The sequence below is a fragment of the Micromonospora yasonensis genome, assembly GCF_026013475.1.
Classification (GTDB): Bacteria; Actinomycetota; Actinomycetes; order Mycobacteriales; family Micromonosporaceae; genus Micromonospora; species Micromonospora yasonensis.
In genome coordinates this window covers 1-56,930 of the sequence record NZ_JAPDPH010000019.1, presented here as the reverse complement: position 1 = coordinate 56,930, position 56,930 = coordinate 1, and the positions used below count along the sequence as shown (strand labels likewise).

Genomic DNA, 56,930 nt, shown 5'->3' with positions numbered 1-56,930 from the left:
CCGAGAAGGACGCCGCCCTCCGCGCCTCCCTGTCCTGACCGCCCGCCCGGCGGCCCCGCCCCGTCCCGACCGGGCATGATCGACACGTCCTGCGGGCCCGGCACCCTCTGCCCGACCCCGACGGTGGATGCCAGCCCCTCCGTTTTCATCTCATGCCGCGCAGTGCCGTCTGCAGGCGCTCCTGGGCGCGGCGCCGGCGCTCGTTGCTCGCCCCGAGCACGAGCAGGACGAAGCCGACCGGGATCAGCACCAGCCACGGGCCGAGGCTGAACAGCGCGTGCACCGCCGTGATCGCGGTGACCGTGGCGCCGACGATCACCGGCGCCTGTTGGCGGGTCATCGAGCCGAAGATCAGCACCGCCACGGCGCCGAGCAGCAGCAGGACCTGGCGCAGCATGCTGGAGTCGGTGGCCACCACGATCGCCAGGGTGGGCAGGAAGGCGGCGACCAGGGCCGGCCCGTACGCGACCCAGCTCGACAGGTCGGCGCGGTGGCGCAGTTCCAGCACCCCCACCAGCAGGGCGAGTGCGGCGAACGGCAGTGTGTACGCCTCGGGCAGCGCCACGTCGGCGACCCGCATCAGGATCCACCAGGCGCTGATCTCGCAGGCGACCACCGACCAGAACAGGATCCGCCGCTCCACCGGCCGGCGTCCGGGCCGGCTGGCCGCCACCCCGAGCACGGCACCCCACGCGGCCAGCAACGCGGCGATGTGCCGGGGCGAGTCGTACGCCAGGGCCAGCGCGATGAGAGCGGCCGCGTATCCGCTCCACTCCACGGTGGCCGCCTCCCGGTAGGCCTCGGGGCGGCGCAGCCGGGGGAGGGTGGCGGCGAAGACCTGCAGCGCGGCCCCGACCGCCAGCACCCCGAACGCCGACCAGACGGCGGCCAGCCCGGCCACCAGCCCGAGGGTGAGCACGAAGAGCTCGGCCATCAGCGAGGCGAAGAGCCAACCCAGGATGCGGGCCCGCTGGGTGGTGCCGAACAGCGCGGCGACCACGCCGACGCCGACCGCCCCGCCGAGCGTGAAGAGGGTCAGCGGCCGGGTGGCGAGGCTGCCGGCCAGGCCTGCACCGCCGGCGGCCAGCCCGATGGCGAAGACCAGCACTCGGGCGACCCGGATCGAGCGGGCCGGTTCGGCCAGCGGCGGGGGTGGGGTCAGCGCCAGGCCGAGCATGGCGAGGGTGAAGACGGCGAGCCCGGCCAGGGCGCTCTCCGGCCAGCCGTGGCCGAGGGCCACCGGCGTGATCAGCAGGGTGACCGCGGCGCCCGGCAGCACCACCGGCACGGCCCGGGCCCGCCGGCCGCCGCTGAACCCGGTGGCGGCGAGCGCCGCGGTGGCGGTGAGCAGCAGGGCGGTCAGCACGTGCGTGGGATCGATCGCCTCGGCGGGCGGGGTGAGCAGCTCGGGTGGTGGCCCCTGCCAGATCCGGGGCAGCACGCGGAACGGCTCGACCAGGGCCACGAGCAGCGGCGGCGCGAGGGTCACCAGGGCGAGGGCGACCGGCAGCACCGCCGCCGCGAGGGCGCCGGCCGCCGGGCTGACCCGCCAACGCAGCTCCGGTTCGTCGGGCCGCCGGCGCAGCGCCCCGTTCAGCAGCAGCGACCAGCGGCGTACCGGCTGGGCGGAGCCGGCCGGCGGGACGGTGGCCGCCCGGATCAGCTCGGCGAGCACGCCGAGCAGCGCCGCGGCGGCGGCGTAGACCCCGGACGGCAGGTGGGTGATCACGGCGGCGATCGCGCTGGCCGTGCCGCCGCCCACCACGGCCACACTCGCGTACGGCAGGTACTGCGGGACCTGCCGGCGGACCGCGGCCACCGCGGCCAGCCCGATGCTGGACGCGGCCAGCGCGGCGGTGAGCACCACCTGTGGTGACCGGCCGAACTCGGCGGCCAGGGCGGCCACCGCCCCGGGGAGCGCGAGCAGCGCGGCGCCGGCGGCGGCCCCGCCCACCTGCACCAGGTGCGCCGGCATCCCCTCGGTACGCACGTCCTCGACCACGGACGGCGCGAGCGCCCGCGCGAGGGCCGCCACCACCACCCCGATCAGGGCGATGCTGCCCAGGGCCAGCGCGGTGGTCCACGGGCGGACCAGCCCGGCCCCGGCGGCGTGCAGGGCCACCGCCCCGGCCACGGTGGCCCGGGACAGCGCGGCGCGGGGGTCCACCGCCGCCACCGCCGCCGTGCCGAAGATAGTGGCGACCATGGCGCCGACCAGTACCGGCGACCACCAGGGCAGGTCGAAGGCGGCCGGCGCGCCGATGGTGGCGAGCACGGCGGCTGCCCCGGCGACGTCGTACTTCCAGGGCGGCGGGAGCAGGATGCCGGCGGCCACCGCCAGCAGGGCCAGCGCGACCGGGGCCTGCCAGGTCGCCCCGCCGACCGGGGCGGCCGGCCAACCGCTCAGGTCACCGGCCCAGATCGGGCCCGGGGTGGCGAGGACGCCGACCCCGCCGCGCAACGCGCTCCAGCCGGCGATCAGACCGATCAACGTGCCCCCGAGCGCGATGCCGAGGACCGGACCCCGTCGCCACTCCTCCGGCATCGCCCGGGCCGCCACGGCGACCACCAGCACCAGCGCGGCCGCCACCACGAGCTGACCGCCGGGGGTGAGCACCGCGGCGATCCGGACCAGGGTGGCGATCAACGCCGCCGTGGTGACGGCCAGGGCCAGGTCGGAGCCGTCCAGGGACACGTCGGAGCGGCGGCCGGCGTCGATCCTGGGGGCCAGCGCGAGTAGCGCCGCGGCGAGCAGCAGCAGCCCACCGACCCAGGCGTCGGCGGCGGTGGCGCCGGGCGCGCCGAACGCGGCGGCGGCGACCCCCACCGCACCCAGCACGGCGCCGACCGCGTGCGGCGCGCTGAGGTGTCGCTGCGCGACCTGGACCACGGCGGCGTAGCCGAGGGTGACGCAGACGCCGAGGAAGCTCGCGGCGAGGATCGGGACGGTGACCTCGCGGAGCGTCGCCGGGGTCAGGGCCGGGGCGGCCGGTTCGGTGGCCGCGACGAACGCGGCCACCGCCCCGGGCAGGGCGAAGGACGCCCCGCCGGCCGCCCAGCCGGACACCGTGTCGGCTGCGGCCACCGCGATCCGGACCCGGGGTGCCAGGGACACCAACGCGCCGGCCAGGAAGAGCAGGGTCAGCGCGGCGGCGGTGAGCGCGGGCCGGGCGAGCGAGGCGCCGGCCCCGACCAGGCCCACTCCGGCGGCGGTGCCGGCGTGCACCAGCGCCGCCCGCCGGTTGCCGGCGGCAAGCCCCAGCACGCCGATACCCACCGCGGTCAGCAGCATCGGCCAGCAGGCGGCGGCCCAGCCCAGCCCGAGGGAGGCCGGCACGGCGAGCGCGGTCAGTGCCGCCCCGACCACCGCGAACTCGCGCCGGATCTCCGGCGGCAGGGCGATCACCGCGGCGATCGTGAGCAGCAGGGCGCTCGTGGCGAGCTGCCAGCCGGTCGGCCCGACCGCCGCCGCCAGTTCGGCGTGCCACCGGCTCAGGTCCGCCGACCAGGCGGGCAGCGACGCCCGGACCGGGGCCAGTCCGGCACGCAGCGCGCCGCCGGCCACCACCAGGCCGCTGACCGTCAGCGCCACCGCCGAGGCGAACTGCGGACCGCGCCGGGCGGCTGCCGGTACGGCCCGGACGGCGAACCCAGTCAGCGCGATGACGGCGGCGATGAGCAGCAGCGACCGGCCGGGAAAGGCGACCGAGGCGACCCGGCCCAGGGCGCCGATCACCGCGAGGGTGACGATGCCGGCGCCCACGTCGGGCAGTGGCGGCCGGCGCAGCGCCAGCGTCCCGGCCAGCCCCACCAGCGCGGCGAGCAGCAGCACCGCACCCGCGCCGGCCGCGGCCGGCACGGTCTCGGCGCGCAGCAGCGCGGTGACCGCGTACGCCAGGGCGACGGCGACCGCGACGCCGTCCAGCAGCCAGGTCAGCTCGCGCAGCCACGGCACCGGACGGGCCGGTGGGATCGCCGGTTCGGCACCGGCCGGCTCCGCGCCGAGCACCTCGGCCGACTCCTCCGGGTCCGCCTCGGGCCGCTCGTCGGCGGCCCGCTGCCGGGGCGGGGTTGGGGCGTCCGGCGGGGTGGGCAGGTCCCGCCGGACCGGCCGCTCGACGACCACCGCGGAGCGGGCCAGGGCGAGGTCGGCGACGGCCACCACGGTCAGCACCAGCGCCCAGCCGGCCGGCCCGGTGATCCGCTCGTACGCCAGCAGCGGCAGCACCGGTTGGGCGGCCAGGACGGTGGCGAACCGCGGGGCGCGCAGCCCCGTGCCGTACGCGTAGCCGACGGAGACCACGGTGGTGACCAGGAAGATCGACCCGGCGAAGGTCGACCCGGAGGCGGTGCCGCCGATCCGGTCCACGGCCCACAGCGCGTACCCGGCCAGCGGCAGCAGCAGCAGCCCCACCGCGGCGATCGTCTCGGCGGTCGAGGTGAGCCCGCGGCGGGCCAGCACCGGCGGGGCGAGCAGCATCAGCACCGTCGCCACCAGCAGCACGCCGAGCCGGGCCAGCGCGTCCATCGAGCTGGTGGCGACCGCGGCGAAGACCACCGCGGCGACGCCGAGCAGCAGCGCGCCGAGCCCGAGGGGGATGTTCTGTACCTCGCGGGAGGACGCCTCCGGCGGGTGCTCCGGGTCGTCCACGTCCAGCCACTGTGGCCGGCTCCGGGACGGCGGCGGAAGGTCGTCCGGGCCGGGCGGGGTGCCCTGTCGGGGCACCCGGGGCGGCGCGCCGGTGGTGGCCGTCGGCGGGCGCCGGCCGGGCCGGCGGCGCAGCACCCGGCGGGGCCGGGCGGCCCGCTTGATCCGCTCCTCACCGGCGTGCGCGAGGATGTCCCGCTGGAAGAGGGCGGCCTGCATCTTGGCGGCGATCTGCCGCTGCTCGCGGGCGATCTCGGCGTCGCGCGCCTTCATCTCCGCGATCGAGCGCTCGATGTCCGCCAGGTGCTCGGCCCACTGTGGCTGGTCCGCCCCGCAGTGCGGGCAGGTCACGGCCGGCTTGATCTCCCGTCCGCACGAGGCGCACCTGAAGGTCTGCACGACATCCCTCCGTCCGGCCGGCCCGTGGTACGGACCCCCACTGTCGCAGCATGCCCTGAGCGGGCGCGGATTTCGACAGTTGCCACCGGGTTTCGGGACAACAAAAAAGCCGGCCGCGGCGACGCGCCACGGCCGGCTCCGTGCCAGAGGTCAGGGGCGGCCCATGCCCCGGTACTCCCAGCCCGCCTGGGTCCACAGTGTGGAGTCCAGGCAGTTGCGGCCGTCGACCACCTTGCGGCCGTTGACCAGCTCGCCCAGGGCGACCGGATCGGCGTTGCGGAACTCGGCCCACTCGGTGAGCACGCAGACCAGGTCGGCGTCGCGGACCGCGTCGGTCATGGTCGCCTCGTACGTCAGCTCGGGCACCGCCCGGCGGGCGTTGTCCATGCCCTGCGGGTCGAACACGTGCACCTCGGCGCCGGCCTTGTCGAGCAGCGCGGCGACGGCGAGGGCCGGGGCGTCCCGGACGTCGTCGGTGTTCGGCTTGAAGGTCGCGCCGAGCACGGCGACGCGGGTGCCGGAGAGGTCCGGCCCGGCCGGCCCGGACCGGCGGCCGAGCAGGTCGGCGGCGAGCTGCACCACCCGGGTGCGCCGGCGCAGGTTGATCAGGTCCACCTCGTGCAGGAAGCGCAGCGCCTCGCCGGCGCCGAGCTCCTGGGCGCGGGCCTGGAACGCGCGGATGTCCTTGGGCAGGCAGGCGCCGCCGAAGCCGAGGCCGGCCTGGAGGAAGCGGTTGCCGATCCGGGGGTCGTACCCGATCGAGCGGGCCAGCTGGGTGACGTCGCCGCCGGCGGCCTCGCAGACCTCGGCCATCGCGTTGATGAAGGAGATCTTGGTGGCCAGGAAGGCGTTCGCGGCGACCTTGACCAGCTCGGCGGTGGCGAAGTCGGTGACCACCAGGGGCACCTCGCGGTCCTCGGTGGCGGCCAGGTCGAAGACGCCCTTGTGGGCGGCGTAGAGCATGCCGTTGGCCCACTCGCTCTTGACCCCGACCACGATCCGGTTGGGCCGCAGCACGTCGTCGACGGCGAAGCCCTCCTGGAGGAACTCGGGGCTCCAGGCGACCTCGACGCCCAGGTCGGCCGGGGAGTGCTTGCCGACGAGCTGCTCCACCCACTCGGCGGTGCCCACCGGCACGGTGGACTTGCCGACGATCAGCGCCTTGCGGGTCAGGTGCTGGGCCAGGCTGGTCACCGACGCCTCGACGTACGACAGGTCGGCGCCCATGCCGTCGGCCCGCTGCGGGGTGCCCACGCAGATGAAGTGCACGTCGCCGAAGTCGGCCGTCTCCTGGATGTCGGTGCTGAACCGCAGCCGGCCGGCGGCCAGGTTGCGGCGCAGCAGTTCGTCCAGGCCGGGCTCGTGGATCGGGACCTCGCCGGCGTTCAGCTTGGCGATCTTGTCCGCGTCGACGTCGAAGCCGAGCACCTCGTAGCCGAGCTCGGCGTAGCAGATGGCGTACGTCGCACCGAGGTAGCCGGTGCCGAGGAAGGTGACGCGGGGGCGGGCCGCGCCGGAGGGCGGGGTCACCGCCGCGATCGCCGGAACCGGCTGGGTGTTCGGGTACGGAATCGTCACGCCTGTCTTCTCCGCTCGCACTGGCGGCGCTTCCTTGCGTCGCAATCTGCTCCGGCGCCTGGCCGGGCACCGAGGGAAGGGTGTTCCTCTGGTCTGAGGGTAGTTGTGCCGTGCCGATGATTGCCGGGCGCGATCCTACCCGCCGGTAATGTCTGGCGGGCCCTGGTGGCTATTCTTCAGTCTGCGGCAGTCGGCGGCCTCCAGGCGCCACAGACTGCGCATGATAGCGGTGAAGGGGAGGGCCGACATGGCCGCAGAGCAGTCGTTCGACGTCTACCGGTTGCCCGAGGAGCACGACGCGATCCGGGAGGCGGTCCGTGAGGTCTGTGCGGCCAAGGTGGCTCCGCACGCCGCCGAGGCGGATGAGACCGGCGAGTTCCCGAAGGCGTCGTACGACGCGCTGCGGGCCGCCGACTTCCACGCCCCGCACATCCCGGTCGAGTACGGCGGCGCGGGCGCGGACGCGCTGGCCACCGCGATCGTGATCGAGGAGGTGGCCCGGGCCTGCGCCTCCTCCTCGCTGATCCCGGCGGTGAACAAGCTCGGCACCATGCCCCTGCTGCTGGCCGGCTCCGCGGAGCTGAAGAGGAAGTACCTGACCCCGGTCGCCGCCGGGGACGCGATGTTCTCGTACTGCCTCTCCGAGCCGGAGGCGGGCAGCGACGCCGCCTCGATGACCACCAAGGCGGTCCGCGACGGCGACCACTGGGTGCTCAACGGCGTGAAGCGGTGGATCACCAACGCCGGTGTCTCGGAGTACTACACCGTCTTCGCTGTGACCGATCCCACAGCCCGGTCGAAGGGTATTTCGGCCTTCGTGGTGGAGAAGTCCGACGCCGGGGTCAGCTTCGGCGCGCCGGAGAAGAAGCTCGGTATCAAGGGCTCGCCCACCCGCGAGGTCTACTTCGACAACGTGCGCATCCCGGCGGACCGGATGATCGGCGCCGAGGGCACCGGCTTCGCCACCGCCATGCGTACCCTCGACCACACCCGGGTCACCATCGCCGCCCAGGCGGTCGGCATCGCCCAGGGCGCGCTCGACTACGCCAAGGGGTACGTCCAGGAGCGCAAGCAGTTCGGCAAGCCGGTCGCCGACTTCCAGGGCGTCCAGTTCATGCTCGCCGACATGGGCATGAAGCTGGAGGCAGCCCGCCAGCTCACCTACGCCGCCGCCGGCAAGTCCGAGCGGGGCGACGCGGACCTCACCTACTTCGGCGCCGCCGCCAAGTGCTTCGCCTCGGACGCCGCCATGGAGATCACCACCGACGCGGTGCAACTGCTCGGCGGGTACGGCTACACCCGCGACTACCCAGTCGAGCGGATGATGCGGGACGCCAAGATCACCCAGATCTACGAGGGCACCAACCAGGTGCAGCGCATCGTCATGGCCCGCCAGTTGCTCAAGGGCTGAACCCGGACGACCCCCGGGATCGGGCGGGCGGGCCGGGGTCACCGGCCCGCCCGCGGCGGTCAACGGATCTCGGTGGTGCCCTCCGGCCGGCCGGCCCCGCGCGGGGGCGCGGACCACGGCGACTCGCCGCCGGTGCGGCGGGGCAGGGGTTCGGTGGGCGTGGGGTCGGGATAGCTCAGGCTGAGCGCGGCGGTGTCCTTCGTCGCGTCGCTCGGGGGCCAGTCGCTGAACGTGGGGGAGGTCTCGACCGGCGTGCCGGCCGGGGTCTGCTCCGCCTCGGCCGGCTGCCCGGGCCACTGCTTCCAGCGCTGGGCGCTGAACACGGCCATTATCAGCAGCACGCCGATCAGGAACAGCGTGCCGTTCTCCAAGGGCTGGCGCAGCGGCAGCGGATCCCCGAGCATCTTCCAACCCTCGGGGACGCGATCACGAACGGTGAACGGCGCGACGAACATCCCGAGGTACGGGATGACCAGCAGCAGTCCGGCCGTCAGCGGGCCGAACGGCGAGAAGCGCAGCGTGGCGAGCAGGCCGAGCAGGATGCCGGCGACGCCCAGGTAGACGGCCGGCTCGATCAGGTTGGGGGTGCTGTACGTACCGAGTTCCACCCAGCGGTGGATGGTGCGCCCAGATCCGTCCTGACCGAGGGTGACGAGCACCCAGGTGACGGGCGCCACCACCAACCCGGCGAGGAAGCTCCAGAGATGTCGCATCCGCGCACCGTACCGTTTTCGCCATGACAGAGCACCCCTCCGCCCCAGCGGGCAAGCCGACCTCGTACTCGCGGGTCACGCTGAGCCGCATCATGACCGCTGTCGATGTCAATCTGTACGGAACCGTGCACGGTGGGGTACTGATGAAGTTCGTCGACGACGTCGCCGGGGCGGCCGCCGCCCGGCACAGCGGGGGCACCGCGGTCACCGCCTCGATCGACGAGATCGTCTTCTCCGAACCGGTCCGGGTGGGTGACCTGGTGCACGCCCACGCCCAGGTCAACTGGACCGGGCACACCTCGATGGAGGTGGGCGTGAAGGTGGTCGCCGAGCGCTGGGACTCGGCCGAGGACGAGCCGGTCCGGGTGGCCACCGCGTACCTGGTCTTCGTCGGGGTGGACGTGGGCGGCGCGCCCCGCCCGGTGCGGCCGGTGCTGCCGGAGACCCTGGAGGACGAGCGGCGCTACCGGGAGGCGGAGATCCGCCGCGCCCACCGGCTGGCCCGCCGCCGCGCCATCCAGGCGCACCGTGCCGGCTGAGGTGCGCGGCACCCACATGGGCCGGGGGTGCGGGATGTGGGCAGGCCACGCCCCGCCGGCGGCACCCGGTGCGGACAATGGCCTGGCGAGGTAGGGCAAGATGGCGCCACGGCCCATGCACAGTGTCGTGACGGGGCCTCAGGGAGGGTGGAGCAGTGGGTGACGTGCTGTGGACGCCGCCGGCCGACGTGCGCGAGCGGTCCCGGATCGGCGACTACCTGCGCTGGCTGGCCGAGCACCGGGGGCTGCAGTTCGCCGACTACGACGCGCTGTGGCAGTGGTCGGTGACCGACCTGGACGCCTTCTGGCGGTCGATCTGGGACTACTTCGAGGTGGTCGCGCACACCCCGCCGACCGCCACGCTCACCGACCGGGCCATGCCGGGCACCCGGTGGTTCCCCGGCGCGACGCTCAACTACGCCGAGAACGTGCTGCGGATGCCGGGCCGGGGCGACGACGACCCGGTGGTCATCGCGCACGGGCAGACCCGCGCGCCCGAGACGCTGACCGCCGCGCAACTGCGCGAGCAGGTCCGCCGGGTGGCGGCCGGGCTGCGCCGGCTCGGCGTCGGCCCGGGCGACCGGGTGGCCGCGTACGCGCCGAACATCCCGGAGACCTTCGTGCTGCTGCTGGCCACCAGCAGCCTGGGCGCGATCTTCTCCTCCTGCGCCCCCGAGTTCGGCACCCGCAGCGTCACCGACCGTTGGCAGCAGATCGAGCCGAAGGTGCTGGTCGCCGTGGACGGCTACCGGTACGGCGACAAGCCGGTCGACCGGCGGGGCGAGGTGGCCGCCATCCGGGCCGCCCTGCCGTCGGTGGCGCACACCGTCGGCATCGCGTACCTCGACCCGGCCGGCGCTGGCGGCGATGATTCGGCCTCCGCGCCGCTGGGCGGCGGTCCAGACGTGCCCGAGGGCGTGATCTCCTGGGCCGAGCTGGCGGCGGAGACCGACGAGCCGCTGACCTTCACCCCGGTGCCGTTCGACCACCCGCTCTACGTGCTCTACTCCTCCGGCACCACCGGCCTGCCGAAGCCGATCGTGCACGGCCACGGCGGCATCCTGCTGGAGCACCTGAAGATGTTGGCCCTGCACCATGACCTGGGCCCGTCCGACCGGTTCTTCTGGTTCACCACCACCGGCTGGATGATGTGGAACTTCCTGGTCTCCGGGCCGGCGGTGGGCGCCACGATCGTGCTCTTCGACGGCAACCCGGGCCACCCGGACCTGGGCGCGCTCTGGCGGCTGGCCGCCGAGACCGGCACCACGTACTTCGGCACCTCGGCGCCGTTCCTGCTGGCCTGCCGCAAGGCCAACCTGGTCCCGAAGGCGATCGCCGACCTCTCCGCGCTGCGCGGGGTCGGCTCGACCGGCGCGCCGCTGCCCGCCGAGGGCTTCACCTGGGTGTACGAGAACGTCGGGGACCGCCCCCAGCTCCAGTCGCTCTCCGGCGGCACGGACGTCTGCACCGGCTTCGTCGGTGGCGTGCCGCTGCTGCCGGTGCACGCCGGGGAGATCACCTGCCGGGCGCTCGGCGCCAAGGTGGAGGCCCGCTCGGCCGACGGCACCCCGGTCATCGGCCAGCTGGGCGAGCTGGTGATCACCGAACCGATGCCGAGCATGCCCGTGGGCTTCTGGAACGACCCGGAGGGCACCCGCTACCGGGAGGCGTACTTCGAGGTCTACCCGGGGGTCTGGCGGCACGGGGACTGGATCACCGTGAACGAGCGGGGCGGCTGCGTGATCACCGGCCGCTCCGACGCCACTCTGAACCGGGGCGGCGTCCGGCTCGGCACCGCCGAGTTCTACTCCGTGGTCGAGGGGCTGGACGAGGTGGTCGACTCGGTGGTCGTGCACCTGGAGGACGACCAGGGCGGCGCCGGCGAGCTGCTGCTCTTCGTGGTGCTCGCCGAGGGGCTGGAGCTGGACGACGAGCTGCGCGGGAAGATCTGCCGCGAGCTGCGTACCGCCCTGTCGCCCCGGCACGTGCCCGATGAGATCCACCAGGTCCGGGCCGTCCCGCGTACCCTCTCGGCGAAGAAGCTGGAGGTCCCGGTCAAGAAGATCCTCACCGGGACCCCGGTCGACAACGCCGCCGCCAAGGGGGCCCTCGCCAACCCCGAGTCCCTGACCGCCTTCGCCGCCTTCGCCCAGCGCCGCGCCGCGGAGTCCACCCCAGCCTGACCGCGCCCGCCGGCCCCTATCCGGCGAGGGTGCGGGTGACCTTTTCGGCCGCGGTGCGGGCGTCCAGGCGGGCGCGGTCGAGGTTGCCGCAGACGACGACACTGGCTCCGGCGGTGAGCGGGGCGAGCAGCCAGTCGACCGGGTCCGGGTAGGCCGTCGCGTCGACCAGGATCCGGTCGCCGGGAGTGAGACAGAGCTCCGCGGCGCGGGCCTCCGCGCGGGCCAGCAGCTCCGCGTCCGCCTCGCCACCCTGGGGGTACGGGGTGAAGTGGTCGCCGTGCCCGCGTACCGCGGAGACGAAGTCGGTGAACCCGGCGGGCACCTCCCGCATGGGCAGGGCGAACGGGTCGAGGGCGAGGACGTACCGCTCGCCGGCCGACCACCGCTGCGCGGCCTCGACCTGGGACGCGGCGGCGAAGAGCACCTCCACGTCGCCCGGCGTGTCGACCACGGTCAGCTTCGCCGACCAGCAGCCGAGCAGCACGGCGGCGGTCTGCCAGTGCGGGGGCAGCAGCACGGCGGCCGGATCGCCGGGCGCGAGGCCCACCTCGTCGACGATCAGGTTGGCCGTCTTGGCCACCCAGTTCGCGCAGGTCGCGCCGGACAGTTCGGTGCGCTCGCCGGTGGCGTCGTCGTACCAGGTCAGCAGGGGCCGGGTGGGGTCGGTCGCGATCGCGTCGGCGAACACCCGGGCAATGTTGTCGGCCATCGGCGCGAACGATACGCGGTCGGGGTCCGTACTCGATGACAACGACAAGTCGGCGTACCGTCGGGTCGCAGTCAGCGCCGGGCCGCCAGCCCGGCGTAGGCTTGCCGACAGTGTTGTTCCCCACAGACCCGCCAGCCTGAGGAGTCGCCCCGTGACCGCCGGTCGCCCGCCCCGCGTGCTCATCGACGCCACGAGTGTCCCCGCCGACCGTGGCGGCGTCGGTAGATACGTCGACGGCCTCCTCGGCGCGCTCGGTGGCGTCTCCGGGTCCGGCGTGGATCTTGCGGTGGTAAGCCTCCGCACGGACCTCGAGCGATACACCCGGATGCTGCCCGGGGCCGAGGTGATCCCCGCCCCGGCGGCGGTCGCGCACCGTCCGGCCCGGCTGGCCTGGGAGCAGACCGGCCTGCCGCTGCTGGCCCAGCAGGTCGGCGCCGAGGTGCTGCACTCGCCCTTCTACACCTGTCCGCTGCGGGCCGGCTGCCCGGTGACGGTCACCGTGCACGACGCGACCTTCTTCACCGAGCCGGAGCACTACGACAAGTCCCGCCGGACGTTCTTCCGCAGCGCGATCAAAACCTCCCTGCGGCGGGCCGACCGGGTGATCGTGCCGAGCAAGGCCACCCGCGACGAGCTGATCCGGCTGCTGGACGCCGACCCGACCCGGATCGACGTGGCGTACCACGGGGTCGACCAGGCCGCCTTCCACGCCCCCGGCGAGGAGGAGAAGGCCCGGGTCCGGGCCCGCCTCGGCCTGGGCGACAGCAGCTACATCGCGTTCCTCGGAGCCAAGGAGCCGCGCAAGAACGTACCCAACCTGATCCGGGGCTGGGCCCGCGCGGTGGCCGACCGGGCGAACCCGCCGGCGCTGGTGATCGCCGGCGGCCAGGGGCACGACGACGACATCGACCGGGCGGTGGCCGACGTGCCCTCGCACCTGCGACTGCTCCGCCCGGGCTACCTCCGCTACGCCGACCTGCCGGGCTTCCTCGGCGGGGCGCTGGTCGCCGCCTACCCGTCGTACGGCGAGGGGTTCGGCCTGCCGATCCTCGAGGCCATGGCGTGCGCGGCCCCGGTACTGACCACGCCGCGGCTCTCGCTGCCCGAGGTGGGCGGCGACGCGGTGGCGTACACCAGCGAGGACCCGGACCAGATCGCCACCGACCTGGCCGCCCTGCTGGACGACGAGCAGCGCCGGCTTGCCCTGGCCAAGGCCGGTTTCGACCGGGCCAAGGAGTTCACCTGGGAATCCAGCGCGGAGGTGCACATCGCCGCCTGGAGCCGGGCCCGTTCCTGAGTGCCGAGTGCTCGTCCGCCCGACCCGGCGTCCGTAGCATGACGGTTCGGGCATGATGTGCTGATGTTCTACGCCGTCATCCCGGCGGGAGGCAGTGGCACAAGGTTGTGGCCGCTGTCCCGTGCCGGCCATCCCAAGTTCCTCCACCCGCTGACCGGCACGCCGGCCTCGCTGTTGCAGGCGACGGTCGACCGGCTGGCGCCGCTGACCACACCCGAGTGCACGCTGGTGGTCACCGGGGCCGCGCACGTCGCGGCGGTGGCCCGGCAACTGGCTGGCCTCCCAGAGGAGAACATCCTGGTCGAGCCCTCGCCCCGGGACTCCTGCGCGGCGATCGCCCTGGCGGCGGCGGTGATCGCACAGCGCGACCCGGCGGCGGTGATGGGCTCGTTCGCCGCCGACCACCTGATCGGCGACCCGGCCTGCTGGGCCGAGGTGGTCCGCCAGGCGATCCGTGGCGCCGAGCAGGGGCTGTTGATGACGGTCGGCATCACCCCGACCCGACCGGAGACCGGATACGGCTACCTGGAGACCGGCGAGCCGGTGGGCGACGGCCTGCTGCGCCCGGTGGCCGAGTTCAAGGAGAAGCCGGCCGCCGAGGTGGCCGAGGTCTACGTCCGCTCCGGCCGGCACCTCTGGAACGCCAGCATGTTCGTCTGGCGGGTGGACGTGTTCCTGGCCGAACTGGCCCGGCAGCAGCCGGCCCTGCACGCCGGAATCACCGCGATCGCCGCGGCCTGGGGCACCCCGGAGCAGGACGACGTGCTGGGCAACGTCTGGCCGACCCTGCCGAAGATCTCCGTCGACTACGCGGTGATGGAGGGCGCGGCGACCGCGGGCCGGGTGGCGACCGTGCCCGGTGACTTCGGCTGGAACGACGTCGGCGACTTCCACACCCTCGGCGAGGTGCTCCCGGCCGACGCCGACGGCAACGTGGTGCTCGGCGCCGACGCCAAGCAGGGCGTGCTGCTGCACGACACCATGGGCACGGTGGTGGTGCCGCAGTCCGGCCGACTGGTGGCCACCGTCGGGGTGCAGGACCTGATCGTCGTGGATACCCCGGACGCGCTGCTGGTCTGCTCCCGCGACCGCGCGCAGGACGTGAAGAAGGTCGTCGACGAGCTCAAGGACCGCGGCGAGGAGGGCCTGGTCTGATCCGGCGCGGCGGCCCGGATGGCGGGCCGCCGCGCTGCCGGCGTGTCCGCGAGGGCAGCTCAGCCGGTGGCGCGGCGGGCCAGCGCGGCCAGGGCCGGCGCGACGAGCTGGACGGTTCCGTCGGCCAGCGGCTCGGGCAGCCGGTCCGGCGGGAACCAGCCCAGCGCCTCGGACTCGTCGCTGACCCGTTCGGTCGCCCCGGGCGGGGCGAGCACCGCGAACCGGACGTCGTAGTGCAGCGAGCCGCCCTGGCAGGCGACCGGGTGGATGTCCACGTCGATCGGCACCGGGTCGACCACCAGCCTGGCGATCCCGGACTCCTCGGACGCCTCGCGCAGCGCGGCGGCCGCCAGGGTCCGGTCGCCCGGTTCGCAGTGCCCGCCGAGCTGCACCCACTTGCGGAACTTGCTGTGCAGGCAGAGCAGCACCCGGGCGCCGGTGGCGTCGAGCACCAGCGCGCTCGCGGTGAGGTGGCCCGGCCGGTGACTCCGGCTCATCGCCACCGGCCCGGCGGCCAGCAGCTCCAGGGTCCGGTCGCGGTTCGCGGCGGCGGCCGGGCTGGTCGCCGTCCAGCGGCTCAGCACCGCCGTGGCGTCGGCGTGCAGGTCGGCGTACGTCCCCAGGTCGGTGTGCACCCCGACACTCTACGAGCGTGGCCTCCGTACCCTGGCCGGGTGACCTTGCGACTCGTGGAGTTCGTCGTGGGCGGCAACGAGGCCAGCGACCTGTTGCCGGTCCGTTCCCGGGCGCTGCTGCGCGCCCACGGCGCCCGCCGGGGCTTCTGGACCGTGCTGGACGAGGGCCCGGTGGAGCGCTGCCTGGCCCTGCTGCTGGACGACTGCTCCGGGTCGCGGCGTGGCGTCAGACACGCCGAGCCGGGGTGGTCGGAGCGGGAGGACGGCGAGTGGGTCGCGCACCACGTGGCCGCCGACGCCGGCCCGGAGAACGGCCGCACCGAGGACGGCGAGGCGCTCGCCCACCACGACGGCTGGGTGTACGTCTTCGGCTCGCACTTCGGCTCGAAGGCCGGCCCGCTGCGGCCCCGCCGCGCGTTCGTGGCCCGGTTCCGCGAGGAGGACGCCGCCATCGGCACGCTGCCGGTGCAGGTGGTGCGCAACCGGTTCCGGCTGCACCGGGCGATCAACGACGCCCTCGCGGTCGCGCCGCTGACCATGCTGCCGCCGGGGGACCGGGTCCGGCACCGGTTCATCGTGGCGACCCTGGCCCGGGGCACCGCGCGGGCCAAGAGCTGGGTCACCCGGCTCGCCGAGGACGACCTGCCGGTCAACGTCGAGGCGGCCGCGTTCACCCCCGGTGGGACCGTGCTGCTCGGGCTGCGCTTCCCGGTGACCGCCGAGGGCGAGCCGATCCTGGTCGAGCTGGCCGGGGTGGCCGACATGTTCGGCGAAGACCCGGGCTGGCCCCGGGCCGTCGGGGCGTACGCCCTGACCGGGGTGACCCCACCGGGCACGCTGACCGGCTTCCGGGCCGTCGCCCCCACCCCCGGAGGCGGGTACGCGGCGGTGATCGGCTCCATCGACGCGCCGGGCAAGGGTTCGGTGCTGCTCGACGAGCATCCGCACGGCGGCGAGGTGACCTCGCGGCACGTCGCCTTCCGGTGGGAGCCCACGCCGGACGCCCGGGTGGCCGGAAAACTGGTGGCCGAGCTGGCCCCGTTCCACCACGTGGAAGGGCTGGCCGAGCTGGACGGGAGTTGCTTCTACGTGACCGACGAGGACCACCGGGTGGCGCTCTGGGTCGGTTGAGTCGGCCGGTCCCGGGGGCGACCGGTGGCACCCCTGCGGAGAAAGCCGCAGACCCTCGTGGTGCCGCCCGGTCGCCGGTGCCCCCCGACCGCCCGGTAGCCCCGGACCGGTGGGTTCAAACCTCCGGCCCGACGGGCACCGGTAGTGTGCCGAACCCGTTCCCTCGCCGTCGAGGTTTTTCAGCCCACGCTTAAAAATGAAGATTAGTGCCGCCGGGTACAGTGCCAGTGGAGGCAGGTAATCCCTCTACCCGCCTCCGGGAGAGCGCTCCATGCTGAAGATCATCTTCTCGAGCGAGGACATCCTGCGGACCAGGGTGGCCTCCGCTGCGGACTCGGTCTGGGAACTGGTCCTCAGCCTGCACCTGCTACAGGGCCGCGGGCGGGAACCGCTGCTGCTCGAATGGCGGCGCACCGTGGCCCGCGCCCTGCGTACCGAGAGCGACGCCGAGCAGTTCCGGCTCCTCTTCGCCCTCAACCCGCCCCGCGGCTACTTCCCCGACTTCCTCACCCCGTACGCCTCCCGGGACGGCTTCGAGGCGGGGCTGGCGGCGGTCCGGGGCACCCCGATCGGCATGCTGCGCCGCGACCTCACCCTGCTGGCCGAGGAGAACCTGCTGCCCGCCCCGGCCGACGCGCTCGCCCGGGGCGAGCCCGAGGTGCTGCGCCACCTCACCGACTCGATGGCGCGCTACCGGGCGCTCGCGGTCGCCCCGTACTGGTCCCGGATCCAGGCCGCGGTGGAGGCCGACCGGGGGCGGCGGGCCCGGGCCATGCTCGACGGCGGCCCCGAGGGCCTGCTCGCCAGCCTGCGGCCCAGCATGCGCTGGGCCGACGGGATCCTCGAGGTGCTCGACTACCCGGACACCCGCGAGCTGCGCCTCGACGGCCGCGGACTGCTGCTGGTGCCGTCCTTCTTCTGCGCCCGGACCCCGGTCGCGCTCCTCGACCCGACGCTGCCCCCGGTGCTCGTCTATCCGGTCGACCGGCTGGGCGGCCTGGCCACCACCCGCAGGCCGGACGACGGCGACCGGGACGCCCTCGCCGCCCTGCTCGGCCGGACCCGGGCCGCCGTGCTGGCCGCCGCCGACAACGGCTGCACCACCGGCGAGATGGCCCGCCGGCTGAGCATCTCCGCCGCCGCGGCCAGCCAGCACACCAGCGTGCTGCGCAACGCCGGGTTGCTGGTCAGTCACCGCGACCGCAACACCGTGCTGCACACCCTGACCCCCCTCGGCCGGGCCGTCCTCGACGCCTGACCGCCCGGCGCGCCGCCGAGTCGGGCTGGGCACCGGGTCAGATGGCGAGAGCGGCGCCGGCGGTGCTGCCCGGTGGGGGCGGGAGCAAGGCCGACGAGACGCCCTCGGCGGCCAGCGCGGTCCGCAGCCGTTGCAGATCGGCGCCGAAGCGCACCAGGTCCGCCGGGTCGACCGGGGCCGGCGGCGCGCCCAGCACGAGACCGGTGGCCTGCTCGGGCCAGTCCGGCACGGCGGCGACCAGGTCGGCGCGTACCTCCTCGTCGGTGACGTGGGTGAAGACGGTGCCCGGCGCGACCACGTCGGCGACCGCGGCGATCGCCCGGTCGACGGCGGCCGGATTGGCCGGGGCCGGGCCCGGGCCGTCGGCCAGGGTGGCGGCCTCCCGGAGCCCGGCGGCCTTCGCCTCGGCGGTGCCCAACGAGAAGAGGTCCAGCGTGGCGTCCCGGACCAGGACCCGGGCACCCTCGCCGTCCGCCGTGCCCGCCACGCCCGGGTAGCCCCGGACCACGGCCACCGGCACCTGGTCGCACTTGCCCTTGATCAGCTCACCGGCGCCGGCCAACTCGTCCACCACGGCGAGCTGGGTGAGGTGGAGCTCGTTCCCGTACGGGTCGATCTCGCCGCGGTGGTCGCGGATCGCCGGCATCCCGGCGACCCCGAGGGCCACGTCGGTGAGGCCGTTGCGCCACGGCCGGCCCATGGTGTCGCTGATGATCACCGCGACGTCGAGGTGGTACTGCTCGCGCAACGCGGTCCGCAGCGCCCGGGCGGACGCGTCCGGGTCCTTCGGCAGCAGCACCAGGCGGGTCTTGTCCACGTTCGAGGCGTCGATCCCGGCGGAGGCCATCACGAAGCCGTGGTGGGTCTGCACGATCCGGGTCGCGCCGCGGGTGGCCACCACCCGGGCCGTCTCGCCGGCGAGCACCTCGTCCTTCGCGGCGAGCCGTTCGGGGCCGTCGGCCGGCACGTCGACCAGCCGGCCCTCCGCCTTCGACACGATCTTGCTGGTCACCACCAGCACGTCGCCGTCGCGCAGCCACGGCGCCGCGGTGGCGATCACCGCCGCCAGGTCGTCGCCCTCGGTCACATCGCCGATGCCCAGCACCGGCAGGATCTCCAGCCTCACATCAGCTCCAACGCGGCCCGGACCATCGTGGCCGTGGCCGCCTCGTCGGTCATCCGCAGCGGTGCCGAGCGTACGGTCACGTCCGGCACCAGCGTCCCCTCGTCCTCCGGCGCGACCAGCCAGCCGTCGAGCAGGCCGCCGGCCGGGCGACCACCGTAGAGGGCGCCCACCCCGGCCGCGCTGCACGCCACGCCGAGCACGGCGAGGCAGCGGTCGGCCATGCCGCGTACCGGCGCGCCGCCGATGATCGGGGACACCCCGACCACCGGGGCCGGGCCGTCGGTCACCGCCTCGCGCAGCCCGGGCACGGCCAGGATCGGGGCGATGCTCACCACCGGGTTGCTCGGCGCGATCAGCACCACGTCGGCCGCCCCGATCGCCTCCAGCACGCCGGGCGCCGGCTTCGCCGTCTCGGCGCCGATGAAGACGAACCGGTGGGTCGGCAGCTCAGCCCGGTACCGCACCCACCACTCCTGGAAGTGGATCGCCCGCTGGCCGCCCTCGAGGTCAACCACCACGTGGGTCTCCAGGCGGTCGTCGGTCGCCGGCAGCAGGCGTACGCCGGGCTGCCAGCGGGTGGCGAGCGCCTCGGTCACCTGGGACAGCGGGTAGCCGGCGTTGAGCATCGTGGTGCGGACCAGGTGGGTGGCGATGTCCTTGTCGCCCAGCCCGAACCAGGTCGGCTCGGTGCCGTACGCGGCCAGCTCCGACTTGACCGTCCAGCTCTCGCCCACCCGGCCCCAGCCCCGCTCCGGGTCGGCGCCGCCGCCCAGCGTGTACATCACGCTGTCCAGGTCGGGGCAGACCTTCAGCCCGTGCAGCAGCAGATCGTCGCCGACGTTGACCACGGCGGTCACCTCGGCCCCCACCTCCCGGGCGTACGCCCGGACGCCGAGCAGGAACCGGGCACCCCCGATTCCGCCGGTCAGAACCACGATGCGCATGGTGTCCATCCTTCCGCACGCGCGGCCGTCGATCGGCTGCCGGCCCGAGAGACTAGGCTCAGCACGGCAACTGTCCGTTTTCGTCCCCAGGGAGAGTTCGTGACCAGCCCCGCCGAGTCCGCGTCCGGCGACGCGACGCAGGCCAGCCAGGTGACCAGACCACTGCGCGAACTGGCCGCGCTCGTCCTGCTCGGCGCGAACGCCGTGCTGCTCTTCGTCGGCCTGCTCCGGCTGCTGGTACCGATGGACAGCTACAGCACCTTCACCGGCCGGGCGGGCAGCACCTTCTTCGTCTTCATCGGCTTCGAGTCGGCCGTGCTGCCGCTGCTGGCCGTCCTGCTCGCCACCCATGTCCACCCGGTGCTGCCCCGGGCGAAGATGGTCACCCAGGCGGCCCTCGGCGAGTACGGCTTCGCCGCCCTGTTCGGCGCGCTGACCTTCCTGATCGCGCTGGTCGGTCGGCTCACCGACGGCGAGGTGCTGGACGCCTTCCTCAGCATGCTGACCCGGGTGGCCTGGCTGGCGATCTTCGGGATCGCCGCGCTCGTGGTGTTCACGATCTGGCGCGGCCTCTACTTCGTGCCGAAGCCGAAGCCGCAGCCCGGCGTGTACGGGCAGCCCCAGCCGGGCTGGCCGCAGCACCCGGGTGGCTACCCCGGCCAGCCGGGTGGCTACCCGGCCCCCGGCCAGGGCGGCTACGCGCCCGGTGGCCAGCCGAACCAGCCCGGCTACGCGCCCGGCGGCCAGCCGAACCAGCCCGGCTACCCGGTGCCCGGCCAGTACGGTTCGCCGCAGTCGGCCCCGCCGTTCAACACCGCGCCGCCGCACGCCCCGCAGTCCGCGCCGCCGTTCGGCGCCCCGAACCCGGCCCCGCCGTTCGGCCAGCCGCCGTCGGCGGACCCGACCCAGGCCATCCCACGGCAGCCGGCCGAGTTCGGTCAGCCGGCCCCGCAGGACAGCGACCGCACTCAGCGCATCGACCGGGACGACCCGAACCACCCCCGCTGACACCGACGCCCCGCGGCCGCGCCCGGCGCACGCCTCGCCTCGCCTCGCCGAGGCGACTGATTCACGGAAAGAGTGGCTTCCCGCGCCGGGAGGCCACTCTTTCCGTGTCAGCGTGCCCACCCTGCAGGAAGCGGCGGGGTCGGGTGGGGGCGGGTGGTCCAGCGCCTAGGCTGGACGGATGGTTGATCGCACCGAGGCCGTCCCGACGGAGGCGAGTGTCCGGCGCGCGTTGCGGCGGGCCGCGACCGGGCGGGCGCTCGACGTCGACGAGGCGAGCGACCTGCTGACCGCGCGCGGCGCCGCCCTGGACGAGCTGCTGCGGATCGCCGGTGAGGTGCGCGACGCGGGACTGCGCGAGGCGGGCCGCCCAGGCGTGGTCACCTTCTCCAAGAAGGTCTTCATCCCGCTGACCCGGCTCTGCCGGGACCGCTGCCACTACTGCACCTTCGCCACGGTGCCGCACCGGTTGCCCGCCGCGTACCTGGAGAAGGACGAGGTCCTCGCCATCGCCGGGGAGGGCGCCGCGCAGGGCTGCAAGGAGGCGCTGTTCACCCTCGGTGACCGTCCGGAGGAGCGCTGGCCGGCCGCCCGGCAGTGGCTGGACGAGCGGGGCTACGACTCCACCCTGGACTACCTGCGCGCCTGTGCGGTGGCGGTGCTGGAGGAGACCGGCCTGCTGCCCCACCTCAACCCGGGCGTGCTCTCCTGGTCGGAGCTGCAACGGCTCAAGCCGGTGGCGCCGAGCATGGGCATGATGCTGGAGACCACCGCGACCCGGCTGTGGTCCGAGCCGGGCGGCCCCCACTTCGGCTCCCCGGACAAGGAACCCGCCGTCCGGCTCCGGGTGCTCGACGACGCCGGCCGGGTCGGCGTGCCGTTCACCACCGGCATCCTGATCGGCATCGGGGAGACCCTGGCCGAGCGGGTGGACGCGCTCTTCGCGATCCGCCGCGCGCACCGGGAGTACGGCCACCTCCAGGAGGTGATCGTGCAGAACTTCCGCGCCAAGCCGGACACCGCGATGCGCGGGATGCCGGACGCGGAGCTGCACGACCTGGCCGCCACGGTTGCGGTCGCCCGGATCCTGCTCGGCCCGAAGGCCCGCGTGCAGGCCCCGCCGAACCTCATCGAGGGGGAGTACGACCTGCTGCTGCGCGCCGGCATCGACGACTGGGGCGGGGTCTCCCCGGTCACCCCGGACCACGTCAACCCGGAGCGGCCCTGGCCGCAGCTCGACGAGCTGGCCCGGCACACCGCGCAGGCCGGCTTCACGCTGCGCGAGCGGCTGACCATCTACCCCGAGTACGTCCGGGCCGGCGACCCGTGGCTGGACCCGCGTCTGCTGCCGCACGTCGGCGCCCTCGCCGACCCGCAGACCGGGCTCGCCGTCGAGGCGGCCCGCCCGGTGGGCCGGCCCTGGCAGGAGCCGGAGGAGACGTTCGGCGGCCGGACCGACCTGCACGTCACCATCGACACCACCGGGCGCACGGGAGACCGGCGGAGCGACTTCGACGACGTCTACGGCGACTGGTCGGAGGTGGCCGCGAAGGTCGCCGTGCCGGTCGCCGTGGCGAGCGACCCCGACTTGCGCGCCGGGCTGCGGCTGGCCGCGGCCGACCCGGCGGCGCTGCTCGAACCGGCGCACGAGGCCAAGGCGCTGGCGCTGTTCGGCGCGGACGGGCCGGCCCTGGACGAGCTGTGCCGAATCGCCGACGACGTCCGCCGGGACGCGGTCGGCGACGACGTCACGTACGTGGTCAACCGCAACATCAACTTCAGCAACGTCTGCTACGTCGGCTGCCGGTTCTGCGCCTTCGCCCAGCGGGAGAGCGACGCGGACGCGTTCCGGCTCTCCCTGGACCAGGTCGCCGACCGTGCCGAGGCGGCCTGGGCGGCCGGCGCGAGCGAGGTTTGCCTCCAGGGCGGGATCGACCCGAAGCTGCCGGTCACCGGGTACGCGGACATCGTCCGGGCGATCAAGGCCCGGGTGCCGGGGATGCACGTGCACGCGTTCTCCCCGATGGAGATCGCCACGGCGGCGGCGAAGGCCGGTGTGCCGGTGAAGGAGTGGCTGCTCCAGCTCCGCGAGGCCGGGCTGGACACCATCCCGGGCACCGCCGCCGAGATCCTCGACGACGAGGTGCGCTGGGTGCTCACCAAGGGCAAACTGCCGGCCGCCGCCTGGGTCGAGGTGGTCAGCACGGCCCACGAGCTGGGCATCCGGTCCAGTTCCACGATGATGTACGGCCACGTGGACCACCCGGGCCAGTGGCTCGCCCACTTCCGGGTGCTGGCCGGGGTGCAGGACCGTACCGGCGGCTTCACGGAGTTCGTGGCGCTGCCGTTCGTGCACACCAACGCGCCGATCTACCTCGCCGGGATCGCCCGCCCCGGGCCGACCTGGCGGGAGAACCGGACCGTGCACGCGATGGCCCGGCTGCTGCTGCACGGCCGGATCGCCAACATCCAGTGCTCGTGGGTGAAGCTCGGCGACGAGGGCACGGTGGCGATGCTCCAGGGCGGCTGCAACGACCTGGGCGGCACGCTGATGGAGGAGACCATCTCCCGGATGGCCGGCTCGGGCAACGGCTCGGCCCGGACCGAGGAGCAGCTCAAGGCGATCGCGGCGGCGGCCGGCCGCCCGGCCCGCAAGCGGACGACAGCCTACGGTCACGCCCGCTCCTGACGTCGAGCCTTCCCCGCCGCCGGCTCGGAAAGGTGGCCGGAACTCCTCCGAGAGTTCGGCGACGGCGTCCGGTACGAGATTCACATCGACAACGACGGTGACCGTTATCCGGACATCACCTGTCGTTTCGAATTCATCAGAGAGCTCACGAATACGACAGTTTTCTTTACCGCACCGGACCGACGTGCCGCGGCTGGACACCGCGATCCGGCCGAGCCGGTAGCCGGACCGGTTCGGCGTGCGCGGTGGCGACCTGGCCGGCTTCCCACCGGCTGGCGGGTCGACGACGACACCTGGGGCCGTCGGAGAGCGGCAGCGTCGTGCTCGACCTGGGCGGCGACCGTAGCGCGCTGACCGGCCACACCGGACCCCGGAGCCCGGCCGCGAATTCGAGATCAGCCGCGCCGACCGGAACGAGCCGCGCATCCGCTCGGCCGTACGGAAGCGGGCGTCTCCGACCGGGCCTCCACAGTGCCGGCCACCCCTGGCCTCCGTACCGTGTGGTGGGACGTCGGCACGGCGGCCGGGGCGATGGCGAACCGGTCGTCGCATTCGTCTGGCCGACCAGCCCACCATCGGGGACGGGCTGAGCGTACGTGTCCGGTGGCCGTCGCGCTCCGTCCAGATGGTGGACGGGGCGCGGTGGGCGTTCGGCGCTCGACGGGCGATTGTGGCCCGGGCGCGTTAACCTTTGCCTCATCACATGCTGATCTTGGACGGTGTCGGGACGGCCACCTGGGTACGGCCCGCCGGAGCCTCCGCCGGGGGCCGCCGAGCGGGTCCACACCGGGCACGCCACAGCGAAAATCTCGGGCAACTCGCCGGAGAGGGCGTTACTCGTCCGGGGTCTGAATCGATAGGGCAGGTTGCGAGGCTCGGGCGGCTCGGATGGTCGTCCGGAACGTGTCGGGAGGGCGACTCCATTATCAAGTTCGGCTTGACGGCGCACGCATTACACGCGTGTAATTTGAATGGGGTTGTTCGCACCGGAACGCAACAAATTGTGACCGGACGGACAAGCACGCCTTTCGCGTGGGGGGTTGCAGCGGCGATGACGCCGGTGCGCGACAAGGAGGCATCTGATGGACGGCCAGCTCGAGGTGGCCGACCTGCTCGGGAACGCGCCGGAGTGGCAGGAGCGGGCGCTCTGCTCGCAGACCGACCCGGAGGCGTTCTTTCCCGAGAAGGGCGGCTCGACCCGCGAGGCGAAGCGCATCTGCTCGCGGTGTGAAGTCAAGACGGAATGTCTGGAATACGCCCTCGGCCACGACGAGCGGTTCGGGATCTGGGGCGGGCTCTCGGAACGGGAGCGGCGAAAGCTCAAGCGGCGGGTCGCGGCCTGACGCGTACCGGGCCGGGGCGGTGGGGGCCGCCCGGGCCGGGCCGACGGCCTGAGCTGGCGGGGGCCGGCTCAGGCCAGTTCGTCGGGGTCGACCCCGAGCAGGTTCGCCACCTGCTCGATGATCACATCGTGCACGAGATCCGCGAGGTCTTCGCGGTCCATCGCACGGAACTCCAGCGGCCGCCGGTAGAGCACGATCCGTGGCGGCACCTCCTGCCGGCCGGGGCGGCCGGGCAGCAGTCGGGCGAGCGGCACCTCGCCGTCCTCCAGGACGTCCGAGTCGTAGACGTTCAGGTCCGGCGGCACGTCCTCGACGGCGAACTCGACGCCGGCCAGCTCCTTGGCGAAGCGGCGTTCCAGGGTCTCGACCGTGTCCAGCACCAGGTCATCGAAGATCTCGGCCTTGGTCCGGGCCAGCGGTACGGTGGCCGGCACCAGCCGCCCCCGCAGCCCCCGACCGTGGCGGTCGCGGTGGGTGCGCCGGCCGGAGCCGGGGCGGCGGTTCTCCGGGCTCGTCATGACGCAAAGGGTAGCGGCCCCACCTGGCTGCCCCTCGTTGCGCCGCCGCAGCGGCGCGCCGGTGATCCGATCGGATGATTTGTGATCACCACTACGGGCGTGTCGTAACGAGAAGCGGTGCGCCGGACCCGGTAATGGAGATACCCTGCCGCCGTGAGGTCACCACGGCGCTGCTCCCGTAACGGCTGCCCCCGGCAAGCGGTCGCCACATTGACCTATGTCTACAACGAGTCCACCGCCGTGGTGGGCCCCCTGGCGGCCTTCGCCGAACCGCACACGTACGACCTCTGTGAGCCGCACGCCCGCAGCCTGACCGCGCCGCGCGGCTGGGAGGTGGTACGGCACGAGGGCGAGTTCGAGCCGCCGCCGCCCACCACCGACGACCTCGTCGCCCTGGCCGAGGCGGTCCGTGAGGCCGCCCGCCCCGCGCCCCCGCGCCCGCCCGAGGACAACAAGGTCGCCGTCCCCCAGGCACCCCAGCAGGGCCGCCGCGGCCACCTCCGCGTCATCCCCCCCAACCACTGACCACCCCCGGGCCGCCCGGCCCGTCGTTGTCGGGTCAGTGGCCGAGGAGGCGGGAGAAGGCGGCGGCGCGGCGGGAGGGGCGGCCGGTGCGCAGCTCGGCCCCGTCGGCGGAGAACATCACCCGGAGGCCGGCGTTGACGGCCAGCCAGCGCAGCGGCTCCGGCTCCCAGCGCGGGGAGCGGTGGTTGACCCAGGGGAGCGCGGTCAGGTCGCTCTCCGCGCCCCGGATCAGGTCGGCGAGGGTACGGCCGGCCAGGTTGCTGGTGCCGACGCCGTCGCCGACGTACCCGCCGGCCCAGGCCAGCCCGGTGCTCCGGTCCAGCCCCACCGAGGCGGCCCAGTCCCGGGCCACGCCGAGCGGGCCGCCCCAGGTATGGCTGATCGGCACCTCGGGCCCGAGCACCGGAAAGAGTTCGCCCAGCACTCGCCGCAGCGCGGCGAAGACCCGGGGTTCCCGGTCGTAGCCGGGGCGGATTCGGGAGCCGAAGTGATAGGGGGCGCCCCGCCCGCCGAAGGCGAGCCGGCCGTCGGCGGTGCGCTGGCCGTAGATGATGACGTGCCGGTAGTCGGAGAAGGTCTCCCGCTCGGCCAGCCCGATCCGCGCCCAGGCCGACCCGGGCAGCGGCTCGGTGGCCACCATGAGCGAGTAGACCGGTGCGACGGCCCGCCGCTGGCCGGGCAGGGCGGAGGTGAAACCCTCGGTCGCCCGGACCACCACCGGCGCGCGGACCACCCCGACCGGGGTCACCGCCGCGCCGGAGCGTACCGCCGTGACCGGGGTCCGCTCGAAGATGCGTACGCCCCGCCGTTCCGCCGCCCGGGCCAGGCCGCGGACCAGTTTCGCCGGGTGCACGGCGGCACAGTGCGGGGTGTACGTGCCGCCGCGTACCCCCTCGGCCCGGCAGCGGGCGGCGGCCTCGGCGGCGTCGAGCAGCACCAGGTCCTCGTCGGCCAGCCCGTGTTCGCGGGCCTCGGCGACGGCGGCCCGGGCCCGGTCGAGCTGGACCCCGGTGCGGGCCAGCACCACCGTCCCGCCGGCCCGCCAGTCGCAGTCGATGTCCTCGGCGGCGACCACCCGGCCGACCTCGCGGACGGTCTCCTGCATGGCCCGCTGCATGGCGAGCGCCCGGTCCCGGCCGTGCCGGCGGGCCAGGGCGGGCAGTGAGGTGGGGAAGAGCGCTGAGCACCAGCCGCCGTTACGGCCGGAGGCGCCGTACCCGGCGATCTCCTTCTCCAGCACCACGATCCGCAGCGTCGGGTCCGCCTCGGCGAGGTAGTACGCCGTCCAGAGCCCGGTGTAGCCGGCGCCGACGATCACCACGTCGGCGTCCGTGTCGCCGGGCAGGCCGGCGCGTGGGGTCAGCGGCTCGTCCACGCTGGACAGCCAGTACGACAGCTCCTGGTAGCGCATCACCACTCCGGTGGGGGCAGGTCGTGGCGCAGCCGGGGGTCGGGCTGCGGGGTGCCGTACGCCTCGACGACCGGCACCACGCCGGCCCAGACCGGCCGGTCGAGGTCGTCCTCGGGGTCGTCGGGCGGGCCGGCGCTGACCTTCACCGAGCACTCGTCCAGCGGCAGGGCGAGCACCAGCGTGGCGGCCAGTTCCTTGGCCGACGGCGGGCGAATCTGCGCCCAGCGGCCGGGGATCAGGTGCTCGGAGAGGCGCTCCAGGGCGGCCAGCTTCTCGTCCCCGTCGAGCGCGACCAGGCGGCCGAGCACCATGGCGCACCGGTAGTTCATCGAGGACTCGAACGCGCTGCGGGCCAGGACGAGCCCGTCGAGCAGGGTGACGGTGAGGCAGGCCGGGGCGCCGGCGGCCAGGTGCCGGAACAGCCGGCTTCCGGTGGAGCCGTGCACCAGCACCCGCTCGCCGTCCCGGGCGTACGCCACGGGCAGCGCGTACGGCTGGTCCCGCTCGGCGATGGCCAGATGACCGACCCGGCCGGCGTCGAGCACGGCGTGCAGGGCCGACCGGTCGTGGACGGCGAGGTCGGGCAGGCGGCGTACCCGGGTCCGGTCGGTGCCGCCGACGGCGGGCGGGCCGACGGGCGAGGGCCGGGACCCGTGGGTCCCGGCCCGGTCCGGCCCCGCGCCGCCGGTCAGAGTCGCGACCATGCCTCGGTCAGCACGGCGCGCAGGATCTGCTCGATCTCGTCGAACTGCTCCTGCCCGGCGATCAGCGGCGGGGCGAGCTGCACCACCGGGTCGCCGCGGTCGTCGGCGCGGCAGTAGAGGCCGGCCTGGAAGAGCGCGGTGGAGAGGAAGCCGCGCAGCAGCCGCTCGGACTCGGCCTCGTCGAAGGTCTCCCGGGTCGCCTTGTCCTTGACCAGCTCGATCCCGTAGAAGTAGCCGTCGCCCCGGACGTCGCCGACGATCGGCAGGTCGGTGAGCTTCTCCAGGGTGGACCGGAAGGCGCCCTGGTTGGCCCGGACGTGCCCGACCAGGTCCTCGCGGGCGAAGACCTCCAGGTTGGCCAGGGCCACCGCGCAGGAGACCGGGTGGCCGCCGAAGGTGACCCCGTGGGCGAACATGCCGGTCTCGGTGAGGAACGGCTCCATCAGCCGTTCGCTGGCGATCATCGCGCCGAGCGGGGCGTAGCCGGAGGTGATGCCCTTGGCGGTGGTGATGATGTCGGGCTGGTAGCCGTACCGGGTGGCGCCGAAGTACTCGCCCAGCCGGCCCCAGGAGCAGATCACCTCGTCGCTCACCAGCAGCACGTCGTACGCGTCGCAGATCTCCCGGACCCGCTGGAAGTAGCCGGGCGGCGGCGGGAAGCAGCCGCCGGAGTTCTGCACCGGCTCCAGGAAGACCGCGGCCACGGTGTCCGGCCCCTCCCGCTCGATCGCGCGGCCGATCTCCTCGGCGGCCCACCGGCCGAACGCCTCGAGGTCGTCGCCGTGCTCGGGGGCTCGGTAGAAGTTGGTGTTCGGCACCTTGATGCCACCGGGCACCAGCGGCTCGAAGTCGCTCTTGATGCCGGGCAGTCCGGTGATCGACAGCGCGCCCATCGAGGTGCCGTGGTACGCGATGTACCGGCTGACCACCTTGTACTTGTTCGGCTGGCCGGTGCGCTTGAAGTAGGCCCGGGCCAGCTTCCACGCCGCCTCGACGGCCTCCGAGCCGCCGGTGGTGAAGAAGACCCGGTTCAGGTCGCCGGGGGCCAGCGAGGCGACCTTCTCGGCCAGTTCGACCGCGGTCGGGTGGGCGTACGACCACAGTGGGAAGTAGGCGAGTTCGCCGGCCTGCTTGGCGGCCGCCTCGGCGAGCTCGGTCCGGCCGTGGCCGGCGTTGACGACGAAGAGCCCGGCGAGTCCGTCCAGGTAGCGGCGGCCCTGCGAGTCCCAGACGTACGCACCCTCGCCGCGCACGATCGTCGGTACCTCGCCGGCGGAGTAGCTGGCCATCCGGGTGAAGTGCATCCAGAGGTGGTCGGTGGCGTTGGCCATGTCAGCCCCATCGGGTCTCGGGCCGGTCAGGGGTGACACCGGCCGCTCTGCCCACGGTTATCGCACAGGCAATGCTGATAACGCAAGTGGCGATGGCTTTAGGCAACGGATTCAGCGAGAGCTGTTAACCAGAGCAACGGATTCCGTACTCTTCGATTGCGCCTGGTCGGCGCGGTCGGCCCCGGGCGATCGGGGTGTGTGGGTTCGGCCCTGTCGAGCTGACGACATCGCTCGGCCGGCGCAACGGGTTCCCCCACGCCGGCTGAGTCGTTCTCGACATCAGCTCGAAAGGCAGTTGTCCAGGGGGTCTGCGGTGTCGGCTCGGGGGGCAGGTTCGGGGCCTTTTCCGGGCACCGAACGCCGACCGGGGATGTCCGGGAGAGATCCGGGCACGACACGCCGCACGGGTACGGTCACCGATACGGAGCGTGGCTCAGGCGGTGCCCCAGCTGTAGGTCTGCTTGCGCAGCTTGAGGTAGACGAACGCCTCGGTCGACAGTACGCCCGGGACGCCGCGCAGCTTCTGCAGGATCTCCAGCAGGTGCGCGTCGTTGCGGCAGACCACCTCGGCCAGCAGGTCGAACGAGCCGGCCGTGATCACCACGTAGTCGATCTCCTCGAACTCGGCGAGCCGGTCGGCCACGCTCTCCAGGTCCCCGTCGGTGCGCAGGCCGATCATGGCCTGGCGGGGGAAGCCGAGCTGGAGCGGATCGGTGACCGCGACGATCTGCATGACCCCGGCGTCGAGCAGCCGCTGCACCCGCTGCCGGACCGCCGCCTCGGAGAGGCCGACCGCCTTGCCGATGGTCGCGTAGGGGCGCCGGCCGTCCTCCTGGAGTTGCTCGATGATCTGCTTCGCCACATCGTCGAGCAGAGCGTGAGCGGCTCCTTCGCGCACCGTGACACGGCGCGTGCCGTTGCCGTTCTCCAGTTGCCGGTTGGCCATCGTCGCTCCCCATGTCCGTATTCCTTGGCGCTGAGCGTAGTGCTCCGCCGAAGTCTGGCGTATTTCGTGGCCCACGGCTATTCCCGCAACGGAATCCCTTGTAAGGGAGGTCACCTCATGTCAGGATCAGTCGTCCATCGCCATTTGACCCTCCCGCCGGCGCGCCATCCCCGTCTCGCCGCCGACGATGACCCCCCTAGGAGTCGTCACATGCGTAGAACCCTCCGGCCGCTCACCCGGCGTGGTCTGCTCACCGGCACCCTTGGCTCGGCCACCCTACTCGCCACGGCAGGCAGCCTGGCCGGCTGCGGCACGAAGGGCGCGCAGCAGACCGAGGCCGGCTGCAAGAGCGACGACCTCTCCGCGACGGAGAAGAAGATCGCCTTCTCGAACTGGCCGCAGTACATCGACGTCGACGAGAAGGACGAGTCCAAGCGGCCCACCGTGGACGCGTTCATCGCCAAGACCGGCATCCAGGTGACCTACACCGAGGACATCAACGACAACAACGAGTTCTTCGGCAAGGTGCAGAACCAGCTCGCCGGCTGTCAGCCCACCGGGCGGGATCTCATGGTCCTCACCGACTGGATGGCCGCCCGGATGATCCGGCTCGGCTGGATCCAGAAGCTGGACAAGGCCAAGCTGCCCAACGTCGAGGCGAACCTCCTGCCGTCGCTGCGCAACGTGTCCTTCGACTCGGAGCGCCAGCTCTCGGTCCCGTGGCAGTCCGGGCTCTCCGGGCTCGCGTACAACGCCAAGGTGACCGGCGAGATCCGTACCGTCGACGACCTGCTCACCCGCCCCGACCTGAAGGGCAAGGTGACCGCGCTCTCCGAGATGCGGGACACCATGGGCCTGCTGCTCCAGTCCAACGGCCACGACCCGTCGAACTTCACCACGGCCCAGTTCGACGACGCGCTGGCCAAGCTGCAGCGGGCCGTCGACTCCGGGCAGATCCGCAAGTTCACCGGCAACGACTACTCCCAGGACCTCAACAAGGGCGACATCGCCGCCTGCATCGCCTGGTCGGGCGACGTGATCCAGCTCGGCTTCGAGAACGACAAGATCAAGTTTGTGGTGCCCGAGTCCGGCGTGATGCTCTGGTCGGACAACATGATGGTGCCGAACAAGGCCGGCCACAAGGCGAACGCCGAAGAGCTGATCAACTACTACTACGACCCGGCGGTGGCCGCGAAGCTCGCCGCGTACGTCAACTACATCTGCCCGGTCAAGGGCGCACAGGCCGAGATGGAAAAGATCGATCCGGACCTGGCCAAGAACCCGCTCATCTTCCCGGACGAGGCCATGTTGTCGAAGGCCAAGGGCTTCATGGCCCTGGACGAGAAGCAGGAGAAGGAGTTCGAGGCCAAGTTCCAGAAGGTCATCGGGGCGTGAGAACGATGGGACACGAGACACCGGCCGGCGACCTGCGCCTGGCCAACCTGACCAAGCGGTTCGGCGTCTTCACCGCGGTGGACGACCTCAGCCTGACCATCCCGCAGGGCTCGTTCTTCGCCCTGCTGGGGGCGTCCGGCTGCGGCAAGACCACGACCCTGCGGATGATCGCCGGGCTGGAGCAACCCACCGGCGGGCAGGTGCTGCTCGGCGACCGCGACATCGCCGGGCTGCGGCCGTACAAGCGGCCGGTGAACACCGTGTTCCAGAGTTACGCGCTCTTCCCGCACCTCGACATCCACGAGAACGTGGCCTTTGGGCTGCGCCGGCGCGGCATCCGCCAGGTGACCGACCAGGTCGAGCGGATGCTGGCGCTGGTGCAGCTCGAAGGGTACGGCCGGCGCAAGCCCGCCCAGCTCTCCGGCGGCCAGCAGCAGCGCGTCGCGCTGGCCCGCGCCCTGATCAACCAGCCGCAGGTGCTGTTGCTGGACGAGCCGCTCGGCGCGCTCGACCTGAAACTGCGCCGGCAGATGCAGATCGAGCTGAAGCGGATCCAGACCGAGGTCGGCATCACCTTCGTGCACGTCACCCACGACCAGGAGGAGGCCATGACCATGGCCGACACCGTCGCGGTGATGAACGCCGGCCGGATCGAGCAGCTCGGCGCCCCCGCCGAACTGTACGAATACCCGGCCACCGCGTTCGTGGCGAACTTCCTCGGCCAGTCCAACCTGCTCGCCGGCGACGCGGGCGGGCACAGCGGGGGCGACGTGCTGGTCGCCGCGCACGGCTCGCGCTTCTCCGTCCCCGCCGGCCGGGCCCGCGTCGACCGCGGGCCGGTCTTCCTCGGGGTACGCCCGGAGAAGCTGCACCTGGTGGGCGGCCCGGACCAGGTGCCCGCCGGCCACCAGCACGTCGGCGGCGTGGTCAGCGACGCCTCGTACGTCGGGGTGAGCACCCAGTACCTGGTGCGCACGGCGTGGGGCAGCGAGCTGTCGGTGTTCGCGGCGAACAGCGGGGTCGGCGGGCAGCTCGCGGTCGGCGCGACGGTGACCGCGCACTGGGACCCGCGGCACGCCTTCGTCCTGCCCCGCGAGTCCGGTGCGGACGACCAGACCGCGCCGCTGCTGGACGAGCCGCCGGTGGGTGTGGCGTCATGACCGCCCTCGCGCAGTTACCGACTTCGTCGGGGGAGCCGGCCGCCGCGCCGATCGTCCGACGGGGGCGGTACAAGCTGCTGCCGTACCTGTTGCTGCTGCCGGGCGCGGCCTGGCTGCTGGTCTTCTTCGCGCTGCCGCTGCTCCAGCTCGCCGCCGCCAGCCTCTACGACCCGAGCGGATCGCTCTCCACCGGGTACGCGATGACCTGGGCGTTCGGCAACTACCCGGACGCGTTGCAGGCGTACTGGCCGCACTTCGTCCGGTCGTTCGCCTACTCGGCGATCGCGCTGGTGCTGGCCCTGCTGATGGGCTACCCGCTGGCGTACGCGATCGCGCAGAAGGCGGGCCGCTGGAAGAACCTGCTGCTGGTCGCCGTGGTCGCGCCGATGTTCACCAGCTTCCTGGTCCGTACGCTGGCCTGGAAGACCATCCTGTCGGACAACGGCTGGCTGGTCGGCCTGCTGCGGGACGTGCACCTGCTCGGGCCCGACGGCCGGCTGCTGGCCACCCCGGTGGCGGTGGTGCTCGGCCTGACCTACAACTTCCTGCCCTTCCTGGTGCTGCCGCTCTACGCGAGCCTGGAGCGGCTCGACTACCGGCTGCTGGAAGCGGCGAACGACCTGTACGCGAGCCCGCTGCGGGCGTTCCAGAAGGTCACCCTGCCGCTGTCGATGCCCGGCCTGATCGCCGGCACGCTGCTGTTCTTCATCCCGGCCACCGGTGACTACATCAACGCCGAGCTGCTCGGCACCCCGAACCAGTACATGATCGGCAACGTTATCGACTCGGCGTTCCTGGTCCGGCTGGACTACCCGCAGGGCGCGGCCCTGTCGTTCCTGCTGATGGCGGCGATCCTCGCGATCGTCTTCGTCTACCTGCGCAAGGCCGGCACGGAGGAGGTGCTCTGATGCGAATCTCGCGGTGGGTCGCCGACCGGTGGGTGATGGGCGTGGCCCTGCTCGTCCTCTTCTACCTCTCGCTGCCGATCCTCGTGGTCGCCGGCCTCTCCTTCAACCGCCCGTCCAGCCGGCTGTCCTACGACTTCAACGAGTTCACCCTGGACAACTGGAAGCAGCCCTGCGCCACCTCCGACATGTGCGACGCGGTGGTGCGCAGCATGGAGATCGGCCTGATCGCCACGGTGGTCTCCACAATCCTCGGCACCCTGATGGCGTTCGCCCTGGTCCGGCACGGCTTCAGGGGCCGGTCCGGGATCAACGGCCTGATCTTCCTGCCGATGGCCACCCCGGAACTGGTGATGGGCACCTCGCTGCTCGCCCTCTTCGTCGCCGCCGGGGTGCCGCAGGGCTTCTGGACCATCGTCATCGCGCACGTCATGTTCTGCGTCTCGTTCGTGGTGGTCACCGTGAAGGCCCGCCTCTCCGGCATGGACCGGCGGCTGGAGGAGGCCGCCATGGACCTGTACGCCAGCGAGTGGCAGACGTTCCGGCGCATCACCCTGCCGCTGGTGCTGCCCGGCATCGTGGCCGCCGCGCTGCTGGCCTTCTCGCTCAGCTTCGACGACTTCATCATCACGAACTTCAACGCCGGCACCACCGTCACCTTCCCGATGTACGTCTGGGGTGCCGCCCAGCGGGGCATCCCGCCGCAGGTCAACGTCATCGGCACGGCGATGTTCGTGATCGCGCTGCTGCTGGTCGGTGCCAGCTCGCTGCGCGGCCGGCGGGCCCGGCGCGCCGCCCTCGCGGCTCCCGCCGTGGGCGCCGGTACCGCCACGAGCAGATCATGAAACTTCCGCATACCGGCCGGGCGCTGGCCGACGCCGCGCCCGTCCCGTACTGGCTGGACCGACCGGAACGCCCCGACCCGCTGCCGCCACTGGCCGGCACGCACGACACCGACCTCCTGGTGGTCGGCGGCGGGTACTCCGGGCTCTGGACCGCACTGCAGGCCAAGGAGGCCGACCCGGATCGGGACGTGCTCCTGGTCGAGGCGGGTACCTGCGGCTGGGCGGCGTCCGGGCGCAACGGCGGGTTCTGCGCCGCCTCGCTCACCCACGGCCTGGCCAACGGGGTCGACCGGTTCCCCGGTGAGATCGACGAGCTGGAACGGCTCGGCCGGGAGAACCTGGACGCCATCGCCGCCACGGTCGTCAAGCACGGCATCGACTGCGACTTCGAACGCACCGGCGAGCTGGCCGTGGCGGTCGAGCCGTACCAGCTCGCCGGGCTCGCCGAGGACGCCGAGCTGGCCCGCCGGTACGGCCACGACGTGCGCCTGCTCGACCGGGACGAGGTACGCGCCGAGGTGGACTCGCCCACCTACCTGGGGGGCATGTGGGACCGGGACCGGGTGGCCATGCTCGACCCGGCGAAGCTGGCCTGGGGGCTCCGCCGCGCCGCGCTCGACCTCGGCGTACGGATCCACGAGCACACCCGGGTCACCGGCCTGCGCCGCGACGGCGGGGCGCTGCGGGCGGCCACGGCCGGCGGCCCCGACGGCGTGCCCGGCACCGTCCGGGCCGGGCAGGTCGTGCTCGCCAGCAACGCGTTCCCGCCGCTGCTGCGCCGGCTGCGCGCCTGGCTGGTGCCGGTCTACGACTACGCGCTGATGACCGAGCCGCTCTCGGCGGAACAGCGGGCGGCGGTCGGCTGGGCGAACCGGCAGGGGCTGGCCGACGTCGGCAACCAGTTCCACTACTACCGGATCACCGTCGACGGCCGGATCCTCTTCGGCGGCTACGACGCGGTCTACCACTACGGCAACCGGATGGCCCCCGAGCTGGCGCAGCGTCAGGCCACCTTCACCGCGCTGGCGGACCATTTCTTCGCGACCTTTCCGCAGCTGGACGGCCTGCAGTTCAGCCACCGCTGGGGCGGCGTCATCGACACCTGCACCCGGTTCTGCCCGTTCTTCGGCACCGCCTACGAGGGTCGGCTGGCGTACGCGGCCGGGTTCACCGGGCTCGGCGTCGGGGCGACCCGGTTCGGCGCGCGGGTCATGCTCGACCTGCTCGGCGGCGCGGAGACCCCGTTGACCCGGCTCGACCTGGTCCGCAGCAAGCCGCTGCCGTTCCCGCCGGAGCCGTTCCGTGCCACCGGCATCAACCTCACCCGCTGGTCGCTCGCCCGCGCCGACGCGCGCCAGGGGCGGCGCAACCTGTGGCTGCGTACGCTCGATCGTCTTGGACTGGGGTTCGATTCCTGATGCGCATCCTGCTCATCGGCGCCGGCGGGGTCGGCTCCGCCGCCGTCGCCATCGCCGCCCGCCGCGCCTTCTTCGAGACCATGGTGGTCGCCGACCACGACGCCGCCCGCGCCGAGCGGGCGGTCGCCGGCCACGGCGACCGGTTCGTCGCCGCCCAGCTCGACGCCTCCTCGGCGGAGGCGGTCACCGCGCTCTGCCAGGCGCACGGGATCACGCACGTGCTCAACGCGGTCGACCCGCGCTTCGTCATGCCGATCTTCGACGGCGCGTACGCCGCCGGGGCCGACTACCTGGACATGGCGATGTCGCTGTCCCACCCGCACCCGACCGCCCCGTACGCCGAGACCGGGGTCAAGCTCGGCGACGAGCAGTTCGCTCTCGCTGATCGGTGGACCGCGGCCGGACGCCTCGCGCTCTGCGGCATCGGCGTCGAGCCCGGCCTCTCCGACGTCTTCGCGCGCTACGCCGCCGACGAACTCTTCACTGAGATCGACGAGATCGGGGTCCGCGACGGCGCGAACCTCACCGTCGACGGCTACGACTTCGCGCCCTCGTTCTCCATCTGGACCACCATCGAGGAGTGCCTCAACCCGCCGGTGATCTGGGAGGAGGGCCGGGGCTGGTACACCACCGCACCCTTCTCCGAACCCGAGGTCTTCGAGTTCCCCGCAGGGATCGGCCCGGTGGAGTGCGTCAACGTGGAGCACGAGGAGGTGCTGCTCATCCCGCGCTGGGTCAAGGCGAGGCGGGTCACCTTCAAGTACGGCCTCGGCGACGAGTTCATCGAGGTGCTGAAGACCCTGCACAAGCTCGGCCTCGACGCGACGTCACCGGTGCGGGTGGGCGGGGCTTCGGTTTCTCCCCGCGATGTCGTCGCCGCCAGTCTGCCCGACCCGGCCACCCTCGGCGACCGGATGCGCGGCAAGACCTGCGCCGGGACGTACGTGACCGGCACCGGCCCGGACGGCCGGCCCCGGAAGGTCTACCTCTACCACGTGGTCGACAACGAGTGGTCGATGCGGGAGTACGGCCACCAGGCGGTGGTCTGGCAGACCGCGGTCAACCCGGTGGTCGCGCTGGAACTGCTCGCCACCGGCACCTGGTCCGGCGTCGGCGTGCTCGGCCCGGAGGCGTTCCCCCCGATGCCCTTCCTCGACCTGCTGACCGGCTACGGCTCGCCGTGGGGAATGGAGGAGCGGTGACCCGCTACGGCCCGATGTTCGGCCCCGACATCACGTTCCTCGGCGTGCCGCCGTGCACGATTTCCGAGCCGGCGACCTACGCCGACGCGGACGTGGTGATCGTCGGCGCGCCCTTCGACGGCGGTACCTCGCACCGGCCGGGCACCCGGTTCGGCCCGTCCGCCATCCGGCAGGCCTGCTATCTGCCGCACGACGGTTCCCGCCCGTCCCTGGCGATGCGCGTCGACGGCTTGCAGGACCTGAAGGTCTACGACGCGGGCGACGTGGAGATGTTCTCCGGCGACATCGAGCGCTCGCTGGCGGCGCTGGAGTCAGCGGTGCACGCCGTGGCCCGGGCCGGCGCGATCCCGATCGTGCTCGGCGGCGACCACTCCATCGCCCTGCCCGACGCCACCGGGGTGGCCCGGCGGCACGGCTTCGGCCGGGTGTCGCTGGTGCACTTCGACGCGCACGCCGACACCGGGGACATCGAGTTCGGCTCCCTGCACGGGCACGGCCAGCCGATGCGCCGGCTCATCGAGTCCGGCGCGGTACGCGGCGACCGCTTCCTGCAGATCGGCCTGCGCGGCTACTGGCCCGGCCCGGAGACGTTGGCGTGGATGGCCGAGCAGCGGATGCGCTCGTACGAGATGACCGAGGTGGTGGCCCGCGGCCTGGATTCCTGTCTCTCCGAGGCGTTCGAGATCGCGGTGGACGAGTGCGAGGGCGTCTTCCTCTCCGTCGACGTGGACGTGGTCGACCCCGGGATGGCCCCCGGCACCGGCACCCCCGAGCCGGGCGGCCTGACCTCCCGCCAACTCCTCGACGCGGTCCGGCGCTGCTGTTACGAGCTGCCCGTGGTCGGGGTGGACGTGGTCGAGGTGGCCCCGCCGTACGACCACGCCGACATCACCGCGTACCTCGGCAACCGGGTGGTCCTGGAGGCGCTGTCCGCGATCGCCCGCCGCCGCCGCGACGCCGCCGGCGGCCCACCCTGGAACCCGACCCAACCCCTCCTCGACTCCCGCTGACCGTCTTCCCGATGTTTAGGCCGAGCTATAGTTGACGGGTGGGCGCTGCCAAGGGACGTTGGTCGGTCCGGGTCACCCGTGAGGTCCGCCAGTGGCTGCGAGACCTGCGGCGGGCCGATCCCGCCTCGTACGAGAGCGTGCGGGTGGCCGTGGACAAACTGGCAGAGGTCGGGCCGGGGTTGGGCCGGCCTCTCGGGGGGAGTCGTGACGGAGTTCTACGACTGGGATGACGTTCGTGCCGAACTGGGCGGCGACGACGTCGCGTACGAGGAGGAGCGGGCCCGCACCGAGGCTTGGGTGAGCGCTTTTCACCTCGCCGAGGAGCGCAAGCGCCTGGGGCTCACTCAGCGGCAGGTGGCCGACCTCATGGACGTCACGCCCGGCCGAGTCAGCCAGATCGAGAACGGGGACCTCGACGTGAACGAGGTGGCCACGTTGAGCCGGTACGCGAACGCGCTCGGTGCGAAGCTGCGCATCATCTTCGACTACGGGGACGACCTCCGTCAGATCGCATGAGTCGGGGGAGAGCCGGCACCCGCGGCGACGCGCCGGGCATTGACAGTGGTGGTGGTCTTCGTGATCATGGGGGGACGCTGCGGCCGTACGGGGGACCGCGGCATGATCTCGGAGGACCTTCATGGGTCGAACCATGTCCGCAGTCGCCCTGGGTGTCGCCACCCTCGCCGCCGCCGTGCTGGTGGACACCGCGCCTGCGTACGCCGCCACGGAGCAGTTGCGCCTCGACTTCGACGCCGCGCCGAGCGGGCAGGTCGAGCCGGGCCCGTGGACGTCGGGGTGTTTCGCCGACGTGGCCACTCCGGGCGACTCGGGCTGCATCGCGGTGAACGGCACGGGCAGCATCTCGCGGGCCACCCGGCCGAACGGTACGGGCAGCAGCCCGGCGCTCGCCTTCCCCGCCGCGGGTAGCGCCATCGTCCAGGTGCCGGACGCGCCGAACCTGAACCCGGGCACCGGGGACTTCACCGTCAGCGCGCTGGTCAAGGTGACCTCGGCTCAGGTGACCACCGGGGCCAACCTGGTGCAGAAGGGGCTGTTCGCCGACCCGGCGCAGTGGAAGCTTCAGCTCGACGGTGGCAAGCCGGGCTGCCGCATCAAGGGCACCGACGCCAACGGCCTCGCTCTTCCCGAGGTCCTGCTCGGCTCGGACGTCTCGATCGCCGACCAGGGCTGGAAGTTCGTCCAGTGCAAGCGGCGGGGCGACGTGCTGACCCTGCTCGTCGGCACCGAGACGGTGGACACCAAGGGCGGTGCGAGCATGAACATCACCAGCACCGCCAAGGTCAACATCGGTGCCAAGGGGACCGGGCTGACCAACAACGACCAGTTCCGCGGCGAGTTGGACAACGTGGTCTTCAGCCTCGGCTGAGGTGGACGTGCGCGGGGGCGGATGGGCGAGTGCCCACCCGCCCCCGTTGCCTTAGGCGAGGTGGGAGCGGATGAGGAAGCGGACTCCGTCGGGGGCTTCCAGGGAGAAGCCGCTGCCTCGGCCGGGGACCACGTCGACCGTGAGCCGGATGTGTTTCCACAGTTTCCACTGGGCGGCGGACATCCAGAACTCGACCGGCTCCGGCACCCCCTCGACCGCCAGCGCCGCGAGCCGGACGTCCGATCCGCCGGTGCGGAACTCGCCGGCCGGGTAGCACATCGGGGCGCTGCCGTCGCAGCAGCCGCCGGACTGGTGGAACATGATCGGGCCGTGCGACTCCCGCAGCGACCGGATCAGCTCGGCCGCCGCGGGAGTCAGGGTGACCGGGTCGGCCATCAGAAGAAGCCCAGCTTCTTCGGGGAGTAGCTGACCAGCAGGTTCTTGGTCCCGGTACGCGGTGTTGATGTCCCGGGTCCAGACGCCGGCGCCGAGGCCGTACAGGGTGTCGTTGGCGATCTTCACAGCGTCGTCCAGGTCGGCGAAGGAGGTCACTGAGACCACCGGGCCGAAGATCTCCTCCTGGAAGATCCGCATCGAGTTGTCGCCCTCGAAGATGGTCGGCTCGACGTAGTACCCGCCGGAGATCTCGCCGCCGAGGTCGGCGCGCCCGCCCCCGGTCAAGACGCGGGCCCCCTCCTGGCGGCCGATGTCCAGGTAGGACAGGATCTTCTCGAGCTGGTCGTTCGACGCCTGCGCGCCGATCATCGTCTCGGTGTTCAACGGGTGGCCCTGGCGTACCTGACGAGTCCGCTCCACCGCCGCGGCGAGGAAGTCCGAGTAGTGGCCCTGCTGGATCAGGGCCCGGGACGGGCAGGTGCAGACCTCGCCCTGGTTGAGGGCGAACATGGTGAAGCCTTCGAGGGCCCCCGGATGCCCCTCCACCCAGAGCAGCCGCCCGTACACGTCGCAGACCGCCATCAGGTGCGCGCCGTCGTGGGCGATCCCGCCGAGCAGGTCGCGGAAGAGCGGCAGCACCCGGGCCAGGGGGTGGGTCGCCCGGTAGCCCTCCAGCGCGTCGTCGGCCAGGTCGACCGGCGCGGTGGTCTCCGGATCGAGCAGCGCGGAGCGTTCCCATGACCGGCGGACCACGTCCCGGACCGGGTCCGCGGTGACGTGCCCGGCGAGGAACGCCTCGTGGGCGGCACCGACCTGCGCGATCCGCTCCGTCGGATCGGCGCCGAATTCCAGGGCGAGCCACGGGTCAGCCATCGGCGACCTCCTCGCGCCCATGGTGACCCAGCTCACCGCCGATCGCCAATACCGGTTGCCTGATGGATCGACCGGCGCCCATCCTGTTCGTCGGCCGGCAGGGGGCGGGCCAGGGCAGGGGAAGGGTGGTCGTGATGGTCGGGACGCGGGAACGGATGTTGGTGCAGCTCCAGTTGGTCAGCGGCGACCGCCACCTGGTCGCCTGGGTGCCCGACGACCGGCGGGTACGGGTCGGCGTGGAGCTGTCGCTGCGCGACCACGCGGAGCCGGACCGGTTCTGGCGGGTGCTCGCCAAGGGTGAGCCGCGGCCGGCCGGGGCGATCAAGCACGGCTGGCACAACGACATCTGAGTTTCTCCCGACGGATGGGCCCGGCACGATGCCGGGCCCATCTTGTCATTGACAAGTTGGTGTCGCCCGGTGAAACTTGACATCGACAAGATGACACTCCTGGGGAGGCTGGCGTGGAACTGACGATGGTCCGCAAGCTGTGGCAGCTGATCGAGCCCGTGCACGCGGTGGTCTACTACGCGTCCGAACTGACCGAGGAGGCCGCCGCGCTCGGCCTGCCGACCGACGAACGGTGGCCCGGCTACTTCGCCCTCCGCTCGGCGCCGCTCGGCACGGCCGGGCCCGCGCTGGTCACCGCCACCTACTACAGCTTCAGCCCGCGCATGGTCGCGGAGTACGTGCCGGCGGTCTGGGCCACCGCCGAGCCGGCCAAGGTCCTCGACGCCCGGCTGTCCGGGGTGGACCGCGCCCTGCGGCGCCTGCTCGGCGACCGGGTGGATTCGCCCGAGCTGGCCGAGGCGTCCGCGCTGGCCCGGCGCGCCGTGCAGGCCGCCGACCTGGCCGGGCGTCCGTTGGCCGCCGCCAACGCCGACCTGCCCTGGCCGGACGCGCCGCACCTCGCCCTCTGGCAGGCCGCCACCATCCTGCGCGAGCACCGCGGCGACGGGCACGTGGCGGCTCTGCTCACCGCCGGGCTCGACCCGGCCGAGGCGCTGGTCTCGTTCGCTGCCGTCGGGGCCGCCCCGGTGGAGGTCTTCGCCAGCCGCCGCTGGACCGAACCGGAGTGGGCCGCGGCCCGCGAGCGGCTCGCCGCCCGGGGCCTGGTCGACGCCGACGGCACCGCCACCGAGGCCGGCCGCCGGCTCCGCGACGAGGTCGAGCGGCGTACGGACGAGTTGGCCGCCGCGCCCTGGCAGGCGCTCGGTCCAGCCGTCGGCCGGTTCGCCCAACTCGTCGCGCCGGTGACCGGGGCGGTGGTGGCCTCCGGGATGCTGCCGGAGCGCAGCACGCTGGGCATCCGACGCGACTGACGGGTCGACCGGTCCGGGTGGGGCGCACCTCCACCACCCGGACCGGTCCGCAGGGCGCTCGGCCCAGCCCGTTGACCGACGGGTCCCGCTCGCACGCTCATCAGACGGCACAAAGAGGCAGTAAGCGGATAAAATTCAGAATTGTCGCCCGGTCGGGTTGGTGCTGAACGATGCCTGCCGGTGCCGTCAGGCGACGCGGCGGATCCGGCGGAGGGCGAGGTAGAGCAGGTCCAGGTTCAGGCTGCCGTACCGGTTGGTGAACTGGCGGAACGCCCCGTCGCAGCGCTCCATGGTCGCCGGGGCCACGTCGGCGCGGGCCATCTCGCGGACGCAGTCGGGCAGTCCGAGGTCGGCGAAGGTGTGCCGCATCGACAGGCCGATCGGGATCATCAGCGCGGCGAGTGCCGCGAACCCGAGGAGGGTGAACAGCAGTTGCTTGCGGTGTTGCCGCCAGGCCAGCCAGATCACGCGGGCACCTCCCACTCCGTGCGGTCGGCCGTGGTCTCGCCGTCGCCGAGGTAGGCCAGGATGAGGTCCTCCAGGGTCACGTCGTGCACCGTCCACTCCGGATCGACCACCCCGTCGACCCGCGCCAGGAGGGTGGACTGGCGGTCGGTGTGGCTGGCCCGGACCACCGCCAGGGTGGGGCGTCGTGGTGGCCTGTCGACGAGCTGACTTGTCAGAGGTGGGCCGTAGCGTCCCGCGCGTGGGCATCCTCACCGACTACTTCCCGGCCACCCCGGAGCAGGCCCGGGCCGCGGCCGAGCACGGCCCGGGCGACGACCTGGACCCGGTGCGCGCCAAGTTCGTCGAACCGAGCGTCCTGGGTGGAGCGCTATGGGAGGCGGTCCGGCACGGCGCGCTCGACGCGTCCACCGAAACCCGCTACGCCGACGACGAGCGGGTCGACGACAACGATGACGAGGGGCCTTACCTGCTCCGGCTCAAGCCGGACTTCGTCGCCGACCTGGCCGCGCTGCCCGACGATCGGATCGGGCAGGTCGCCGTCGTGTGGGCCACCGCCGAGGAGTGGTGGGGCGGTGCCGACGTGGAGTTCCTCACCGAACTGGTCGAGGAGTTGCGCCGGGTCGCGCGCGCGGCGCTCGCCGACGGGATGGACGCGTACTGCTGGATCTGCCTCTAGGGCCGGGTGTCGTTCGGTGCTGGCGCCGCCCGGGCGGGTGGGGCCGGTCGCGGCGGTGGGCGGAACACCATGGGCGGCACCTTGGGGGGATCGACGCCCATGGTGTTCCACGATCCGGGCTGACCGGGTCAGTCGAAGGCGGCTTCCAGGATGTCGAGGCCACGCGCCAGTTCGTCGTCGGAGATGACGAGCGGGGGCAGGAAGCGCAACACGTTGCCGTACGTGCCGCAGGTGAGGGTGAGCAGGCCGGCTGCGTGACAGGCGGCCGAGATCGCCGCCGTGGCGGCCGGGTCCGGGGTGAGGGTGCCGGGCTGCACGATCTCCACGGCGAGCATGGCGCCGCGGCCGCGTACCTCGGCGATCCGCGGGTCGCGGGCGGCGACCGCGCGCAGCCGGTCGCCCAGCACCTGGCCGATCCGCCGGGCGGCGGCGGCCAGATCCAGCTCGTGCATGGTCTCGATGGCGGCCAGGGCAGCCGCGCAGGCGATCGGGTTGCCCCCGTACGTGCCGCCGAGGCCGCCGACGTGCACCGCGTCCATCAGCTCCGCCCGGCCGGTCACCGCCGCCAGCGGCAGGCCACCGGCGATGCCCTTGGCCAGGGTGATCAGGTCCGGTTCGACGCCCTCGTGCTGGCAGGCGAACCAGTCGCCGGTACGGCAGAACCCGGTCTGGATCTCGTCGGCGACGAAGACCACCCCGGTGGCGGTCGCCCACTGGCGCAGCGCCGGCAGGAAGCCCTCGGCCGGTACCACGAAACCGCCCTCGCCCTGGATCGGCTCGATCAGCAGCGCGGCCACGTTCTCCGCGCCGACCTGCTTCTCCACCATCTCGATCGCCCGGGCCGCGGCGGTCGCCCCGTCCAGCCCGCCGTCGCGTAGCGGATACGACATCGGCACCCGGTAGACCTCCCCGGCGAACGGCCCGAACCGGTGCTTGTACGGCATGTTCTTCGCGGTCAGCGCCATGGTCAGGTTCGTTCGGCCGTGGTACGCGTGGTCGAAGACCACCACCGCCGGCCGCCCGGTCGCGTGCCGGGCGATCTTGACGGCGTTCTCCACCGCCTCGGCGCCGGAGTTGAACAGCGCCGAGCGCTTCTCGAACTCGCCCGGGGTCAGCGCATTGAGCTGCTCGCAGACCGCCACGTACGACTCGTAGGGGGCGACCATGAAGCAGGTGTGGGTGAAGCGCTCCACCTGCGCCTGCACCGCCTCGACCACTTTCGGGGCGGAGTTGCCCACGTTGGCGACCGCGATGCCGGCGGCGAAGTCGATCCACTCCCGCCCGTCGACGTCGGTGACGGTGCCACCGCCCGCACGGTCCACGTAGGACGTGATCGTGCTGCCCACGCCCCGGGCCACCGCCGCGCTCCGGCGCTTGTGCAGCTCGTCGGAAGAAGCCATAGGTATCAGCCCTCGATGTTGTGCATGACGTGCTTGATCCGGGTGTAGTCCTCCAGGCTGTAGACCGAGAGGTCCTTGCCGTGCCCGGAGTGCTTGAAGCCGCCGTGCGGCATCTCGGAGACGAACGGGATGTGGGTGTTCACCCAGACGCAGCCGAAGTCGAGCCGCCGGGTCATCCGCATCGCCCGGCCGTGGTCCTTCGTCCAGACCGACGCGGACAGGCCGTAGTCCACGCCGTTGGCCCAGCGCACCGCCTCGTCCTCGTCCGAGAAGCGCTGCACACTGATCACCGGGCCGAACACCTCGTCCTGGATGATCTCGTCGTCCTGCCGCACTCCACTGACGACCGTGGGGGCGTAGAAGTAACCCCGCGTCCCCTGTCGGGATCCCCCGGCCTCGACGTTCGCGTGGTCCGGCAGCCGGTCCACGAACCCGCGTACCCGGGCGAGCTGGTTGGCGTTGTTCAGCGGGCCGTAGAGCACGTCCTCGTCGTCCGGCGCGCCGGTCTTCGTGTTCCGGGCCTGCTCGGCGAGGGCCGCCACGAAGTCGTCGTAGATGCCGGGGCCGGCGAGCACCCGGGTGGCGGCCGTGCAGTCCTGGCCGGCGTTGAAGTAGCCGCCCACCGCGATCGCCTCGGCCGCCGCCGCGATGTCGGCGTCGTCGAAGATCACCACGGGGGCCTTGCCGCCCAGCTCCAGGTGCGTCCGCTTCAGGTCTGGGGCCGCCGCGGCGGCGACCTCCATGCCGGCCCGGGTCGAGCCGGTGATCGACACGAACTGCGGGGTCGGGTGGGCGACTAGGGCGCGGCCGGTGTCCCGGTCGCCGCAGACCACGTTGAACACGCCCGGCGGGAGGAACTCGGCCGCGATCTCGGCCAGCAGCAGGGTCGACACCGGGGTGGTGTCCGACGGCTTGAGCACCACCGTGTTGCCGGCCGCCAGCGCCGGAGCGATCTTCCAGACCGCCATCATCAGCGGGTAGTTCCACGGGGTGACCTGGGCACAGACGCCGATCGGCTCGCGCCGCACGTACGAGGTGTGGCCGGCCATGTACTCGCCGGCCGAGCGCCCCTCCAGCAGCCGGGCCGCCCCGGCGAAGAAGCGGAACTGGTCCACCGACGGCGGCAGCTCCTCGTCAGCGGTGAGCTGGCGCGGCTTGCCGGTGTTGCGCACCTCGGCGTCGACCAGCTCCGCCGCCCGGGCCTCCACCGCGTCGGCCAGCTTGAGCAGGGCCTTCTGCCGCTCGCCGGGAGTGGCGTCCCGCCAGCCCTCGAACGCGGCGGCGGCGGCCTTCATCGCGGCGTCCACGTCCGCCGCCCCGGAGACCGGCGCCTGGGCGAACACCTCGCCGGTGCAGGGGTCGATCAGGTCGGCGTAGCCGCCGTCCACCGGATCGACGTACTCGCCGTTGACGAAGTTGCGCAGCTGCTGCTGATCGCTCATCAGAAAGTCTCCGAGGGATGGCCGGGGGAAGGGTCAGCGGAGGTTATCGCAATCTGACTGCCATCTTGACTACTGAATTCGCGGCAGACAAGGGCTTGAGCAACTGTTTCCGCGTGAGCCAGGGTGGTCTAGGCTGCCGGACGTGGAGCCGAGCGCCTTCTATGTAGCCGGCCGCCCCACCCACGGTGAGGGCGAGCTGACTGTCACCCACCCGTACGACGGCCGGACGGTGGGGCGTACCACCCTCGCCACGCCCGACCAGGTCGAAGCCGCCGTCGCGGCCGCCGCCCGGGTGGCCGCGGCGGCCGCGGCCCTGCCCGCGCACGTCCGCGCCGCCGCCCTGGACCACGTCTCCCGCCGGCTCGCCGAGCGGGCCGACGAGGTCGCGGCGCTGATCACCGCCGAGAACGGCAAGCCGGTCAAGTGGGCGAAGGCCGAGGTGGGTCGGGCCGTCTCCACCTTCCGCTGGGCCGCCGAGGAGGCGCGGCGCTTCTCCGGCGACCTGCAACGCCTGGACACCGACCCGGCCGCCACCGGGCGGATCGCGCTGGTCCGGCGGGTGCCGCGCGGCCCCGTGCTGGGGATCGCGCCGTTCAACTTCCCGCTCAACCTGGTCGCGCACAAGGTGGCCCCGGCCATCGCCGTCGGCGCGCCGATCGTCGTCAAGCCGGCCCCCGCCACCCCGCTGTCGGCGCTGCTGCTCGGCGAGATCCTGGCCGAGACCGCGCTGCCCGAGGGGATGTTCTCGGTGCTGCCGCTGCCCAATGAACGGGCCGCGGAACTGGTCGCCGACCCCCGGCTGCCGGTGGTGTCGTTCACCGGCTCCGGGCCGGTCGGCGCGGCCATCCGCCGGGCCGCCCCCGAGAAGCACGTCACCCTGGAGCTCGGCGGCAACGCGGCGGCGGTGATCTGCGAGGACTGGAACTCCGACGAGGACCTGACCTTCGCCGCGCACCGGATCGCCACCTTCTCCAACTACCAGGCCGGGCAGTCGTGCATCGCCGTCCAGCGGGTCTACGTGCACGAATGGATCTATGACGGTTTCCTGCCCCGGCTGGTCGCCGCGGTCCAGGAGTTGCGCGCCGGGGATCCCGCCTCGGAGCTGACCGACGTCGGCCCGCTGGTCTCCGTCGAGGCGGCGGAACGCGTCGAGGCGTGGGTCGACGAGGCGGTCGCCGGTGGCGCCACCATCGAGGTCGGCGGACGCCGGGAGGGCGCCACCTACCCGCCGACCGTGCTCTCCGGTGTGCCGGCATCCGCGAAGGTCTGCCGAGAGGAGGTCTTCGGGCCGGTGCTGGTGGTCGCCCCGGTCGCCGACGACCAGGCCGCGTTCGCCGCCGTCAACGACTCCGCGTACGGATTGCAGGCCGGCGTGTTCACGCACAACCTGCAGACCGCCTTCCTCGCCTCCCGGACCTTGGAGGTCGGCGGGGTGATCGTCGGCGACGTGCCGTCGTACCGGGCCGACCAGATGCCGTACGGCGGGGTGAAGGGCTCCGGCGTCGGCCGTGAAGGGCTGCGCAGCGCGATGGACGACTACACCGAGCCGCGCGTCATGGTGTTGACCGGGCTGGCGTTGTAGGTGGCGCCGCCCCCTCCGCGGGTGCCTGCTCGACTCCTGGCTGCGGTGACCGCGTGGCGCGACGGCGTCCGTCCAGCGAGCGCGGCCGGCCGAGCCACGCAAGCTCACCAGGTGCCGTCGTCCCGGACGCGGGCGGGGGCGCGGCCGAGCAGCAGGGTGGTGAGAGCGGCGTCGATGTCCGCTCCCAGGAACCACTCGCCGGCCTGGTCGAGCGCGAAGATCCGTCCGTGCTCGTCGACCGCGATGATGCTGTCACCGCGCTCGGTGCCCAGCGGAAACAGCCGTACGCCGAGCACCGTGCCGAAGTCGGCGAGGGTGTCGGCGGTATAAGCCAGGTCCCACGGCCGAATGCCGACCTGGGAAATCCATACCTGTTCACCGGGACCTTGCCGGCGGCTCTCCAGACCTGGGAACGTGGTGAGTGTCTGCATGGCGGCAGGGAAGACAGCGTGCGCATGTCGTCGGCCATTGACCGCGCTCACATCGCGAACGGCGCCTCTGGCCAGCACCTCGTCGCCGAAGTGCGGGCGCCAGCCCGCCTCCACCAGCGCGTTGGTGACATCGGTGGGGAACCGCCCCGGCTCGGGGTCGACCTGAGGCTGCGACCTCCATTCTTCGGCGTAGGCCAGGGTCGACCACGGAAGTGCGTTGAACTGCACCAGGAAATTGGTGCACGAGGCACAGGGCACCTTTGCTGGCCCACCGAACGTGTCGCCTACCTCGCGCAACCGGAAAAACTCGATCCGGCTGTTGCCGAGGACCGCCCTTGCCTCCTCCAGACCGATTGGGGGAAGGCCATCGGTGGCTCTGTCATGGTCCTGTTCGTGCAGCACGTCGGAGATGACGATCATCTCGGCGTGCCGCTCGCCGCCTCGAACCAGGTGGCCGGCGGGCAGCGCGTCCAGATAGGACCGTACGAGCGGGTGGTGGTGCAGCTCGACATCTCCCTTCGCCCCGTGCGCCACGTGGATCCGGCCGTCGAGGGTGAGATGCGCGGCGGCACCGGGCGTGGGGAGCCGGCTGATCTCGCGAAGCAGTTGGCTCGCCGGGTCGACGGTGCGCGGTGCGCGCGGCGTGGCCGGCCGGCGCTGGCGGAACAGCTGTGCCACCGCCGGGAACGGCAGGCGGGGCCAGGTCGACACCTCGCCGGTCTCCTTGTCCACGACCATGGTGGGCAGGTCTCCCGGAAGGGCGCGGGCGTCGGTCGACACACGTGAGGTGATCAGGTAGCCGAGGTCGAACTCTTCGACCAGCGGAGTGCACGGGAATCCCAAGCGTTCGGAATCCCGCTGCGCCCAGACGGCGGCGAGTTGCTCGGCCTGCTGTCGCTCGATCACAGCCTGAAACTACCCGACCCCACGGATTCCGTGGCGCCCGGTATGGTCTGCCCTACCGAGGGTGACGGAGAGGGGTGGCGGTGGCCGAGAGCGTAGATCGGGACGCCAATCACGTGTTGCGTGCCCGGTTCGACGAGGTGTACGGCCAGTACCAGCGACTTCGCTCTGGATTGGACGAACTGCAGACCAAGTTGACGGAGCTGCGGGTCACCGAGCGCTCCGACGACGGGCAGGTGACCGCGATGGCCGGGGCGCGGGGCGAGCTGGTCAGCATCGAGGTTTCCCCGTCGGTCTTTCACGACCGGGACGCCAAGGCGCTGAGCAGGAAGATCACCGCGACGGTGCTCCGCGCGTCCGCCGCCGCGGCGGAGGCCACCCGCGAACTGGTCGCCGGCTACCTGCCACCCGGCTCGCCGTCGGTGGAGTTCCTGCGTACCAACGATTTCAGCGCCCTGTTCGGCCGGGCGGACGTCGTGCTGTCACGTGGAGAGTGACCGCGATGGCGGACGGGCAGATCTGGCTGGACCCTGACCGGGCCCGCCGGGGTGGCGCCGACCTGAGCCTGGCCGGGGAGGCGATCGGCGCTGCCCGGCGCGAGGTGGGTGGGGCGATCGCCGAGGCGAGCGCCCAGCGGCCATGGGGCCGCGACGACATCGGCGCCGCCTTCGAGAAGAACTACCGCGGCTACGAGGGCGCGCTGCTGAAGGCCTGGGAGATCCTGGGCCGATCCCTGCAAGGACTGGGTGCCGACGTGGTCCGATCGGTGGTGGCCACCACCGAGACCGACGAGACCAACGCCCGGCAGCTCGGCGAAATCCCGCACCAGCACCACAACCCGCATCGGAACCGGCGCTGACCTCCGGAGGATCCGCGCGTGACTCTGCTGCCCAGCCCGATCCCGCACCCGCTCGACTACTGCCCCTGGGACGTCCCCGGCTGGATCTACGAGGCGCTCGACTGGGTCGTCGGGGTGGAGTGGCCGGACGGCAACGAGCGAGCCGTCTGGGACCTTGCCGACCAGTGGTACGGGATCGCCGACGTGCTGGGCATCCCGCGGAACGACGCGATCACGGCGGCGGGCGAGGTGCGCAGCGGCTACGGCGGCGTCGGCCTGGTCGCGAAAACCTTCGACATCGCCTGGCACAAGGTCGCGGAGGGCGAGGACGCCCCACTGCACGCCGTGCTCACGTTCACCGGCGAGCTGGGCAAGGTCGTCGAATCCTGCGGCTGCGACCTCGAGGGCGCCAAGCTGGAGGCCTGGATCGAGCTGGGGATCCTGGTCATCGAGCTGCTCTCGCTGGCGGTGGTGACCGTGGTCACCGCCGGCGTCGCCTCGCCGGCAGTGGGTGCGGCCACCACGGCCAGCCGGGTGGCGATGCAGCAGATCTTCAAACGGCTTGTGGCGCAGTTGGCCCGAAAGGCCGTCAAGGAGGGCCTGAAGGAGGCCGGCGAGCGGGCCGCGAAGGAGGTCGTCAAGAGCGGCGCACGGACGCTGGCCCGACGCGCCGTCATCGGCGGCCTTGTCGAGGCCGGGCAGGAGGCCGGCACCAATCTGGCAACGCAGGCGTACCAGAACTCGACCGGACGCCGCGATGGCCTGGACCTGGCCGACGCCGGGATGTCCGGGCTCGGCGGATTCGCTGGGGGCGCGGTGGCCCCACTCGCCGGCCTCGGCGGCCACGCACACGGGCGCTTCACGCAGATCGGGGAGCACCTCGGCCGGGAGATGGCCGGTGAGACCCTCGCCGAGGGCGTCGCCGGCCTGGCCACCGGACAGGGGGTGTCCCTGGAGGATCTGGCCCGGGCGGCGGTTTCCGGGGTCAGCGGGTCGGCCACCGGCCAGGCTGACGCGGCGATGCACCAGCGGCTCGACGGCAAGCTGGCCGGTCTGGCGCAGCCGATGGATCTCGCCCTACCGTCACCAACGGATGTCAGTGACGCGGCCGGGACCGTCCCGGCTCAGCGAACGTCCGACCTGCTTGGATCGGTTACCGCCCCGCAGGTCGACGCCGTCCGTCATCCCGCTGCGTCGGACTCCCTGTCTCCCGTTGACGGAGCAGCGGGAAAGGTCAGCTCGCCAGCGGCCGGGCCGGATTCTTCCGTGGCGAACCTCGACCCGCACTCGGTGCAGCCGGCTGTGGACCTCGAAACTCATGGGCTCAGCGTCGGGTCGACGACCAGCCCCACGCTCTCCTCGGTGGCCGTCGAGTCGCCCGTATCGGCCACCCATCCCGTCGCTTCCGATCCGAAACCCGGTCCTGCCCACGCCGCGTTGACGGCGGACCTCGGCACGGCGAACCAGCCGGCGCCGGTTCAGGCGAACGCCACGCCGACGGTGGTGAGCGGATCGGCGCCCATCGCACCGCCGTCGAACGGATCAACGCCGACCCCCGCTGATCGCTTGTCCGCCGGCCCGGTAACGCCGCAGCCCGGGCCGGCAACTCACCCGTACGCCCGGCCCGTTCTCGATCCGGCGGCCGGGCAGCCGGTCACCGGCCCGGATGTCCGGCCGACCCCGAACCCCCGGTTCCCGCAGCTGGAGGCACTGGCTCCGGCAACACCATATCCCGCTCGTGATCCGTCGCCGGCCGTGCCGGGGCCATTCGAGGCGCCGCCGCCGCGAATGACGCCTGAAGAGCGGGCCGCCCGGCTGGCAGCCGACCGGGAAGCCCTCGACCGACGTCACTACCAGTTGTACCTGCAGTCTCAACGGGAGTGGTATGAGGAGAACCGGCGTGAGGAGGAGGCGGAATGGTGCCGAGTCAGAGCTGACCGCTTACGACGGGCGGCCGGTGGATACGGCGAGCGGGCGCTGCAACTGCAGTTGGCTGGCCATGAGCTGCTCGCACGGCAATGGCAGAAGGCCGCCTTTGACGCCAGTACCGGGAGCTACGAACTGCGCGAGAGGGCTCAGCAGATTCTCGCCGGGTCGGTGGTGCCCGACGAGGTACGGATCGAGGCCAGCTCCGACTTCGACCGGATCAATGACGACGTCGCCGATCTCGCGCGTGGCGCCGTGGAGACCTCCGACCGTTCCGCCCTGACCGGTGACGGCCACCCGCCGCCGATCGACCGTACCCGTCGGTACGGCGTACCCGGTGGGCTTCGACCGCCACTCGCGCTGCACCAGACCGATCTGGAGCGGCAAATGCCGCGCAACCCGGACGGCAGCGTCGTGCGTACCGCCGATCCCCGGTACGGCGGCTGGTTCCAGCTCGCGAACGATGGTGGACCGCAGGCGGACGCCACCCGTGGCATCAACTGCCTGGACTGCACCCTGTCGCTCTACGAGACCTGGATGCACGGCCGACCCCGGGTCTCGGCACCGCGTACCTTCGACGGCTACCTCCAGGGCGACGTCCGCATGCCGGTCGACGGCGAGCTGGACGGGCCGAAGCGGGTCGAGGAGGTCACCGGAGGCTACTTCCAGGATCTGTGCCTGGGGCCAGATCCGACGACCCCTCTCGAAGCGCGGCAGCGGATCGAGCGCGGCTACCGCGACCTGCACTGGCAGTTGCTCGGCGGTGGGCACGGCAGCTACGCCTTCCTCATCACCAGTTATGAAGGCGGCGGTTCCCACGCCTGGGTGGCGCTGAACCAGAACGGCACCGTGCTCTACCTGGATCCGCAGAACGGCTCCGTCTGGGACCGCCCGCTCTACACGCACAGTGGAGTGCCGCACCCCCACAACATGGTGGCGATCGACGCGCTGGTCCTCGGCCCGGACGGGCAGCCGATGCCGCTGGCCGGCCGGCCGCCCGGCGTCTACAACGTGCTGCCTGAGCTGCGGGAGCCACCTGAGCCGCCCCGGCCGCCGGCCCCGCCGACGACTTACGACGGCGATGGGGACCTGCCGGACTTCAATCACGCCTACCTGCTCGGTGAAGACACGACGTTCCACCGGTCCACCGACCCGTCGCCGCCCGGAAGCCTGCCGGCCCCGGATCCAGAGGACGTGCGACGGAACGCGCACCGAGACGCCCACGCCGAGCGGATCGCGGCCGGGCTCTTCGTCCGGGACGCGGTCGCCGCCAGCGGGAGCCTGGCGGACGTCTTCGCTGCCGGGGTGACGCCGGTTGAGCTGGCGCAGCACGTCGACCCGCCGACACTGCGGCGGCTGGTGCCGGGGCTGGACGAGGCGGCGGCCGGTGACGTGGCGCGACTGCTCGACGATCCGCGGGTCCAGCAGATGCTCGACCAGACCTGGGAGGCGCCGCCGCGAAGGGAGCCGCTGCTCGCCGAGACGCTGGTGCACCAGCTCACCCAGCGTGCGGATCTCGTCCGGATGATTCTGGCGACGCCGGAGCTGGCGAATTCGTTGACGGCGCGACCGCTGACGTTGCACCACCTGGCCAGCCACCAGAAGGCGATCGAGGTGCTCGGCGACGTCCTCGACGACATCACCGAACGGGGTGCTGCAGTGGTCGCTGCGGCACCGACGCCTCCGGTCCTGCCCACTCCGCTAACAGCCGAGCAGTTGGCGATCAGCTCTCATTTCGACATCCCACGCCCAAGCGCGTTTCAGCCTGGTTTTGATCAAGGCCGGCAAAGTGATGTCACCTACCAGCGCCACTACCTCGACGAATTGTACGAAGCCGCTGCCGAGGCGCAGCTTGAGATCGATGCGCTGGGGCGCAGGCTGGCCATGGTGTCGCGCGGCGGGGAGTATCACCCCCGGCCGGGGCCCAAGGACCGAACGCGGGCCGAAGACAAGGTCGCGGAGTATAACGGCAATTGCTCCCGCCTTAAGGATTTGGCGGCAGGCCGCGTCTCCTACCACCAGCTCGATGACCTTTACGCGGCTCTGGAAGTACTGATAGCTGATCCGAGCGTGAAGATCGCAAAATTCGAGGACCGCTTTATCGCCCCACAGAAGAGCGGTTACCGGGATGTGCAGATCATGCTGCGGACTTCCTCAGGGCACATCGCGGAGTTTCGGTTGCAGCTTGCCGCACTCGACGAGGTCGCAGAGTGGGAGCATTCCTTGTTCGAGGTGGGGCGCGACCTGGAAGCAGTGGTTCGAGAGCAGGGACGTAGCGTCTCGCAGATGGAGGCAGCCATTCGCAAGGGCATCATCCAGCGTCAGCGTGAGTACTTCTGGGCTGCCCTCCAGTTGACTTTGAACAAGGGACAAGAGCGATGAGCGACGTTCAGGGCTTGGACCTGGCGGGGTACTACGACTACTACGAGACGCCGGTGAAGATGGTCCCGACGCCCGAGGGTGGGCTCACGGCTTGGCGCTTGGACAGGAGCACGGGCGGCTGGAAGCCGGCCAACGACATCGTGGACGAGATTCTCTTTGCCATGGGCGGAGACATCTTCGTGCGTACGGCGGAACAGTTCGTTCAGCGGACCGAGGAAGAACGCGGGCACTACCTCAAGGGTGAGGGGCCGATCTTCGCACTCTACGAGACGGTCAAGGCGATAGAGGATGTCGCCATCGCCGAAGGGCGCCCGTACACGGTTGAAGAGGCGGCGCTGATCGCCGGTATCCGGCGGAGGACGTTCGTGATGTTCGAGGAGCAGTTGCGGCAGGCCGGCGACCCCGGAGCCGATCCGTCCATCGCCACCGCACCCTCCTGACAGCGGGAGGGCGAGGCACCGGACATGGCTGAGGCTCGTACCAACACCGGGGGCGACCAGCGCCGGCTCGGCTGGCCGGACATGTTCGTCCACCCCGACGGCGACCCGCGTTCGGATGGGGTTCGGTGACGAGTCGAGCATCCTGGTCAACTGCCTGCCGGACCAGCGCCTCGGGAGAGCCGGCGTGAGGTGACCGCCGCTCGCTACGGTGAGCGGATGACGAGTTCGCCGAATCGGCGCCTGGCCCTCTTCTGGGTGGCAGGGCTCGTGCTCGGGCTGGTGATCGGCTGGCTCACCATCGGTGGAGGCGCCGGGGTCGCGGTGGGCATCGGCCTCGGGGTGGTCTTCGGGCTCGCCTTCAGCCGGGCCGGCCGGCCCGGCCAGAGGTGATGCCCGGGCAGCCGGCAGCCGGCGGGCAGACGCCCGCGAAGCCGGCAGGTGGCGAAAGGGCGGCCGGGGAGCCGGAAGGTGGAGAGCAGGCGGCCGAGAAGCCGTCGGGTGGCGAGCAGCCGGCCGGGAAGCCGTCAGGTGGAGAGGAGGCGGCCGGGGGAGCGACGCTCGGCGGAGTCGGCTACGTGCGGCCGGCCGATGTCGCGGAGGCGCTCCGCGTACAGGAGGAGCTGCGGTCGCGGGTCGATCTGGTCGGGCCGGGCCCGACCGCGCCCGCGACGGTGGCCGGCCTGGACGTCGCGTACGCGGAGAGCGGTGACCGACTCGCGGCGGCCGTCACGGTGCTCGACGCGGCCACCCTGGCAGTGGTGGACGAGGCGGTGAGCGTGGGCCGCCCGGCCTTCGGGTACGTGCCGGGGCTCTTCGCCTTCCGCGAGCTGCCTGCGCTGCTGGACGCGCTGGACCGGCTGGCCGTGCGGCCCGACCTGCTGGTCTGTGACGGGCACGGGTTGGCGCATCCGCGCCGGTTCGGGCTGGCCTGCCATCTCGGCCTGGTCACCGGCCTGCCCTCGCTCGGCGTGGGGAAGACACCGCTGGTCGGCGAGTGGGTGGAGCCGGGCCCGCGCCGGGGCGACTGGAGCCCGCTGCGGGACGGCGGAGCGGTCGTCGGCAGGGTGCTGCGTACCCGGGACGGGGTCAAGCCGGTGTTCGTCAGCGTCGGGCACCGGATGAGCCTGGACAACGCCACTCACCGGGTGCTGGCGCTGACGCCGCGGTACCGGCTGCCGGAGACCACCCGCACCGCCGACCGGCTCTGCCGCCGGGCCCTGGCCGCCGCCCCCGCCTGATCTCTGGTCCAGCGAGCGCTTCCGTGGGCGCGGCGCGGCGCGGCCCGGCGCCCGGCCGGCCCGTCGACCCCGGGAATGATCGCCGGCGGGAGGGCGATGGGTGATCATGCGGGCATCGTGAGCTGCGTCGATGATGGACGGGCCGGTCCAGGGTGTCGCGGCACACATGCGGAGCGCTCAATGGGCGGGCACCTCTTCGGTCCGGTAGTAACCTACCGGCGGACCCGGCAGGGGTGGAAACGGTGAGGTGGGGATGTCGGTGAGGCGGCACGTGGCGCGCGTGGCCACGGTCGGCGCGGTGCTGGGCGGCCTGGTGGCCGTCGGGGCGTCCCCGGCCCTGGCCGACGGCGACCGGGTGGAGGTGCGTTCCGCGAGCAGCTTCACGGTCGGCGGTTCTCCGGGCACCGTCGCGGTCGAGGTGCGCAAGCGCACCGACGGCTGCGTCCTGCTCCGGACCGCTCTGGGGCTGCAGCTGGACGGCATCCGGCCCGAGCAGGTCCAGGTGCAGGTGAACAGCGACGGCCGGTGGTGGCCGGTGCCGGTCTCCGGGGGCTCCGGACAGGTGGCCACGGCCCGTACCGCGCCCGGCGAGGCGACTCTGTGCAGAGGTAAGAGCCGGACAGTCCGCTACCGGGTCGCCTTCCTGGCCGGTGCGCCCGGCGGTCGGCTGACCGTGGTCGGTGAGGCGACCACCGCGAGGGGCGAGTCGATCGGACGGGCCGGCACCACCGCGCGGGTGGTGGGCGGGGCGAAGGCGCCGACGCCGACCCGGAAGCCCTCCCCGACCCCAACCCCGAGCGCCGAGGCGACCACGCCGGGCGCCGAGGCCACCAGCTCGGCCGTGGCCGCGCTCGACCCAGCCGCCGGTGCCAGCTCCGCCGCGGCCGACAGTTCTTCCGGAGGTTCTCCCATCATGTGGTTCGGCATCCTGCTGGTGCTCGTCGGCGCCGCCCTGATCGCCCTGCTGGTCCGGCGCAACCGCGCGGAGAAGGCCGACGAGCAGGGGGCCTACCCGCAGGTTCCGCTGCCGCGCAGCACCGGCGGCACCACGTACCGCTCCGGTGCGCCGGTCGGCCAGGTGTACGGGCAGCAGC

The 56,930-nt window shown here is 72.7% G+C and carries 50 protein-coding genes; 32 read left to right on the top strand and 18 right to left on the bottom strand.

The window, feature by feature from the left end:
* Positions 1-145: 145 nt before the first annotated feature.
* Both ONA70_RS06905 and ONA70_RS06900 read right to left on the bottom strand, forming a co-directional pair.
* Complete coding sequence (locus tag ONA70_RS06905) at positions 146-5,047, bottom strand: SCO7613 C-terminal domain-containing membrane protein (RefSeq protein WP_265005487.1); 4,902 nt, start codon at positions 5,045-5,047, stop codon at positions 146-148.
* A 150-nt stretch (positions 5,048-5,197) separates the two neighbouring features.
* Complete coding sequence (locus tag ONA70_RS06900; RefSeq protein ID WP_265005486.1) at positions 5,198-6,625, bottom strand: UDP-glucose dehydrogenase family protein; 1,428 nt, start codon at positions 6,623-6,625, stop codon at positions 5,198-5,200.
* Between the two features lie 247 nt (positions 6,626-6,872).
* Between ONA70_RS06900 and ONA70_RS06895 the strand changes: the two genes are divergently transcribed.
* The gene (locus tag ONA70_RS06895) at positions 6,873-8,036 is read left to right on the top strand and encodes an acyl-CoA dehydrogenase family protein (protein WP_265005485.1); all 1,164 of its coding nucleotides are present in this window, start codon (positions 6,873-6,875) and stop codon (positions 8,034-8,036) included.
* Between the two features lie 59 nt (positions 8,037-8,095).
* On the opposite strand, the gene ONA70_RS06890 is transcribed toward ONA70_RS06895, so the two are convergent.
* On the bottom strand, positions 8,096-8,749 hold the full coding sequence (locus ONA70_RS06890) for a hypothetical protein (protein ID WP_265005484.1): 654 nt from the start codon (positions 8,747-8,749) through the stop codon (positions 8,096-8,098).
* 23 nt (positions 8,750-8,772) lie between these two features.
* Between ONA70_RS06890 and ONA70_RS06885 the strand changes: the two genes are divergently transcribed.
* Together ONA70_RS06885 and ONA70_RS06880 are read left to right on the top strand one after the other, a co-directional pair.
* Positions 8,773-9,288, top strand: a complete 516-nt coding sequence (locus ONA70_RS06885; protein WP_265005483.1) for an acyl-CoA thioesterase — start codon at positions 8,773-8,775, stop codon at positions 9,286-9,288.
* Between the two features lie 155 nt (positions 9,289-9,443).
* Positions 9,444-11,471, top strand: a complete 2,028-nt coding sequence (locus tag ONA70_RS06880) for an acetoacetate--CoA ligase (protein ID WP_265005482.1) — start codon at positions 9,444-9,446, stop codon at positions 11,469-11,471.
* Between the two features lie 16 nt (positions 11,472-11,487).
* Here ONA70_RS06880 and ONA70_RS06875 read toward each other — a convergent pair whose 3' ends face one another.
* Entirely contained in the window at positions 11,488-12,180 is a 693-nt protein-coding gene (locus tag ONA70_RS06875; protein WP_265005481.1) for a TIGR03089 family protein, read from the bottom strand.
* A 151-nt stretch (positions 12,181-12,331) separates the two neighbouring features.
* Between ONA70_RS06875 and ONA70_RS06870 the strand changes: the two genes are divergently transcribed.
* Together ONA70_RS06870 and ONA70_RS06865 are read left to right on the top strand one after the other, a co-directional pair.
* Positions 12,332-13,477 (top strand): glycosyltransferase family 4 protein, encoded by a 1,146-nt coding sequence (locus ONA70_RS06870; RefSeq protein ID WP_265005480.1) that lies wholly within the window; start codon positions 12,332-12,334, stop codon positions 13,475-13,477.
* 63 nt (positions 13,478-13,540) lie between these two features.
* Entirely contained in the window at positions 13,541-14,632 is a 1,092-nt protein-coding gene (locus ONA70_RS06865) for a mannose-1-phosphate guanylyltransferase (protein WP_265005479.1), read from the top strand.
* A gap of 59 nt (positions 14,633-14,691) precedes the next feature.
* Here ONA70_RS06865 and ONA70_RS06860 read toward each other — a convergent pair whose 3' ends face one another.
* Positions 14,692-15,267: an NUDIX hydrolase gene (locus tag ONA70_RS06860; protein ID WP_265005478.1), complete on the bottom strand. Its 576-nt coding sequence runs from the start codon at positions 15,265-15,267 to the stop codon at positions 14,692-14,694.
* A 39-nt stretch (positions 15,268-15,306) separates the two neighbouring features.
* On the opposite strand from ONA70_RS06860, the gene ONA70_RS06855 reads away from it, so the two are divergent.
* Both ONA70_RS06855 and ONA70_RS06850 read left to right on the top strand, forming a co-directional pair.
* Complete coding sequence (locus ONA70_RS06855) at positions 15,307-16,398, top strand: DUF4185 domain-containing protein (protein WP_265005477.1); 1,092 nt, start codon at positions 15,307-15,309, stop codon at positions 16,396-16,398.
* A 271-nt stretch (positions 16,399-16,669) separates the two neighbouring features.
* Positions 16,670-17,656: an ArsR/SmtB family transcription factor gene (locus tag ONA70_RS06850; protein ID WP_265005476.1), complete on the top strand. Its 987-nt coding sequence runs from the start codon at positions 16,670-16,672 to the stop codon at positions 17,654-17,656.
* A 37-nt stretch (positions 17,657-17,693) separates the two neighbouring features.
* Here ONA70_RS06850 and ONA70_RS06845 read toward each other — a convergent pair whose 3' ends face one another.
* Entirely contained in the window at positions 17,694-18,782 is a 1,089-nt protein-coding gene (locus ONA70_RS06845) for a coenzyme F420-0:L-glutamate ligase (RefSeq protein ID WP_265005475.1), read from the bottom strand.
* Positions 18,779-19,726 (bottom strand): 2-phospho-L-lactate transferase, encoded by a 948-nt coding sequence (gene cofD, locus ONA70_RS06840; RefSeq protein ID WP_265005474.1) that lies wholly within the window; start codon positions 19,724-19,726, stop codon positions 18,779-18,781. Before cofD ends, ONA70_RS06845 begins: the two co-directional genes overlap by 4 nt.
* A gap of 99 nt (positions 19,727-19,825) precedes the next feature.
* On the opposite strand from cofD, the gene ONA70_RS06835 reads away from it, so the two are divergent.
* The 4 genes from ONA70_RS06835 (at position 19,826) to ONA70_RS06825 (ending at position 24,763) form a co-directional block, all read left to right on the top strand.
* Positions 19,826-20,734: a hypothetical protein gene (locus ONA70_RS06835; RefSeq protein ID WP_265005473.1), complete on the top strand. Its 909-nt coding sequence runs from the start codon at positions 19,826-19,828 to the stop codon at positions 20,732-20,734.
* Positions 20,735-20,912: 178 nt separating this feature from the next.
* On the top strand, positions 20,913-23,420 hold the full coding sequence (locus tag ONA70_RS06830) for a bifunctional FO biosynthesis protein CofGH (protein WP_265005472.1): 2,508 nt from the start codon (positions 20,913-20,915) through the stop codon (positions 23,418-23,420).
* A gap of 78 nt (positions 23,421-23,498) precedes the next feature.
* On the top strand, positions 23,499-23,774 hold the full coding sequence (locus ONA70_RS36885; RefSeq protein ID WP_406601158.1) for a hypothetical protein: 276 nt from the start codon (positions 23,499-23,501) through the stop codon (positions 23,772-23,774).
* Positions 23,775-24,502: 728 nt separating this feature from the next.
* On the top strand, positions 24,503-24,763 hold the full coding sequence (locus ONA70_RS06825) for a WhiB family transcriptional regulator (RefSeq protein ID WP_013284161.1): 261 nt from the start codon (positions 24,503-24,505) through the stop codon (positions 24,761-24,763).
* 68 nt (positions 24,764-24,831) lie between these two features.
* On the opposite strand, the gene ONA70_RS06820 is transcribed toward ONA70_RS06825, so the two are convergent.
* The gene (locus tag ONA70_RS06820; protein WP_265005471.1) at positions 24,832-25,281 is read right to left on the bottom strand and encodes a metallopeptidase family protein; all 450 of its coding nucleotides are present in this window, start codon (positions 25,279-25,281) and stop codon (positions 24,832-24,834) included.
* Positions 25,282-25,434: 153 nt separating this feature from the next.
* On the opposite strand from ONA70_RS06820, the gene ONA70_RS06815 reads away from it, so the two are divergent.
* Complete coding sequence (locus ONA70_RS06815; RefSeq protein WP_265005470.1) at positions 25,435-25,806, top strand: DUF3499 domain-containing protein; 372 nt, start codon at positions 25,435-25,437, stop codon at positions 25,804-25,806.
* A gap of 34 nt (positions 25,807-25,840) precedes the next feature.
* On the opposite strand, the gene ONA70_RS06810 is transcribed toward ONA70_RS06815, so the two are convergent.
* The 4 genes from ONA70_RS06810 to ONA70_RS06795 all read right to left on the bottom strand — a co-directional run bounded on the left by ONA70_RS06810 (position 25,841) and on the right by ONA70_RS06795 (position 30,198).
* The gene (locus ONA70_RS06810; RefSeq protein WP_265005469.1) at positions 25,841-27,217 is read right to left on the bottom strand and encodes an NAD(P)/FAD-dependent oxidoreductase; all 1,377 of its coding nucleotides are present in this window, start codon (positions 27,215-27,217) and stop codon (positions 25,841-25,843) included.
* On the bottom strand, positions 27,217-27,921 hold the full coding sequence (locus tag ONA70_RS06805; RefSeq protein ID WP_265005468.1) for a pyridoxamine 5'-phosphate oxidase family protein: 705 nt from the start codon (positions 27,919-27,921) through the stop codon (positions 27,217-27,219). Before ONA70_RS06805 ends, ONA70_RS06810 begins: the two co-directional genes overlap by 1 nt.
* On the bottom strand, positions 27,906-29,252 hold the full coding sequence (locus tag ONA70_RS06800) for an aspartate aminotransferase family protein (protein ID WP_265005467.1): 1,347 nt from the start codon (positions 29,250-29,252) through the stop codon (positions 27,906-27,908). Before ONA70_RS06800 ends, ONA70_RS06805 begins: the two co-directional genes overlap by 16 nt.
* Before the next feature lie 433 nt (positions 29,253-29,685).
* Positions 29,686-30,198, bottom strand: a complete 513-nt coding sequence (locus ONA70_RS06795; RefSeq protein WP_265005466.1) for an Lrp/AsnC family transcriptional regulator — start codon at positions 30,196-30,198, stop codon at positions 29,686-29,688.
* A gap of 210 nt (positions 30,199-30,408) precedes the next feature.
* On the opposite strand from ONA70_RS06795, the gene ONA70_RS06790 reads away from it, so the two are divergent.
* The 9 genes from ONA70_RS06790 (at position 30,409) to ONA70_RS06750 (ending at position 39,520) form a co-directional block, all read left to right on the top strand.
* Entirely contained in the window at positions 30,409-31,593 is a 1,185-nt protein-coding gene (locus tag ONA70_RS06790) for a polyamine ABC transporter substrate-binding protein (protein WP_265005465.1), read from the top strand.
* 5 nt (positions 31,594-31,598) lie between these two features.
* Positions 31,599-32,753, top strand: a complete 1,155-nt coding sequence (locus ONA70_RS06785; protein ID WP_265005489.1) for an ABC transporter ATP-binding protein — start codon at positions 31,599-31,601, stop codon at positions 32,751-32,753.
* A complete protein-coding gene (locus tag ONA70_RS06780; protein ID WP_265005464.1) occupies positions 32,750-33,661 on the top strand; it encodes an ABC transporter permease in 912 nt (303 codons plus the stop codon). The genes ONA70_RS06785 and ONA70_RS06780 overlap by 4 nt, the downstream gene beginning before the upstream one ends.
* Positions 33,661-34,503 (top strand): ABC transporter permease, encoded by an 843-nt coding sequence (locus ONA70_RS06775; protein WP_265005463.1) that lies wholly within the window; start codon positions 33,661-33,663, stop codon positions 34,501-34,503. Before ONA70_RS06780 ends, ONA70_RS06775 begins: the two co-directional genes overlap by 1 nt.
* Entirely contained in the window at positions 34,500-35,921 is a 1,422-nt protein-coding gene (locus ONA70_RS06770; protein WP_265005462.1) for an NAD(P)/FAD-dependent oxidoreductase, read from the top strand. Before ONA70_RS06775 ends, ONA70_RS06770 begins: the two co-directional genes overlap by 4 nt.
* Positions 35,921-37,123 (top strand): saccharopine dehydrogenase family protein, encoded by a 1,203-nt coding sequence (locus tag ONA70_RS06765; RefSeq protein WP_265005461.1) that lies wholly within the window; start codon positions 35,921-35,923, stop codon positions 37,121-37,123. Before ONA70_RS06770 ends, ONA70_RS06765 begins: the two co-directional genes overlap by 1 nt.
* Positions 37,120-38,133: an agmatinase gene (gene speB, locus ONA70_RS06760; protein ID WP_265005460.1), complete on the top strand. Its 1,014-nt coding sequence runs from the start codon at positions 37,120-37,122 to the stop codon at positions 38,131-38,133. Before ONA70_RS06765 ends, speB begins: the two co-directional genes overlap by 4 nt.
* Before the next feature lie 204 nt (positions 38,134-38,337).
* On the top strand, positions 38,338-38,649 hold the full coding sequence (locus ONA70_RS06755) for a helix-turn-helix domain-containing protein (protein ID WP_265005459.1): 312 nt from the start codon (positions 38,338-38,340) through the stop codon (positions 38,647-38,649).
* Between the two features lie 133 nt (positions 38,650-38,782).
* Positions 38,783-39,520, top strand: a complete 738-nt coding sequence (locus ONA70_RS06750) for a LamG-like jellyroll fold domain-containing protein (RefSeq protein ID WP_265005458.1) — start codon at positions 38,783-38,785, stop codon at positions 39,518-39,520.
* 51 nt (positions 39,521-39,571) lie between these two features.
* On the opposite strand, the gene ONA70_RS06740 is transcribed toward ONA70_RS06750, so the two are convergent.
* The gene (locus tag ONA70_RS06740) at positions 39,572-40,789 is read right to left on the bottom strand and encodes an aldehyde dehydrogenase family protein (RefSeq protein WP_319956235.1); all 1,218 of its coding nucleotides are present in this window, start codon (positions 40,787-40,789) and stop codon (positions 39,572-39,574) included.
* A gap of 62 nt (positions 40,790-40,851) precedes the next feature.
* On the opposite strand from ONA70_RS06740, the gene ONA70_RS06735 reads away from it, so the two are divergent.
* A complete protein-coding gene (locus ONA70_RS06735) occupies positions 40,852-41,139 on the top strand; it encodes a hypothetical protein (RefSeq protein ID WP_265005456.1) in 288 nt (95 codons plus the stop codon).
* Between the two features lie 113 nt (positions 41,140-41,252).
* Entirely contained in the window at positions 41,253-42,110 is an 858-nt protein-coding gene (locus ONA70_RS06730; protein WP_265005455.1) for an SCO6745 family protein, read from the top strand.
* Positions 42,111-42,296: 186 nt separating this feature from the next.
* Here the strand turns inward: ONA70_RS06730 and ONA70_RS06725 are convergent, their stop codons facing one another.
* Both ONA70_RS06725 and ONA70_RS06720 read right to left on the bottom strand, forming a co-directional pair.
* On the bottom strand, positions 42,297-42,578 hold the full coding sequence (locus ONA70_RS06725) for a hypothetical protein (RefSeq protein WP_265005454.1): 282 nt from the start codon (positions 42,576-42,578) through the stop codon (positions 42,297-42,299).
* Positions 42,575-42,745 (bottom strand): hypothetical protein, encoded by a 171-nt coding sequence (locus ONA70_RS06720; protein WP_265005453.1) that lies wholly within the window; start codon positions 42,743-42,745, stop codon positions 42,575-42,577. The genes ONA70_RS06725 and ONA70_RS06720 overlap by 4 nt, the downstream gene beginning before the upstream one ends.
* Before the next feature lie 71 nt (positions 42,746-42,816).
* On the opposite strand from ONA70_RS06720, the gene ONA70_RS06715 reads away from it, so the two are divergent.
* A complete protein-coding gene (locus tag ONA70_RS06715; RefSeq protein WP_265005452.1) occupies positions 42,817-43,254 on the top strand; it encodes a hypothetical protein in 438 nt (145 codons plus the stop codon).
* Positions 43,255-43,382: 128 nt separating this feature from the next.
* Here ONA70_RS06715 and gabT read toward each other — a convergent pair whose 3' ends face one another.
* Both gabT and ONA70_RS06705 read right to left on the bottom strand, forming a co-directional pair.
* Complete coding sequence (gene gabT / locus ONA70_RS06710; RefSeq protein WP_265005451.1) at positions 43,383-44,654, bottom strand: 4-aminobutyrate--2-oxoglutarate transaminase; 1,272 nt, start codon at positions 44,652-44,654, stop codon at positions 43,383-43,385.
* Positions 44,655-44,659: 5 nt separating this feature from the next.
* A complete protein-coding gene (locus ONA70_RS06705; RefSeq protein ID WP_265005450.1) occupies positions 44,660-46,096 on the bottom strand; it encodes a gamma-aminobutyraldehyde dehydrogenase in 1,437 nt (478 codons plus the stop codon).
* A gap of 142 nt (positions 46,097-46,238) precedes the next feature.
* On the opposite strand from ONA70_RS06705, the gene ONA70_RS06700 reads away from it, so the two are divergent.
* Positions 46,239-47,678 (top strand): aldehyde dehydrogenase family protein, encoded by a 1,440-nt coding sequence (locus ONA70_RS06700; protein WP_265005449.1) that lies wholly within the window; start codon positions 46,239-46,241, stop codon positions 47,676-47,678.
* 104 nt (positions 47,679-47,782) lie between these two features.
* Here ONA70_RS06700 and ONA70_RS06695 read toward each other — a convergent pair whose 3' ends face one another.
* The gene (locus ONA70_RS06695) at positions 47,783-49,015 is read right to left on the bottom strand and encodes an SUKH-3 domain-containing protein (protein WP_265005448.1); all 1,233 of its coding nucleotides are present in this window, start codon (positions 49,013-49,015) and stop codon (positions 47,783-47,785) included.
* A gap of 80 nt (positions 49,016-49,095) precedes the next feature.
* Between ONA70_RS06695 and ONA70_RS06690 the strand changes: the two genes are divergently transcribed.
* From ONA70_RS06690 to ONA70_RS06660, 7 genes are all read left to right on the top strand, one after another.
* Positions 49,096-49,509, top strand: a complete 414-nt coding sequence (locus ONA70_RS06690; protein ID WP_265005447.1) for a YbaB/EbfC family nucleoid-associated protein — start codon at positions 49,096-49,098, stop codon at positions 49,507-49,509.
* A 5-nt stretch (positions 49,510-49,514) separates the two neighbouring features.
* Positions 49,515-49,871, top strand: a complete 357-nt coding sequence (locus ONA70_RS06685) for a hypothetical protein (RefSeq protein ID WP_265005446.1) — start codon at positions 49,515-49,517, stop codon at positions 49,869-49,871.
* An 18-nt stretch (positions 49,872-49,889) separates the two neighbouring features.
* Complete coding sequence (locus ONA70_RS06680; RefSeq protein ID WP_265005445.1) at positions 49,890-54,158, top strand: toxin glutamine deamidase domain-containing protein; 4,269 nt, start codon at positions 49,890-49,892, stop codon at positions 54,156-54,158.
* Positions 54,155-54,598 (top strand): hypothetical protein, encoded by a 444-nt coding sequence (locus ONA70_RS06675; RefSeq protein WP_265005444.1) that lies wholly within the window; start codon positions 54,155-54,157, stop codon positions 54,596-54,598. Before ONA70_RS06680 ends, ONA70_RS06675 begins: the two co-directional genes overlap by 4 nt.
* A gap of 216 nt (positions 54,599-54,814) precedes the next feature.
* Entirely contained in the window at positions 54,815-54,988 is a 174-nt protein-coding gene (locus ONA70_RS06670) for a hypothetical protein (protein WP_265005443.1), read from the top strand.
* A gap of 185 nt (positions 54,989-55,173) precedes the next feature.
* On the top strand, positions 55,174-55,836 hold the full coding sequence (gene nfi, locus ONA70_RS06665; RefSeq protein ID WP_265005488.1) for a deoxyribonuclease V: 663 nt from the start codon (positions 55,174-55,176) through the stop codon (positions 55,834-55,836).
* 253 nt (positions 55,837-56,089) lie between these two features.
* On the top strand, positions 56,090-56,930 hold an 841-nt coding region (locus tag ONA70_RS06660; protein ID WP_265005442.1), incomplete at its 3' end, for a hypothetical protein.

What these genes read in the sequence shown, in the direction of transcription:
- ONA70_RS06830 (WP_265005472.1), top strand. Translation starts at nt 20,913, where the DNA reads ATGGTTGATCGCACCGAGGCCGTCCCGACGGAGGCGAGTGTCCGGCGC.
- ONA70_RS06795 (WP_265005466.1), bottom strand. Translation starts at nt 30,198, where the DNA reads ATGGCCAACCGGCAACTGGAGAACGGCAACGGCACGCGCCGTGTCACG.
- ONA70_RS06825 (WP_013284161.1), top strand. Translation starts at nt 24,503, where the DNA reads ATGGACGGCCAGCTCGAGGTGGCCGACCTGCTCGGGAACGCGCCGGAG.
- ONA70_RS06705 (WP_265005450.1), bottom strand. Translation starts at nt 46,096, where the DNA reads ATGAGCGATCAGCAGCAGCTGCGCAACTTCGTCAACGGCGAGTACGTC.
- ONA70_RS06750 (WP_265005458.1), top strand. Translation starts at nt 38,783, where the DNA reads ATGTCCGCAGTCGCCCTGGGTGTCGCCACCCTCGCCGCCGCCGTGCTG.
- ONA70_RS06890 (WP_265005484.1), bottom strand. Translation starts at nt 8,749, where the DNA reads ATGCGACATCTCTGGAGCTTCCTCGCCGGGTTGGTGGTGGCGCCCGTC.
- ONA70_RS06735 (WP_265005456.1), top strand. Translation starts at nt 40,852, where the DNA reads ATGGATCGACCGGCGCCCATCCTGTTCGTCGGCCGGCAGGGGGCGGGC.
- cofD (WP_265005474.1), bottom strand. Translation starts at nt 19,726, where the DNA reads ATGCGCATCGTGGTTCTGACCGGCGGAATCGGGGGTGCCCGGTTCCTG.
- ONA70_RS06785 (WP_265005489.1), top strand. Translation starts at nt 31,599, where the DNA reads ATGGGACACGAGACACCGGCCGGCGACCTGCGCCTGGCCAACCTGACC.
- ONA70_RS06790 (WP_265005465.1), top strand. Translation starts at nt 30,409, where the DNA reads ATGCGTAGAACCCTCCGGCCGCTCACCCGGCGTGGTCTGCTCACCGGC.
- ONA70_RS06765 (WP_265005461.1), top strand. Translation starts at nt 35,921, where the DNA reads ATGCGCATCCTGCTCATCGGCGCCGGCGGGGTCGGCTCCGCCGCCGTC.
- ONA70_RS06740 (WP_319956235.1), bottom strand. Translation starts at nt 40,789, where the DNA reads ATGGCTGACCCGTGGCTCGCCCTGGAATTCGGCGCCGATCCGACGGAG.
- ONA70_RS06770 (WP_265005462.1), top strand. Translation starts at nt 34,500, where the DNA reads ATGAAACTTCCGCATACCGGCCGGGCGCTGGCCGACGCCGCGCCCGTC.
- ONA70_RS06865 (WP_265005479.1), top strand. Translation starts at nt 13,541, where the DNA reads ATGTTCTACGCCGTCATCCCGGCGGGAGGCAGTGGCACAAGGTTGTGG.
- ONA70_RS06670 (WP_265005443.1), top strand. Translation starts at nt 54,815, where the DNA reads ATGACGAGTTCGCCGAATCGGCGCCTGGCCCTCTTCTGGGTGGCAGGG.
- ONA70_RS06805 (WP_265005468.1), bottom strand. Translation starts at nt 27,921, where the DNA reads ATGGTCGCGACTCTGACCGGCGGCGCGGGGCCGGACCGGGCCGGGACC.
- ONA70_RS06780 (WP_265005464.1), top strand. Translation starts at nt 32,750, where the DNA reads ATGACCGCCCTCGCGCAGTTACCGACTTCGTCGGGGGAGCCGGCCGCC.
- gabT (WP_265005451.1), bottom strand. Translation starts at nt 44,654, where the DNA reads ATGGCTTCTTCCGACGAGCTGCACAAGCGCCGGAGCGCGGCGGTGGCC.
- ONA70_RS06685 (WP_265005446.1), top strand. Translation starts at nt 49,515, where the DNA reads ATGGCGGACGGGCAGATCTGGCTGGACCCTGACCGGGCCCGCCGGGGT.
- ONA70_RS06775 (WP_265005463.1), top strand. Translation starts at nt 33,661, where the DNA reads ATGCGAATCTCGCGGTGGGTCGCCGACCGGTGGGTGATGGGCGTGGCC.
- ONA70_RS06675 (WP_265005444.1), top strand. Translation starts at nt 54,155, where the DNA reads ATGAGCGACGTTCAGGGCTTGGACCTGGCGGGGTACTACGACTACTAC.
- ONA70_RS06885 (WP_265005483.1), top strand. Translation starts at nt 8,773, where the DNA reads ATGACAGAGCACCCCTCCGCCCCAGCGGGCAAGCCGACCTCGTACTCG.
- ONA70_RS06895 (WP_265005485.1), top strand. Translation starts at nt 6,873, where the DNA reads ATGGCCGCAGAGCAGTCGTTCGACGTCTACCGGTTGCCCGAGGAGCAC.
- ONA70_RS06875 (WP_265005481.1), bottom strand. Translation starts at nt 12,180, where the DNA reads ATGGCCGACAACATTGCCCGGGTGTTCGCCGACGCGATCGCGACCGAC.
- ONA70_RS06800 (WP_265005467.1), bottom strand. Translation starts at nt 29,252, where the DNA reads ATGGCCAACGCCACCGACCACCTCTGGATGCACTTCACCCGGATGGCC.
- ONA70_RS06810 (WP_265005469.1), bottom strand. Translation starts at nt 27,217, where the DNA reads ATGCGCTACCAGGAGCTGTCGTACTGGCTGTCCAGCGTGGACGAGCCG.
- ONA70_RS06820 (WP_265005471.1), bottom strand. Translation starts at nt 25,281, where the DNA reads ATGACGAGCCCGGAGAACCGCCGCCCCGGCTCCGGCCGGCGCACCCAC.
- ONA70_RS06850 (WP_265005476.1), top strand. Translation starts at nt 16,670, where the DNA reads ATGCTGAAGATCATCTTCTCGAGCGAGGACATCCTGCGGACCAGGGTG.